The organism is Pseudomonas palleroniana, from assembly GCF_003031675.1.
Classification (GTDB): domain Bacteria; phylum Pseudomonadota; class Gammaproteobacteria; order Pseudomonadales; family Pseudomonadaceae; genus Aquipseudomonas; species Aquipseudomonas palleroniana.
In genome coordinates, this window is the sequence record NZ_PYWX01000053.1 from 280,929 (window position 1) to 331,628 (window position 50,700).

Here is a 50,700-nt window from a genome sequence, read left to right on the forward strand (position 1 = left end):
AAGCCGTACACGCCGAAGGCGGCAACGAAGCGGTTGATCGCTTCCTCATGCCATCGGACAGCGGTTTGCAGGATTGGCCATTGCTGCACTTTTCGGAGCACAGCGCGTTCTACTGGCTCAACGGCCAGCCGGTACGTGCCCCGGACGCTCCGAAGTTCGGTATGGTGCGGGTACAGGATCATAACGGTCGCTTCATCGGTATCGGTGAAGTGAGCGAAGACGGGCGCATCGCGCCACGTCGACTGATTCGGTCAGAATGACCGGACGAGGGTGGCTGTTAACAGGCACGGTCACTTCTCATTTTTAGATACAGGGATTTGTCCCTGGCCTGTTGAAACTGCCCTTTGGGTGGTTTCCTGAAAAAAAGGATTGCCTCATGGCTCTCGACGTTCAAGAAAAAGCACAAATCGTAGCTGACTATCAGCAAGCTGTTGGTGACACTGGTTCGCCAGAAGTGCAAGTTGCACTGCTGACCCACAACATCAACAAGCTGCAAGGTCACTTCAAGGCCAACGGTAAAGATCACCACTCCCGTCGTGGTCTGATCCGCATGGTAAACCAGCGCCGTAAGCTGCTGGACTACCTGAAAGGCAAGGATCTGGGTCGTTATCAGACTCTGATCGGTCGCCTGGGTCTGCGTCGCTAATCAGCGATTGCGCTAGAGGTTGGTTGTCTGCCGTGTGTCAGTGGGATTCCCGCTGGCCCATGGCAGGCTCCCAGCCTCAAGTTTTATCTGGATACACGTTTTACCCTGGACTAGAGTCGGGCCGATTCCCGGCATTGCCCAAGAATTTCGCAAGAAGACCCGTTCCCCCAAGAGCCACAAAGAAGGTAGGACACCGTGAACCCGGTTATCAAAAAATTCCAGTTCGGTCAGTCGACCGTTACCCTCGAGACAGGCCGTATCGCCCGTCAAGCCTCCGGCGCAGTGCTGGTTACCGTTGACGACGACGTCACCGTATTGGTGACCGTTGTAGGTGCCAAGACCGCTGACCCGAGCAAAGGCTTTTTCCCTCTGTCCGTTCACTACCAGGAAAAGACTTACGCTGCCGGTAAGATTCCTGGCGGTTTCTTCAAGCGTGAAGGCCGTCCTTCCGAGAAAGAAACCCTGACTTCCCGACTGATCGACCGTCCGATTCGTCCGCTGTTCCCAGAAGGCTTCATGAACGAAGTGCAGGTTGTCTGCACCGTCGTTTCCACCAGCAAGAAGACCGATCCGGACATCGCTGCGATGATCGGTACCTCGGCGGCCCTGGCCATCTCCGGCATTCCTTTCGATGGTCCGATCGGCGCTGCTCGCGTTGCATTCCACGAAAGCACCGGCTACCTGCTGAACCCGACTTACGAACAACTGAAAGCTTCGAGCCTGGACATGGTCGTTGCCGGTACTTCGGAAGCCGTGTTGATGGTTGAATCGGAAGCCAAAGAGCTGACCGAAGACCAGATGCTGGGCGCTGTACTGTTTGCCCACGACGAGTTCCAGGCTGTCATCAAGGCCGTCACCGAGCTGGCTGCCGAAGCTGCCAAGCCAACCTGGACCTGGGCTCCACAGGCTGAAGCGACTGAACTGCTGAGCGCTATCCGCTCCGAGTTCGGTGCTGCGATCTCCGATGCCTACACCATCACCGTCAAGGCCGACCGTTACGCTCGCCTGGGCGAACTGAAGGACCAGGTTGTGGCCAAGCTGTCCGGTGAAGAAGGCCAGCCTTCCGCCAGCGACGTCAAAGCTGCATTCGGTGAAATCGAATACCGTACCGTTCGCGAAAACATCGTTAACGGCAAGCCACGTATCGACGGCCGTGACACTCGCACCGTACGTCCGCTGAACATCGAAGTCGGCGTTCTGCCTAAAACCCACGGTTCGGCTCTGTTCACCCGTGGTGAAACCCAGGCCCTGGTAGTCGCGACTCTGGGTACTGCCCGTGACGCACAGCTGCTGGACACCCTGGAAGGCGAGAAAAAAGACCCGTTCATGCTGCACTACAACTTCCCTCCGTTCTCGGTGGGCGAGTGCGGTCGCATGGGTGGTGCTGGTCGTCGCGAAATCGGTCACGGCCGCCTGGCGCGCCGTTCGGTTCAGGCCATGCTGCCTGCTGCTGACGTGTTCCCGTACACCATCCGTGTTGTGTCGGAAATCACTGAATCCAACGGTTCCAGCTCGATGGCTTCCGTTTGCGGTGCTTCCCTGGCATTGATGGACGCTGGTGTGCCGATGAAGGCGCCGGTTGCCGGTATCGCCATGGGCCTGGTCAAAGAAGGCGAGAAGTTCGCCATCCTGACCGACATCCTGGGTGACGAAGACCACCTGGGCGACATGGACTTCAAAGTAGCCGGTACCGCCAAAGGTGTGACCGCGTTGCAGATGGACATCAAGATCAAAGGCATCACCGAAGAGATCATGGAAATCGCCCTGGGCCAAGCCCTGGAAGCGCGCCTGAATATCCTCGGCCAGATGAACCAGATCATTGGTCAGTCGCGTACCGAACTGTCGGAAAACGCTCCGACCATGATCGCGATGAAAATCGACACCGACAAAATCCGTGATGTCATCGGTAAAGGCGGCGCGACTATTCGTGCGATCTGTGAAGAAACCAAGGCTTCGATCGACATCGAAGACGACGGCTCGATCAAGATCTTCGGCGAAACCAAGGAAGCGGCTGAAGCTGCACGTCAGCGCGTTCTGGGCATCACCGCCGAGGCCGAGATCGGCAAGATCTACGTCGGTAAAGTTGAGCGCATCGTCGACTTCGGCGCATTCGTCAACATCCTGCCGGGCAAAGACGGTCTGGTACACATCTCCATGCTGAGCGATGCTCGTGTCGAGAAAGTGACCGACATTCTGAAAGAAGGCCAGGAAGTGGAAGTGCTGGTACTGGACGTGGACAACCGCGGCCGTATCAAGCTGTCCATCAAGGACGTAGCAGCAGCCAAGGCGTCGGGCGTTTAACCACCCAGCCTTAGCGCTAAGCTGAAAAAAGGACTCTCAGGAGTCCTTTTTTTATGCGCGTGGGAAAAGGTCAGGAAATCAGGCGCTTAGTAAATCCTGAAACCCGCAACTTGCATGCAGGCCTGAGTGACTTCATGCAAGTTGCACGATTTCGAAAAAATCCTGATTTCATAAGTTATTGTTTTATAAAGAATTAATCTGGAATCAAGAATTGGCATACTGCCTGCAATATCCCTGTTAACACTGCAGCATCAAGGTCTATGCGCTGCAGACTTTCAATAAAACAGGAGTTACTCGTATGAAGAAGTTCGCTCTCGCTACTGCTACCGCTCTGACCCTGGCCATGGGTGCTAACGTAGCCTTTGCTCAGACTTCCCAAGCCCCTATGACTTTGGCGGCCGGTGAAATGACCAAGGCTAAAGAGTCTACTTCGGACACCTGGATCACCACCAAAGTGAAAGCTGATCTGCTGACCGAGAAAGGTATTCCTGGTTCGGATATCAAGGTTGAAACCAACAAAGGCGTGGTTTCCCTGTCCTCCGAAGTCGCTATCTCGGACTCGCAGAAAGCGACCGCTGTAGCCATTACCAAGAAAATCAAAGGTGTAACCGCTGTTTCTGCTGATGGCCTGCTGGCAGGCGGCGCAGTTAAAGCTGACAACATCGACAAAGCCAAGACCAGCACCTCGGATACCTGGATTACTACCAAAGTTAAATCCGACCTGGTTACCGAAAAAGGTATTCCTGGTACCGACATCAAAGTCGAAACCAACCACGGCGTAGTATCGCTGTCGTCCACTGCCGCTCTGACCCAAGCGCAGAAAGAGACTGCAGTAGCGATTACCAAGAAAATCAAAGGCGTTAAATCTGTATCGGCTGATGGTCTTACCGTTCAGTAACGCTTCATGAATCGTCTGAACTAGGCGGCGGCGGCGCGTGAGTTAGATATCCACTCAATGCACCTCCGAGGTTCATGCGACCGACCACACGGATGTGGTCATTACAGGCCCCGGCACTTGTGTCGGGGCCTGTTCTATTTGGGCAGATTATTCGGCATCCAGATGCATCGGCGTCACTACGCGGCCGTCTTTCTCGGCCTGCCCCAGGTTGGCATCAATGAAATACACCCGGTCATCTTCCAGTTTCGCTTTATCCACCAGATAGTCCTTGATGGTGCTGGCCCTGTCCTGCCCCAGTTGGCGCAGCAGCACATCACTGGCGCTCCAGAACTTGATCACGCCGTCTTTGAGCTTGGCAGTACGCTCATCGCTGCTCAGGTCTTTCCATTCGGCTGGTGGTTGTTGTTTCAGGCGCGTGCGGTAGATGCCTTCCAGCAAAGGCGCTTTTTCCTTCTCCGGTACAACCAGCAACGAGGCTTGGGCCGGGACTTTGTCGCCACGGCGTTGCAGCATCTTGTAGTAGTTGTATTGGTATTCACGCTCCAGACGCTCGGCGGCAAGGAACGGGCCGTCGCTGCTGGCCGCTGCCGTGCCTTCGATTTCCAGGCGCAGGCTAGGGCGCTCTTTGAGTGCCTTGGCCAACGTGTTCAGGGCGCCTTCTGCATCTTTGCTCAACTCACTGGAACCTGCGGCAAAGGACACACTGCCGAGGTCTTCCGAGCCGCTGCCGGTGATCAGCCCACCAATGAATTTGAATGGTGCTGTTGCCGCGCGTACCACCAGGTTGCGCAGGGTCTGCCACACAATCGGCATTACGCTGAATTGCGGGTTGTTCAAATCACCGCTCACCGGCAGTTCGATAGAGATTTTGCCGTCGCTGTCTTTGAGCAACGCGATCGCCAGGCGAATCGGCAAATCCACGGCGTCGGCACTGTCGACTTTCTCGCCCAGTTGCAGCTGTTCAACCACCACTTTGTTTTCGGCCTTCAATTGGCCTTTGGTAATCACATAGTGCAGGTCCAGGTTCAGGCGACCCTTACGGATGCGGAAACCGGCGAACTTGCCTGAGTAGGGCGTCAATGTCGTCAGTTCGACCCGTTTGAAGCTGGTGGCGATATCCAATGCCGCCATGGGATCAAACGGGTTCACGCTGCCTTTGATGGTCACAGGTGCGTAGCGGTCGACCTTGCCGTTGATGTCGACACTGGCCGGTTTGGCCTGGCGACTGTCGATGGTGCCGATCTGCCCGTTGAGCTGTTGAATGGCCGTGGCGAAATTGGGTGTGAGGCTGAAGTCGGCAAAGTTGGCCGAGCCATCGTTGATCGCAATTTGCCCGATATGAATGCCCAACGGCTTCTCGTTGCTTGCTGCAGGCTTGGCACCAGACTTGGCGCCGCTGTCGGCCGGTTGTGGTATCAGCAGGTCGTCGATGTTGGTGGTACGGTCATCGTTGATCATGAAGCGTGCATACGGCTGCAGCAGGTTGACCTTGTCGATTGAAAGGCTCTCGCCGTGCTGATAGTTCACGCCTTCCAGTATCAGGCGCTGCCATTTGACGAAGTCGCGGGTCTTGAGGGTGTCCAGCGTATGCAACTGGTCGACTTGCGCGCGACCGGTAACTTGCAACGCCAGCGGTGCGGTGCTTTTGAGGTTTACATCCAGGTTGCTGCCCAGCATGCCGCTGCGCAGTTCCAAACGAATGAATGGGCTGATATAGGCCTGGGCGACCCGCAGGTCGATGTCCTGGGTATTCACTTTCAGCTTGGCGCTGACCGGGTTGAGGTTGACCTCGCCGGTTGCCTGGATCTTGCCTTGCTTGCCCAGGCCGCTGTCGACCTTCAGGGTAAAGGGACTCTGGTTGAGGCTGTCGAAGTTCTGCATGTCGACGTTCAACGGGCCCAGCTCCAGCGCTACCGCAGGCTTGGCCGCGCGGTCAGCCAGGTGCACCTGGTAATTACGCAGTTGCACGTCCTTGAGCAGCACTTGCCAGGGTTTGCTTGGGGCTGCGGGTTCAGCTTTTGGCGAGTCGGCAGTGGCCGGCGCGGCTGCCGGCTCCGGGGCCTTGGCCGGTTTGCTCGGTTGGCTGGCGAACAGTTTCTGCCAGTCCAATTGCCCGTCAGCCTCGCGGGCCGCCCAGGTTTCCAGCTTGTTACTGCGGATCTTGCCAACCACCACTTGCTGCTTGGCCAGGTCTACCGTGGTCTCGCTGACGTCCAGGCGCTCCAGGCGTGCCAATGGGCGTCCGTCCGGGGCCTTGATTGCAAAGGGCGCGATGCTGGCCGCGGTATTGGTCAGTTTCAGTTCGGTTTCCTTGGCCAGGCTGAACGTGTACTCGGTGCTGAAGTTCAGCACGCCGTCTTCCAGCACCAGCGGCAAGGCGTCACGGACATAGGGCCACCAGGCTTTCATCTTGCCATCGGTGACTTTCAGCGTGCCCTCGGACGTGATCGGTACCAGGCTGAAATTACCTTTCCAGTCGATCTGCCCGCCTTGAGGCCCTGCGGCCACCAAGGTCATGTCCGCGTTGTCTTCGGGCAAGGTGCTGAGGTTTTTCAGCTCGAAGTCGAGTTTGTCGTAGAGAAACTCGATGGCCTCGCTGGGGCGCAGGTCTTGGAAGTGCACATAACCGCTCGCCAGCTTGATGCTGTCGATGCGCAAAGGGAATGGTTTGGCGTTCGGGTCGGCTGGAGTGGGTTCGCTCGGCGGCAGTTTGAACAACTGCGCGAGGTTCAGTTGGCCGGACTTGTCGAACAGCAACTCGGTCTTGGGCTTGTCCAACTGGACATCGGCCAGGTGCAGGGCGCGAGTCCAGAGACTGTCGATCTGCAGGTTGGCGTAAAGGCGTTCGAAACCGACCTGTTCCTTGCCCGGTTCGCCGATCTGCAGGCCCCATGCCGTGACTTCCAGGCTGAACGGGTTGAGTTCGAGACGCTCGAGGCGTGCCGGCACCGTGGCGTAATTGGCCAGCTGTTGATTGGCGATCCGAAGGGCGATGCCCGGCAAAATCAGGAAGCCCAGCAAGCTGTACAGAGCAAGAGCAGTCAACACGGCGCCGATGGCGCGAATCAATCCTTTGGGCATGGGTGGCGGCATCTATATCGAACGAGAGTGCCTTGGAGTATGGCACGGGATTTCGGTTCCGAAGAACCGGGGCTATTGGGATAAGGCCTACAGTTGCAGGATCAGGGTCTTCAGCGGTGGCTGTTGGTCCTGTGAGGGAAAATCCGCCCCCGGTGTCATGATCTGCCAGTCGCGTACCGGGCGGCCGGCTTTTTCGGCGCAGCGCAGCACCTGCTCGCGCCAATCGTCCATGCTGACTTTTGCCAGGTTATTGCAGCAGATCAGCACGCCGTTGTCGGCGGTGGCCAGCAGTGCAGGCTTGAGCAGGCTTTGATAGTCGCGCAACAGGTCGACGGTGCCGAAGGCGCTCTTGGCCCAGGCCGGTGGGTCGAGCAATACCAGGTCATATTGGCGCGGCTCAAGGCGTGGATAACTCGGCAGTTTTTGCCCACGCCGCTGGGTAATCGGCAAACCCGCCAGTTGGCGGATGGCCGGGAAGTAATCGGACTGCACGAACTGCATGCTCGGCAGCTGCGGGTTCAGCAGGCCGTTTTCACGACCGACTGCCAGGTTGCCCTCGGCGAAGTCCAGGTTGCACACCTCGCGTGCGCCACCGGCGGCGGCGCTCAAGCCCACGCCGCAGGTGTAGGCGAACAGGTTCAGCACGCTCTTGCCGGCGCTGTGGTCCTTGACCCAGCCGCGGGTATTGCGCAAGTCGAGGAACAGCAGCGGGTCTTGCCCGGCATGGCGCCCGCGCACGCGGTAGTTGAGGCCCCACTCATGGCCGACCAGGTCTTCCAGTGCCGCAGGTTCGGCGCGATACACGGTGTCTTCGCGGTCGATCCGTGAATTGCCCCGGGAGCGGTCGTTGTACACCAGCAGCAATTCCAACCCCATGAACTGATTGATCAGTTGATGCATGTCCAGCAACTCGGCCGTTTCCAACGGCTGGTGAAAACTCTGCACCAGCAATTGCGGGCCATAGCGGTCGATGGTCAGGCCGCCGGCGCCTTCCTGGCTGCCGTGGAACAACCGGTAGCAGTCAGTGCCTTGGGCGTGCAGCTCATGGATCAGGTCTTGGCGTTGATCGAGGGCGGCGCGCAGCGCCTGATTCAGGGAATACATGGAACGCGCCTTGCGTGCTGGGTCAATGGGGGTAAAGGTGGGCGCGGAGTTTAACAGCTATAGGCGCCGGCCTACATCAGCCCCATCCGTCGATGGGCGCGTTGCACCGAACCATTGCGCATTGCCCAACGCAGCAGCGGCGCGCTGCGCTTGACCCCCGCGCGGATCATCTGACGCTGCAGCGGGCTCTGGTGTTGTTCAAGCAGGGTACTGGCCCAGTCCGGTAGCAGGTCGATCCCGGCTTGCATCATCAGGCTGCCGAAGGGTTTGGCCAGGGTGCTTGGGGCGGGAGCATTGAGCAGCAGGCGCAGCACTTCACGGCTGCGTTCGTCGCACAGCAACTGCGGACGTATGCGTGCCAGATAATCTGAAACGTCCTGCCGTGAACGCGGCACATGCCTGGCGCCCAGCCGTTCGGCGACCAAGGCGATTTCGCTGTAGTAACGATCCTGATCACGCCCCGACAGATGCGGGTTGCAATAACGCAGGTGCGCGGCCAGGAAGTTGCTGACCTCAGCCACATGCACCCAGGTCAACAGCTCCGGGTCGCTGGCCGCATAGGGCCGCCCGTCCGGGGCATGCCCGACCACTTGCAGGTGAATGGTGCGGACTTTTTCGATCAGCCATTCGGCATCTTTACGCGAGCCGAAGGTGGTGCCGGAAATAAACTGCGAGGTCCGGCGCAGGCGCCCGAGCATGTCCTGGCGGAAATTCGAGTGGTCCCACACGCCGGCCAGCGCCAGGGGATGCAAGGCTTGCAGCATCAATGCACTGATGCCGCCGATGAGCATGCTGCTGAAGTCGCCATGCACTTGCCAGCTCACCGAGTTCGGCCCGAACAGGCCCGGATCGCCCTTGGGGTTTTCCAGGTCCAGCTGGCCCAGTGACAGGCCGGTCAGGCTCATCAGTTGGGATTCGATGCGGCTGCGGATAAATTCCATGGCGACTCGGGGTTTCCTATCGGTTCAGGCGTTTGTCGATCAGGCCGTCCACGACGCTGGGGTCGGCCAGGGTCGAGGTATCACCGAGGCTGTCCAGTTCGTTGCAGGCGATCTTGCGCAATATGCGTCGCATGATCTTGCCCGAGCGGGTTTTCGGCAAGGCCGGCGCCCATTGGATCAGTTCCGGCTTGGCAAAGCTGCCGATTTCCTGGCTTACCAGGTCCAGCAGGTGTTGCTTCAAGGCGTCGCTGGGTTCCACGCCATTCATCGGCGTAACGAACGCGTAGATGCCCTGGCCTTTGACATCATGGGGGTAGCCCACCACTGCGGCCTCGGCCACCTGGTCATGCAGCACCAGGGCGCTTTCCACCTCGGCGGTACCGATACGATGCCCGGAGACATTGATCACGTCATCGATGCGTCCAGTGATCCAATAGTCGCCATCTTCATCGCGGCGTGCGCCGTCGCCGGTGAAGTAGTAGCCGGGGTAAGGTTTGAAATAGGTGTCGATCATGCGCTGCGGGTCGCCGTAGACGCTGCGGATCTGCCCCGGCCAGCTGGCTTTGATCGCGAGAATGCCGCTGCCGGCGCCGCTGAGTTCCTTGCCGTGCTCGTCCAGCAGCACGGGGTGTACGCCAAACATTGGCCGGGTCGCACAGCCGGGTTTGATGCGCTGAGCGCTGACCAGTGGGCTGAGCATGATGCCGCCGGTTTCTGTCTGCCACCAGGTATCCACAATCGGGCAGCGCTGCTCGCCCACCGCGTTGAAATACCAATCCCAGGCTTCCGGGTTGATCGGCTCGCCGACGCTGCCCAGCAGGCGCAGGCTGGCGCGTGAGGTGTGCTCCAGCGGGCCGTGGCCTTCACGCATCAGGGCGCGCAGCGCGGTGGGAGCGGTATAGAAGATATTGACCTGGTGTTTGTCGATCACCTGCCAGAAGCGCGAACTGTCGGGGTAGCTCGGCACGCCTTCGAACATCAGCGAGGTGGCGCCGTTGGCCAGCGGACCGTACACGATGTAACTGTGCCCGGTGACCCAACCCACGTCGGCCGTGCACCAGAACACTTCGCCGTCGCGGTAATCGAGCACGTATTTGAAGGTCATCGCCGCCTGCAGCAGGTAGCCTCCGGTGGTGTGCAGGACGCCCTTGGGTTTGCCGGTGCTGCCGGAGGTGTAGAGGATGAACAATGGGTCTTCGGCATCCATCGGCTCGGGCGGGCAGTGCTCGCTGGCGGTATCCAGGGCTTGCTGGTACGCAAGGTCACGGCCTTCGCTCCAGTTCACGGCAGCGCCCGTGCGTTGTACCACCAGCACCGTGCTGACGTTCGGGCAACTGGCCAGGGCTTTGTCGACATTCTTCTTCAGTGCGATCGGCTTGCCGCCGCGTACGCCTTCATCGGCGGTTATCACGGTGCGGCAGTCGGCGTCGAGAATGCGGTCGCGCAGGGCATCCGGCGAGAACCCGCCAAACACGACCGAGTGCACGGCCCCGATTCGCGTGCAGGCCAGCATGGCGTAGGCGGCCTCGGGAATCATCGGCATGTAGATGCACACCCGGTCGCCTTTCTTCACGCCACGGCTTTTCAGTACGTTGGCCAGGCGGCTGACCTTCTGGTGGAGTTGGCGGTAGGTAATGCTGCAAGCATGGGCAGGATCATCGCCTTCCCAGATGAAGGCCGGTTGATCGGCACGTTGTGCCAGGTGACGGTCGATACAGTTGTAACTGACGTTCAGTTGGCCGCCGGCGAACCATTGGGCGGCGCCGCTGCGGATATCGGCGCTGTGCACGGTATGCCAGGGGGTGATCCAGTCGAGAAAGCCCTTGGCTTGTTCAGCCCAGAAGGCATCGGGTTGCTCGATGGATTGACGATAGAGGCGCTGGTAGTCCTCTTGACTGAGTTGCGCAGCCCGGCGGACGGCATCGGCGTGGGGATACTGGCTGATATCGAACATGAGCGCTCCTTATTCTTGTTTTGCGACAAGTCATAAAGATGCACCCTGTGGGGGGAGGGTTCAAGGCCAACGTCCAAGCGGACGTTGGCCCTGTATTACCGCTATCAGCCGCGGTGACGACCACGGAAGTAGTTGATCAGGCCCTGGGTCGAAGCGTCCTCGGCGGAGGTCTCTTCGGTGCCGGTCAGGCGGTTGTAGACGCCTTTGCCCAGCTCTTTACCCAGCTCCACGCCCCATTGGTCGAAGGCGTTGATGCCCCAGATCACGCTTTGCACGAACACTTTGTGTTCATACATCGCCACCAGGGCGCCCAGGCGGCGCGGGCTGATGCGTTCAACCACGAGGGTGTTGCTTGGGCGGTTGCCCGGGATCACCTTGTGCGGAGCCAGTTTCTGTACTTCGGCTTCCGGGAGGCCCTTGTCGCGCAGTTCGGCTTCGGCTTCGCTGCGGGTTTTGCCCAGCATCAATGCCTGGCTCTGGGACAGGCAGTTGGCGTACAGCCACTGATGGTGGTCGGACACCGGGTTGAAGCTGACGATCGGCACGATGAAGTCGGCCGGGATCAGTTGGGTCCCTTGGTGCAGCAACTGGTGGTAAGCGTGTTGACCGTTGCAGCCTACGCCACCCCAGATCACCGGGCCGGTATCGGTGGACACCGGTGTACCGTCCTGGCGCACGCTCTTGCCGTTGGATTCCATGTCCAGCTGTTGCAAGTGCTTGGTGATGTTACGCAGATAGTGGTCGTACGGCAGGATCGCATGGCTCTGCGCACCCCAGAAGTTGCCGTACCACACGCCCAGCAAGCCCAGCAGTACCGGCATGTTGGCTTCGAATGGCGCGTTCTGGAAGTGCTGGTCCATGGTGTAGGCACCGGACAGCAGTTCCTTGAAGTTGGACATGCCGATGGCCAGGGCGATTGGCAAGCCGATGGCCGACCACAGCGAGTAACGGCCGCCGACCCAGTCCCACATCGGGAAGATGTTTTCTTCGCGGATACCGAAAGCTACCGCCGCTGCGTTGTTGCTCGACACGGCGATGAAGTGGCGGTACAGCTCCGCTTCCGAGCCACCCTGGGCCAGGTACCAGGCGCGGGCGGCCTGGGCGTTTTTCAGGGTTTCGAGGGTGTTGAAGGATTTCGACGAGACGATGAACAGCGTGGTTTCGGCGCGCAGTTTCATGGTCAGCTCGTGGAACTCGCTGCCGTCGATGTTCGCCAGGTAATGGCAGCGCACGCCTTTATGGGCGTAGGACAACAGCGCTTCGGAGACCAGCTCCGGGCCGAGGAACGAGCCACCGATGCCGATGTTCACCACGTCGGTGATCGGCTTCTCGGTGTAACCCCGCCACAGGCCGTCGTGGATGCGGCCGACCAGGTCCGTGATCTGGTTCAGCACCTTGTGCACGTCCGGCATGATGTTCACGCCGTTGACCGACAATTTGTCGCCCACCGGGCGGCGCAGGGCGGTGTGCAGGGCAGGTCGGCCTTCGGACGAGTTGACCGGCTCACCGGCGAACAACGAGTTGATCGCGTCCTTGAGGCCGACTTCGTTGGCCAGGCCCACCAGCAGGTCACGGGTTTCGCGAGTGATCAGGTTTTTCGAGTAATCGAGGAAAAGCCCGCAGCTGCTCAAAGTGAATTGGGAAAAGCGCTGGGGATCGGCATTGAATGCCTCGCGCATGCTGAAATCCTGCATGGCTTGGCGATGTTGATTGAGCGCTTGCCAGGCGGGCAGAGCGGTAACGTCATGAGGAGTGCGGTAGTACGCCATCGCTGCGGGTTTCCTTTTTATTACGGGGACTGCCTTTAGGACACTTCAAAGTCCGGAACGTCCTGTCTTTGATCAAGCGGCCGATGCCGGACAGCGCTAACCAAGAGCGCAGGGCGATTACATTAAACCTAGCGTGTCGATATGTCTTGGCTTTGTCTGCGCTGTAGCCGGTACTTTTTTATACCGGCCCAGCGAGGAGGGCAAATGAAGGTGTTCAGTTGAGGGTCAAATGCAGGTTGTCGATGAGGCGAGTGGCGCCCAGATAGGCGGCTACCAGAATCACCACATCGCGGTCCTCGGCCGTGGCTGGACGCAGATGCACGCCCTGGCGCACTTCGAGGTAGTCGACGCGCAGGCCGGCAGCTTCGATCTGCTGCACCTGTTCGGCACGCAACGTGGCGAAGTCTTTGTCACCGGCATTGATTGAGGCGGCAATCTGGCTGAGGCTGCGATAGAGCACCGGGGCAATGGCGCGCTGTTCCTCGGTGAGGTAGCCGTTGCGCGAAGACAGCGCGAGGCCGTCTTCGGCACGTACGGTGGGCTCGCCGATGATCTGGATCGGCATGTTCAGGTCATGGACCATGGCACGGATCACCGCCAACTGCTGGTAATCCTTCTGGCCAAATACGGCCATGTCCGGCTGGACCATGTTGAACAGCTTGCTGACCACCGTCGCCACGCCTTCGAAGTGCCCGGGGCGGCTGGTCCCGCACAGGCCTTCGGACAACTGCGGGACGCTGACGCGGGTCTGGCCCGTCATGCCGCCTGGGTACATTTCCTCGACGGTCGGTGCAAACAGCAGGTTGCAGCCGGCTTGCAGCAGTTTTTCCTGGTCGGCGGCGAGGGTGCGAGGGTATTTGTCCAAATCTTCGCCGGCGCCGAATTGCAGCGGGTTGACGAAGATACTCGCGACCACGAAGTCCGACTGCTGAGCCGCCTTGGTGACCAGGGTGGCATGGCCGCTGTGCAGGTTCCCCATGGTCGGCACGAAGCCGATGCGCTTGCCGGCGCTGCGCGCGTGGGTCACGGCGGCCCGCAGTTCACGTACGGTCTTGACAGTGTTCATGCAGAGAACCCGTGTTCGGCGCCTGGGAAGGTGACTGCTTTGACTTCACGAACGTAGGCGCTCAGTGCTGCCTGGATGCTGTCCTGGCCGTCCATGAAGTTCTTTACGAACTTGGGCACATGGCCGCTTATGGACAGGCCAAGCATGTCGTGCACCACCAGTACCTGACCATCGGTCGCGGACCCGGCACCAATGCCGATCACCGGCACTTTGACGGCTTGGGTGATTTCTGCGGCCAGTTCGCTCGGTACGCACTCCAGCACGATCATCGCCGCGCCGGCCTGTTCCAGGGCAATGGCATCGGCGCGCATCTGGCGCGCCTGGGCTTCATTGCGGCCTTGAACCTTGTAGCCGCCGAGGATGTTCACCGACTGCGGCGTCAGCCCCATGTGCACACACACCGGAACTCCGCGCTCAGCCAGCAGGCGAATCGAGTCGGCGAGCCATACGGCGCCCTCGATCTTGACCATGTGTGCACCGGCTTGCATGAGTTTGCCGGCGTTCTGGAAGGTCTGCTCGGGGGTGGCGTAAGCCATGAATGGCAGGTCGGCGATGATGAACGCGCCGTCGTTACCGCGCTTGACGCTGGCGGTGTGGTAGGCCAGTTCATCGGTGGTCACCGGCAGGGTGCTGTCATTCCCTTGAAGAACCATGCCCAGGGAGTCGCCCACCAGGAGCACCTCGACCCCGGCCTGGCAGCTGACGTGGGCGAAGGTGGCGTCGTAGCAGGTCAGCATGGTGATTTTTTCACCCTTGAGCTTGAGGCTCTGCAAGGTGGTCAGGGTAATGCTTGGCATGAAAAGGGTCCTCGTTCAGGCGCTTGGAAACAGCGAGTAACGCGCGTGAGTCTTCGTTTATACAGGCGCACTGTCTTGAAAGCAGTGCTTATATGGCCTGGATTGCGCCCTTCAGCGCCGGGTTGGCGGCGGCGGGACGCCTATAGTCGTGAGGAGGACACGGGAAGTCAATTGGATGTGTTACCGCATTGTTACGAGTGGAGTGTTACCCGTGTTACTGATGCGATTCAGCCGCAGGCAGGCGCTCCAGGCCGACAAACGGGCAAGCTTCAAGCAGCGCGCTGAGTCGCTGGCCATCCGGCAGTTGCAGATCGGCAGGGGCCAATTCCGCCAATGGGTACAGCACGAACGGTCGAACATGCATCTGGTAGTGCGGTACTTTCAGGCGGGGCTCGTCGATCAGGCGATCGCCAAACAGCACGATGTCCAGGTCCAGCGTGCGCGGCCCCCAGCGTTCCAGGCGTTCGCGGCCCTGGTTGTGCTCGATGGCTTGCAGCGCATCCAGCAGCTCCAGTGGCGCCAGGCTGCTGTCCAGCGCCGCAACGGCATTGGTGTAGCGCTGCTGGCCTGGGAGCAGGGAGTCACTTTGATAGAACGCCGATACCCCTGCGAGGGTGGTACCAGGTAATAGCGCCAACGCCTGCAAGGCGTTGCGCAATTGCTGCTGCGGGGCAGCGAGGTTGCTGCCCATGCCGATGTAGATGCGTTCCACGGTTATTCGCCTGCGGCATCGGCGCCGCTGCGCTTGCGTTTGGCACCGCTGCGGCGACGTTTTTTCGGGCCTTCTGTGTCACCTTTGCTGCCGAGGTCGCGAATCATGTCGCGGCGCTGGCTGTCATTGGCGTCCTGATAGTCAGTCCACCATTCGCCCAGACCGTCGGTCTGTTCCCCAGCGCTTTCGCGCAGCAACAGGAAGTCGTAGCCGGCGCGGAAACGCGGGTTGTCCAGCAGCAGGTCGGCGCGTTTGCCGCTGCGGCGTGGCAGGCGTTCCTGCATGTCCCAGATCTCGCGGATCGGCATGGTGAAGCGTTTCGGGATGGCGATGCGCTGGCACTGCTCGGCGATCAGCTCGTGAGCGGCTTCCTGCATGGCAGGAATCGGCGGCATGCCGCGCTCTTGCAGGCGCAGTACACGCTTGGGCAGGGCAGGCCACAACAGGGCGGCAAACAGGAACGCCGGGGTTACCGGCTTGTTCTGCTTGATACGCAGGTCGGTGTTGATCAGCGCTTCGCTGATCAACGTGTGGGTGTAGGTCGGGTTGTATTCCAGGGCCTCGGCGCTGGCCGGGAACAGTGGGTCGAACAACTGCAGGTCGACCAGCATTTCGAACGTGTCGGCGGCGTAGCCCGAGAGGAACAGCTTGAGCACTTCTTCGAACAGGCGCGCGGAAGGAATCTCGCGCAACATTGGCGCCAGTTCACGAATCGGCGCGGCCGTGTGCTTCTCGATACCGAAGTTCAGCTTGGCGGCAAAGCGCACCGCGCGCAGCATACGGACCGGGTCTTCCTGGTAGCGCTGGACCGGATCGCCGATCAGGCGAATCAGGTTATTGCGAATGTCATGGACGCCATTGGCGTAATCGAGAATGCGCTCGCTGACCGGGTCGTAATACAGGGCGTTGATGGTGAAGTCGCGGCGTTGCGCGTCTTCTTCCAGGGTGCCATAGACGTTGTCCCGCAGAATGCGCCCGCTCTCGTTGCGGGAAGACTGGTTGGTGTCTTCCTCCTCGTCGTTTTGCGGGTGATTGGCACGGAACGTCGCGACCTCGATGATCTCGCGACCAAAGTGGATGTGCACCAGCTTGAAGCGTCGGCCGATGATTCGCGCATTGCGAAACTCGGCGCGCACTTGCTCAGGCGTGGCGCTGGTGGCGACGTCGAAGTCCTTGGGCGTGATATTGAGCAGCATGTCGCGTACGCACCCACCCACCAGATAAGCCTGGTAGCCGGCGTTCTGCAGCCGTTCGACGATATTCACCGCATAACGGCTGAATTGAGCGCGTTGCAGCGAATGCTGGCTGCTGTTGAGCACTTCAGGCGTGCTGCGTTTGTGTTGCGTACGACGCAAGGGAGAACGGAATGACTGGAACAACTTCTTCAGCATGGGATGCACTGTTTGAAGGAATGTTCGGCCATAACGAAGAATGACCGCATGATGGGCGGGGATTCTAGCATTTAGTCGGGGGATGGTGTAGGAACAAGCTGCGGCCTTGCGCCATAAGCCTTAAATCGTCAGAGCGCTCAAGCTAAACGCCGGAAACTACAAGGGGAGCCGAAGCTCCCCCAGAAGTAGTTGCGTGCTCTATTTTTATTATTGATTGCGGGCTTCTTGTTTTTGTTGATCGCCCTCGTCAGGAAGCTTTACCTTCATGACACTCCCAATCGGGAGTCAAGAGCAAACGGATTGCTTTGGTCGCTGTGTTGCTGATCTACGATCCAACCAGTTCAGGCTCTGCCTTAGGGCAGTTTTTTGTTGTTCTCGGCCTGGTTGCGGGGCAAGCCCCAAATGCAACGCCTCTCCAAAAGAATCAGTTAGCTGCGCCTCCGCCGTGTTGTTTTTGTTATGCGTGAGTCGATTCGTCTTATTTTTATTGTCTTGTACAAAGCTTGTTATTGTTTTTGTACTAAGCATATAGCAGGGTGCGTGCCAACTTTTGCACCGCCCAGCAAAAACGGGGGGTTGGTGGGTTTTCGAGGTTTTTTCGGACGAAAAAAAGCCGGGGCTTCGTTACCGTAAGCCCCGGCTTTTGTTACGTAAAAATTCTGCGGTAACAGTTTTTTCACATCTGAGGGTGTTACCCGCAGGCGCGCATACTCAGCTTTCGCTGGCCACCCCGGTCTTGCGCCGTGGAATACCCAGGCGCTGGCGCCGTTCCCACAAGCACTTGCGGCTCACGCCAAGCTTGCGGGCCAGTTCGGTCTCGGTCATGTGGTCCTGATGCTCCAGGACGAAATGCTGGAAGTAGTCTTCCAGTGACAAATCTTCCGTCGGCTCATGGCTGGTATTGCTACCGCCGCCCGCCTGTGGAGCCAGGTCGAGGAAGTCATCATCTTCCAGATCGCTGAGTTCGATATCGATGCCCAGCAGTTCAGCGGAAATTTCCGGGCTTTCCGACAGGATCACCGCACGCTCGACAGCGTTTTCCAGCTCTCGCACGTTACCCGGCCACGAGTAATGCCGAATCGCCTGCTCGGCGTCCGCGGCGAATTTCAGGTCGGTGCGGTTGATGCGCGCACTTTGACGCAGCAGGAACGCGTTGGCGATTTCGTTGACGTCGGCACCACGCTCGCGCAGCGCGGGCAGCTTGAGGGCGATGACGTGCAGGCGGTAATACAAGTCTTCCCGGAACTGGCCGATCTTGGCCAGGCTCTTGAGGTCACGGTGGGTCGCGGCGATCAATCGCACGTCGACCTTCTGTGACTGCACCGAGCCGACGCGACGAATCTCGCCTTCCTGCAGTACCCGCAGCAATCGCGCCTGGGCTTCCAGGGGCAGTTCGCCGATTTCGTCGAGGAACAAGGTGCCGCCGTCCGCCGCTTCCACCAGGCCCGCACGCCCGGCGCTGGCGCCAGTGAACGCGCCTTTCTCGTGGCCGAACAGTTCGGACTCGATCAGCGACTCGGGGATCGCCGCGCAGTTCACCGAAATCATCGGTGCCTTGGCGCGCTTGGACAGGTTGTGCAGCGCACGGGCCACCAGTTCTTTACCGGTGCCCGATTCGCCCTGGATCAATACATTGGAGTCGGTCGGCGCGACCTTGCGGATCTTGCTGTAAAGGTCCTGCATCGGTGGGCACGAGCCGATGATGCCGATCTCGCCATTGCTGTTGTCGACCCCAGGTTTGTCCGCGCCGTTGGCGGCCTTGCCGGCGGGGCGCGCTTCGGCCTGCGCACTGCCGGCCGACTGCCGGTCGCGCAGGATACGGGCCACGGCCTGGAGCATCTCGTCGTGGTCGAAGGGCTTGGCGATGTAGTCCACCGCGCCCATCTTCATGGAGTCCACCGCCGAGCGCAGGCTGGCGTAGCTGGTCATGATCAGCACCGGGGTGCCCTGGCCCAGCTTGATCAGCTCGGTGCCCGGTGCGCCCGGCAGACGCAGGTCACTGACAATCAGGTCGAACGTGGGAATGCTGAATCGCTCTTGGGCTTCCTGCACCGAGCCGGCTTCGCTGACCTGATACTGATTACGTTCAAGCAGGCGACGCAAGGCAGAGCGGATAATGGTTTCGTCTTCGACGATCAAAATGTGCGGCATTGATTCAATTCTCTCGACGGTCTCAGTTCACAGCGGACGTCGCTTCGACATGACGCGGCAAGGTCACCCGGATACGGGTGCCGCGTTGGCTTTCGGTGTCAGCCGGGCTGTCGATGGTGATTTGTCCATAATGCTCTTCAACGATGGAATAGACCAGTGCAAGGCCCAGACCGGTACCTTCACCTGGATCCTTGGTGGTGAAGAAAGGTTCGAACAATCGGTCCATGATGTTCTGTGGAATGCCGCTGCCCTCGTCTTCCACGATCAGATCGATCGTGTGCTCGAAAGCCTCGCTCTTGACACGTACCGCGCTGCCGGCCGGTGATGCGTCACGGGCATTGGACAGCAGGTTGATCAATACCTGCGCCAGACGTTGGGAGTCGCCGTCGACCCAGTGATCCGGGTCGCACAGATTGAAAAACTGTACTTCGAAATTGCGCCGGTTCAAGGCCAGCAGCCCAATGGCATCCTGCGCCACCTCGGCCAGGCACACGGCTTCATCCTGGTTCTGATGAGCCCCGGAGTGGGCGAAACTCATCAGCGATTGCACGATGCGCGAAACACGTTTGGTCTGCTCAAGGATTTGCCCGCTGATCTCGGTGATTTCGCCGTCTTCTTCGCGTTCTTCGCGCAGGTTCTGCGCCAGGCAGGCGATACCGGTGATCGGGTTGCCGATTTCGTGGGCGACACCCGCCGCCAGTCGGCCGATGCTGGCCAGGCGCTCGGAGTGCACCAGTTTGTCTTCGAGCATCTGGGTTTCGGTCAGGTCTTCCACCAGTAGCACCAGGCCGCTGTTGCCGGGGGCGAGGGGTTCGTCAATCGCCGCCTTGTGCAGGTTGAGCCAGCGGGTCTGGCCGTCGAGGGCCAGATGCTGCTTGTGCAAGTGTTCGTCGGGCAGGTTGATGAAGCCTTGCAGCAGTTCTTTCCACGGCTCGCCCAGGGTATTCAAGCGTGAACCTACTACCCGCTGGGCGGCGATGCCGGTGAGTTCTTCCATGGCCTTGTTCCACATCAGGATCTCTTGATCCTTGGCCAGGGAGCACACGCCCATCGGCAGCTCTTGCAGCGTCTGGCGGTGGTAGCGGCGTAGCGCATCGAGTTCGGCGGCGAGGCCGGTAAGGCGTGAGTGGTAGTCCTCCAGCCGGCTCTCGATGAAGTGGATGTCTTCGGTGACGTAGTTTTCACCGCCGGCCTTGTAGGGCAAGAACGTTTCGACCATGTCCTGGGACACGCTCGGCCCCATGAGGCCGGAAAGGTTGGCTTCGATACGATCACGCAGGCGGCGCAGCGCATAAGGGCGGCGCTCGTCGAACGGCAGGTAGAGATCGCGCAATGCCTGTTCGACTTCTTTCTGGGCCGCCTTGGCACCCAGTGGCTTGGCCAGTTGCGTGGCGAACTCCTGGGGTGAGGCGGCGTGCAGCTCGCGGCGTTGTGGGCGACGTACGTTATCCACCGCGCAGGCTTCAGCGGCGCTGGTTTCTTCGGGGCTGGCGTTGGTGAACAGCGAGATCAGGGTGAACATCAGCACGTTGGCGGCCAGGGACGCGATCGCCGCCATGTGCCAGCTGGTGTCATCCAGCACGTAAATCATATTCAGCAACGGGATGTAGAAACCCTGGAGGTTGCCGACCAACGGCAACAACATGGTGACGATCCACACCAGGATGCCGGCCAGCAGCCCGGCGACAAAACCACGGCGGTTGGCGGTGGGCCAATACAGTACCGACAACACGCCCGGCAGGAACTGCAAGGTGGCGACGAACGCGACGATCCCGAGGTTGGCCAGGTCTTGCCCGGCGCCCAGCAGCAGGTAGAAACCATAGCCGGCCATGATGATGGCGACGATCAGTGCGCGGCGCGTCCATTTCAGCCAGCGGTAGATATTGCCTTCGGCGGGCGGCTGGTAGAGCGGCAGTACCAGATGGTTGAGCGCCATCCCCGACAGGGCCAGGGTGGTCACGATGATCAAGCCGCTGGCCGCCGATAAACCGCCCACGTAGGCGAGTAGCGCCAGGGCCGGGTTATTCGCGGCGATACCGACGCCGAGGGTGAAGTATTCCGGGTTGGTGGTGGCCCCCAGCTTCAAGCCGGCCCACAGAATCAGCGGCACCGCCAGGCTCATCAGCAACAGGAACAGCGGCAAGCCCCAACTGGCGCTGACCAGTGAGCGCGGGTTGAGGTTCTCGGTGAAGGTCATGTGGTACATGTGCGGCATCACGATCGCCGAGGCGAAGAACACCAGCAGCAGCGTGCGCCACGGGCCCTCCTGCAAGGGCGTGTGCAGGGCGGCGAGGGCGGTCTGGTTTTGCAGCAGCCACAGCTCCAACTGTTGCGGGCCGTCGAACACGCCATACAGCGCGTAGAGGCCGACGCCACCGATGGCGATCAGTTTGATGACCGACTCGAAGGCTATCGCGAATACCAGGCCTTCGTGTTTTTCACGGGCGGCAATATGGCGCGAGCCGAAGAAAATCGTGAACAGGGTGATCAACGCACAGAAGGACAGGGCAACGCGATGCTGCACCGGCTCGCGGGTCAGGATGCTGATGGAGTCGGCCACCGCCTGGATCTGCAGGGCCAGCAAGGGAAGGACGCCAATCAACATGAATACGGTGGTCAGCGCGCCGGCCCAGGTGCTGCGAAAGCGAAAGGCAAACAGGTCTGCCAGGGACGACAACTGATAGGTGCGGGTGATTTTCAGGATCGGATACAGCAACACGGGCGCCAGCAGGAAAGCGCCGGAAACCCCGAGGTAGCTGGAAAGGAAGCCATAACCGTACTGATAGGCCAGGCCAACGGTGCCGTAGAACGCCCATGCACTGGCGTAGACGCCCAGGGACAAGGTGTAGGTCAGCGGATGGCGAATGATCGCCCGCGGAATCATTCCGCGCTCACTGATCCAGGCGACGCCGAACAACGCGGCCAGGTAGGCGGCGCTGATCAGCAGCATCTGGGTGAGGCTAAAGCTCATCGGCATCTTTTTGGCTCTGCAGGATGAAAGTCACGACGATCAGGATCAGCCACAGCAGATAAGGGCGGTACCAGGCGCCCGTGGCGTCGATCCACCAATCCATGATGGCGGGGGAAAACAGGTAGATCCCGACGACCAGCAGCAGGACCAATCGATAGATGTACATGTTGGCCTCTGTGTGAAAACGTGCGGCGATGGTAACGGATGGCTGGCAAGCTGCAAGCGCCTTCAGCTTAATTGCGCTTCCGCCAACGTGAGTGTGCGCGGGATCTTTGCAGCATCCCAGTGCGCAATGCCCCAATCGAGCAGCTCCCGTGGGCTGGCGTGGAGCAGTTCGTCGCCCGGTTGCTGGCCAAGGGCACGCAATGCTCTCAATAGCAACGGCGTGGCCTGGTCGGGTGCCAGCGGTGGAGAACGGTAGGATTTGCCCAGTTTGTTACCGTCCGGCTGGATGATCAGCGGCACGTGCAGATAGCGCGGCTGGCGCAGCCCCAACAACTCTTGCAGATACAGTTGGCGCGGTGTGGAGTCGAGTAGGTCGGCCCCGCGCACGATATCGGTCACCCCTTGCCAGGCATCGTCGAGCACCACGGCCAATTGGTAGGCATACAGGCCGTCTCGACGCCGGATGATGAAGTCGCCCACGTCGCGGCCCAGGTGTTGTCGGAATTCGCCCTGTACACGATCGGTAAAGTGGTACTCCAACTCTGGAACGCGCAAACGGATGGCGGCGTCCTGCTGATCGTGACCGGCATTGCGGCACAGGCCCGGGTAAATCCCGTTGTAGGTTTCCAGCTGTTTGCGTGAGCAGGTGCAGGCGTATGCCAAGCCGTGGCTGAACAGGTCATTCAGCACTTTGGCGTAGGCATCATGCCGCTCGCTTTGTCGGACCAGTTCGCCATCCCATTCAAAGCCGTAGCTCTCCAGGGCATTCAGAATAGCCACCTGGGCGCCGGGTTCTTCACGCGGAGGGTCGAGATCTTCCATGCGCATCAGCCAGCGGCCATGGTTGGCGCGAGCATCGAGGTAGGAGGCGAGGGCTGCAACCAGTGAGCCGAAATGCAGGTGGCCGCTGGGCGTGGGGGCGAAGCGCCCGATATAGGTAGAGGCTGTCATGGGCCGGATACTACTGGAATTCGGTAAATCCCAGAAACCAAAATGGGGCGTTCGCACGCCCCATTCGTTCAGCTCGGCAGGAATTACTTGCCGACCTGTTTTTCCTTGATTTCAGCCAAGGTCTTGCAGTCTACGCAGAGGTCTGCGGTAGGACGAGCTTCCAGGCGGCGAATACCGATCTCGACGCCGCAGGATTCGCACCAGCCGTATTCCTCGTCTTCGATCAGTTGCAGGGTCTTGTCGATTTTCTTGATGAGCTTGCGTTCGCGATCACGGGCGCGCAGCTCGAGGGCGAATTCCTCTTCCTGGCTGGCACGGTCGGCCGGGTCCGGGAAGTTGGCGGCTTCGTCCTTCATGTGGTCAACCGTACGGTCGACTTCCTGCATCAAGTCCTGCTTCCACTTCTTCAGGATATTGGAGAAGTGTTTGCGCATGGGCTCACCCATGTACTCCTCACCTTTTTTCTCGACATAAGGTTCGAAGCCGCTGAGGCCTGAGGATTGCTGTTGCTTTGCTTGGGTGGACATGAATAGACCGCCTCTCACTCTTCTAATCCATTGCGCAGGATTGCAACGTCACCGACACCTGCCGGCCCTGCGGCTGCAAGCGGGCGAACTTACCAGATAGATTCGGGGTGCGCCACTCCCGGTTGTCGAGGCCCATCGCACGGGGGCGTAAATAGCAGCGGCCCGTCGTGGCTGGGTATGAATCGTCTCGAATACTGATTTTAGTCGTTTTGCGCGTGTGTGCCCGCACCGTTCAAGTGGCCGAGCAGGCAATAGAACATGTTTTACGGCGTGGGTTCGGTAGAATCCGGATTTTGTCCTCACGGTTAAGGAAGGCTAATGGCTCAGCCCTATAGTGCGCGCAGTCGCGCCATCGAACCTTTTCATGTCATGGCGTTGCTGGCGCGCGCCAATGAGCTGCAGGCGGCGGGTCATGATGTGATCCATCTGGAAATCGGTGAGCCGGACTTCACCACGGCCGAGCCGATCATTCAGGCGGGGCAGGCGGCCTTGGCCAACGGCAAGACCCGCTATACCGCGGCTCGTGGGTTGCCTGAGCTGCGTGAGGCCATCAGCGGGTTCTATCGGCAGCGCTACGGGCTGGATGTCGATCCTGAGCGCATTCTGATTACGCCCGGTGGCTCCGGCGCCTTGTTATTGGCGAGCAGCCTGTTGGTGGACCCCGGCAAGCACTGGCTGCTGGCGGACCCCGGCTACCCCTGTAACCGGCATTTCCTGCGGTTGGTGGAGGGGGCTGCGCAGCTGGTGCCGGTAGGTCCGGAGGTGCGTTACCAATTGAATGCCGATCTGGTTGAGCGGTATTGGGATCACGACAGCGTCGGCGCGCTGGTGGCTTCGCCTGCCAACCCGACCGGTACGATTCTTACGCGTGACGAATTGGCCGGGTTGTCGAGGGCAATCAAGGCGCGCAAGGGCCACTTGGTCGTAGACGAGATCTATCACGGCCTCACCTACGGCACTGAGGCTGCCAGCGTACTGGAAGTCGACGATGATGCCTTTGTGCTCAATAGTTTTTCGAAGTACTTCGGTATGACCGGCTGGCGCCTGGGATGGCTGGTAGCGCCTCCCGCCGCTGTCGGGGAACTGGAGAAGCTGGCGCAAAACCTCTATATCAGCGCGCCAAGTATGGCCCAGCACGCGGCGCTGGCCTGCTTTACCCCACAAACCCTGGAGATTCTGGAGGCGCGCCGCGCTGAATTCGGTCGCCGTCGGGACTTTCTGCTGCCGGCATTGCGCGACTTGGGCTTCGGTATTGCCGTAGAACCTGAGGGCGCTTTCTATTTGTATGCCGATATCAGCGCGTTCGGCGGTGATGCCTTCGCGTTCTGTCGCCACTTCCTCGAAACCGAACATGTCGCTTTTACACCGGGGCTGGATTTCGGCCGCCATCAAGCCGGTCACCATGTGCGTTTTGCCTACACGCAAAACCTTGAACGGCTAGAAGAGGCTGTGGAGCGCATTGCTCGCGGCTTGCAGAGTTGGCAAGGCTGATGCGCTTTCATCCTCCTCTGGAACAAGGGCGGCTGATTCGCCGTTACAAGCGTTTTCTCACCGATATCGAAACGGATGCCGGCGAGTTGCTGACTATTCACTGTCCGAACACCGGCTCGATGCTCAATTGCATGCTAGAGGGTGGGCAGGTCTGGTTCAGCCGTTCCGATGACCCCAAGCGCAAGCTGCCAGGCACCTGGGAAATCGCCGAAACGCCTCAGGGCCGATTGGCATGCATCAACACGGCGCGCGCCAATCAGCTGGTCGAAGAAGCGTTGCGTGCTGGGGTAATCACTGAGCTCAACGGCTTTACCGCGCTGAAGCGCGAGGTGCCTTACGGGCAGGAGAAAAGCCGTATCGACTTTCGCCTGGAATATCCCCAGGGCGCAGCTTATGTGGAGGTGAAAAGCGTGACGCTGGGGTTTGACGATTCTTCCGTGGCGGCCTTTCCTGATGCCGTGACCCAGCGCGGTGCCAAGCATTTGCGTGAGCTGGCGCACTTGGCGCGTGAAGGTGTGCGGGCGGTGCAGTTGTACTGCGTGTGTCTATCGGGGGTTGATGCGGTGCGGCCGGCCAAGGAAATCGACGCAATCTATGCTGCCGCGTTGCTCGAAGCCAAAGCGGCCGGCGTTGAAATATTGGCGTATGGTGTACGAGTGACGTACGACGAAATCCGGATTGATCGGTCGGTCCAGATAGTTTTGGGTGATTGAAGGTCATTGCGGATTTCCTGATTATCACCACGATAGACGGCGATGCATTGATGCGCTCTGCAGAAGTGGCGTCCCACCTGTTTTCATAAGGTGGACGCCCAACGGATCGAATTAAGAATAGATGTCTGAAGTGAAGTTGAAGGTGCCCATCCCAATAGTTCACGGGCCAACCTACTGGAGGCATAGCCACCAACAATATCACCCGGACGGCGCTCAGCCCTGTTTACGACCAAATCAGATTTAGTGGCGCTCATGAACGCTGACACAAACTCCTGAACCGTAACGCCCCGCTGGGAGCCCAGATTGATGACCGGCATCTCAAACTGATTCAATGGCACCGCTAAGCTATTGTTGTCAAAGGCGAGTGCGGCCAGCACGTGGGCGGCTGCGAGGTCTGCGACGTCCACAAAGTCCCGAACAGTAGAGCCATCTCGGGTATTCCAGTCAGTTCCGTTGATTTGAAACGGCTGCCTGAATGTGGCGCATTGGATCAGAGAATTTAATAGGCTGCTTTTGTTGCTGCCTCTGAAGCCCGTTCTGAATGTGTGATCACTGCCAATGGGGTTGAAATATCGGAAGATGAGAAACTGAAAGTCCTTGGTGTTAGAGATATCTTTGAGCGCCAGTTCAAGAAAGTACTTGGATCTGGCATATGGGCTCATCGGGGTAGGGGGGGCATGCTCATCGAAACTATGCGCATTGTCTGCACTATAAAGCGCTGCCGTTCCGCTTAGAATTAACTTTTTTACGCCAAGGTCAAGCAGGTGGCTAACCATGCTTATCGACTTTGAAAAATTGTTTTCATAATAAATACTTGGGTGTGAAATCGACTCTGCTACGTCAATTTTGGCAGCGCAATGAATGACCAAGGATAGGTCAGGGTGGGCGCCGATGATTTGTGTCAAAAGATGTTTGTCAGCAATGTCCCCTTGATAGTATGAGAATTTATTATAGGTTTCATTAGCAGGGAGGGCTTGCTCATCAAGAATAACCGGCTGATGCCCGGCATCGGCGAGTGCCAAGCAGATAGTGCTACCAATGTAGCCGGCGCCACCAGTAATGAGAATTTTCATTTGATATTCCTGAATAAATCTAAAAAGGTGCATGTCGCAGTTGTCAGCTGATCTTGCGGGCATGCAAAATTAAACCTGATCCAACCGGGAGAACCGAACTCTTCACCGTTGGATACTGCAATTCCTGCTTGCAGAAGCTTGTCGAAAACATCGCCGTCGGTCTCGCGGGTATCAATCCAGGCGAGGTAGGTCGCTTCTGAAGGCTTATACTTAAGGGACGTATGGCGTAATGTAGTGTGGAGGACTTTTTGGTTGCTCTTGAGCTGTTGCAGAAGTGCTTGGAGCCAATCTGAACAATTGAAGTAAGCACTTTCAAGCGCCACAAGCCCCAATGCGTTTATGCCCGAGGCATAAAATGTCTGGGTTTCTTTAAACTTATCGCGAATTTTTGGGCATGGGATAACAGCGTAGGCGATGGATATACCGGCTAAGTTAAAGGTTTTGCTTGGGGATAAAAGGGTAATGGATTTATTCTCCAATCCTTTTATCGAGCCCGCTGGTAGATGGCGGCGCTGCCCCAGAATTATATCTGCGTGAGCTTCATCGGAGATGACGATTGTGTCAAGGTTTTTAATGCTCAACGCTAGGCTTTCAAGCTCCTCTTGAATTGAAACAATGCCAGTCGGGTTAGTAGGGTTGCATAGAACAATTGCAGACGGATTGGTCTGTTTTATATGACGTAGATCGCTAAGGGTAAAAGGCCTGCCGTTATCGGTCAACTCAATTGTGTAAGGTGTTAAATGAAAACCCTTGCTTAAATTAAGCAGTTTGTTGTAATTGGGTGACTGTAGCATGACAGTTCCCTGAGGACACGTGCTTTTGATAGCTGTCCTGACACCCGATATCGTATTCGGAACTATAACTATCCATTCTTTCTGTATGCTCCAATCATACTGATTTTTGCACCAGTGCTGGATAGACTCGTAAACGGAATACGGGATGTTAGGATAAGAGAAGTGTCCCTCTTCAATCCTTTTTCTGACAGCGGAAATTATGGCGTCTGGCGTTGCAAAAGCCATATCCGCTACCCAGTGAGGTTGTGCTTCAGGATACTTGGCTAGTGCTAGTGTGTTTTCCGCTTGGCGAGTGATCGGGCGTAATTCCGTCACTGGAAAAACTCACTCATTGCGGTGAAGTCTAGATCGTCATAACACCTACTTTGATCCGCCTCTAAAATAGAAAGTAGGCATCGAGATAAATCCAACCTATAACCGCTAAATTCATCTAGGGCGTACTCTATATCTTTTTTTGCATACTTTAACTTGCAATGAATGTCCTGATGGTTTCGTGCCAGGCTTTGGTTGAGCTTTTGTCGGACGATTGAATTCATCCAGAAGTCATCATGTGAGGTTATTATTTTTACGGCCAATTCGCTTTGGGGCAGTGTCTCCATCAGGTGTAGCATTTGGCCAAGAAGTCCAAGCGTAGTCAGTCCCCAAAGGTTATAGAATAATTTGAATTGTGTTGCTGTGCTGATAAAGTCGAACGTGTAAATTTTCGAAGAAGTAGCTTTGAGGAATGGGTCATGTTGAGTGTCTGCGCTTTCCGAGTGCACGAAATAGATCAGGCTACCTTTCAATGCTCCCGTTTTGCTGCCTGTAAAAGGAGCTTCAATAAAAGTCAACTGCTCATCATTAAAGGAGTTGCCTATTTGCGCGATGGCGCTGCAGGTGAGTGTTGAAAGTTCAATGAATATTGTCTGGAAGGCCTGGTTGGTCAGAGCAGCTGATAAGATATTGTTCCAGACTTTTGTGGCAATTTCTGCGCTGGGAAGGCAAGAAACTACATAGTCATATTCTGAGAAATCAATTAAGTTCAATCTTGTCATTGTCCGAGAGAAGTAGGCAATTTTCCACTCGGTTTTGCTGAGATGTTCGGCCAAAGACGTAGTAATCAAACCTTTTCCAATAAAAAGGATATTATACATAGGTGCACCCATTGAGCGTAAATGAGTCTGATAACATGCCGAGCTTGTACGTCGTGATGGGTGATATTCCCAGAGTTTTCAGAACGGGAAGTTCAGCGGCTATCGAGGTGCATCGTAGAGTCGGCGTACATGTGTAGTCACTGATATCCAGTGTTGACAGGCCTTTTACCTCTACATCAGGTGTGCGATAGTTTCGAAAGGTGAGGTGCGGAAGCAGTAAGATATCTTCAATCTCGTCATGTGTGGACTTTAAGCTTATAAAGTTTTTAGTATTTTTCCACTCAAATTGACTAAAATTGTTTTTGGTTTCTACGGTGCCAATGTCTTTCAAATAGCCCAGTAAGGCTCCGCGTGCAATGGAGTGCGGTGCGTCGACAACAGCAAGTACCGGGAAGTAATAGCGAACGGAGTTTAATGTAATCGCGATTTTTAAAATGGCTTCATGGCTTGTAATAAAATCATCTTCGGTAAAGCAAGTTGACCGCATTCTGGAAATGGTCAGAAGTACAGTGTTTCCAATTACAGCATCATTCGGCAAGAACTGTAGCGCTTGCGCGAGTGCAGGCTTTGGAACCCTCGAAGAAAATTCCGCTTCAAACTGAATGTGGAGGTTTTCACATTGAAACTTCCAAGGCGCTATCATTATTTATCTCTCCACTTGGCTATTAGTCGAGCTGACATTGATCTGTCCCTAGCGGTCACCGGCGCAAGCGTGTGAATTAGAGGGGGTTAGATGATTGAGTACGCAGAAAAAAAGCAACGCCACGGCGCAGCATGTCGTGAAAACCAAAGGGGCTCCGCCATATTTATATAGTAGAGGGCCTGCGAAGTAACCGATGGTGATTCCGATGAAAGTGTACAGTCCACGGGTACCATTTGCTTTAGCTGTCAAGCCATGTGGGATTGTGCGCTGAAATTGGTTGTGGGATCTCAGAAACATAATTTGAAAAGACACGCCAACGACAAAGGCAAGGGCAATTATCACGACATCTGACGTAGCGTAAATAAAAGCCAGTTCAGCGATAGCTATGGTAATTATTAAAAGGCCATATCGGTTGAATTGGCCGGCGAAGAAACGCTCGAAAATACTATTGGCAATAATTAGGCCTATAACTTGTGAGAGTAAAATGTTTGAGTAAAGTTGTATTGGATTTGCCGATATGCTTTGACAGTATTTGAGCAAGGTGCTGAGAAAAAGGCCGGACAATAACATGCCTATAAATATAAAATGATGGGCTGATGTAAGCATTTGAGAAGCGATGCGGTCTGACTTTATTGATGTTAAGTCTTTGGGGCGAGGCGGGATCGATGACGTGCAACTGCTTAAAATTATGGAACTTACAAGTAGGCCAAAAGCGAGGTGCAAATAGTTGTCAGTAGCCGTTACTGCGAGGAGTATGGGCGCCAGAGCCATCGCTAAAGTTATCGATAGCTGCATGCGAGTGTGGGCTTGGGAAAGTTTGGATTTATCTACTTCGTGGTTTATGGCTGAAAGTCGGCGAAAATTTATTATACGCAGTATGGCGCCGATATTGAATGTCAGAAGGCAGCCCCACAAAAGTGCTTGGTTTTGATTGAATAGAAAAAATGATAAAGATGCAACTATCGTAAATAAGCCTATCAGGCAGAGAAAACGTCTTTGGTCATAGTTGTCAATTGATGGTGCTATGGCCAAACCTACAAAAACAGTAGAGGCGGACATGGCGCTTAAAAATAAAGACATTTCAAATTCCGACAGACTCAAATGGTTTACAATGAGCGGTATCGATGCCTGTGTGAATCGTTCTGTGAGCGATATAACAAAGCATAGAAGTATGATGATTTGGTTTTTAGTACGCCTCACTGCCTTTCCTTTTAATTGTGTCCGGAGCTGAAGTTTTCGCAGGGATTGCACCGTCCTCGAGTATGCAGAGAGTTGGCTGCCTGTTAAACAGTGCTCACGTCAAACAAGTCAGCGTTCTGTAAAGACACCAGACCATTGTTGGATTGAACCGGGATTTAATATAAGGTTGATCAAATATTTGATTAAACATCGAAGTGCTTGCCAACACCGAGGCAACCTCTCCTTGGCTGTAACGTTGGTAAGCATCAACTTTTGATCGGGTGTATTTGATTTCCTTGTAGGCGTCCAGGTCGGTTATCAGTGAGCACGTCGAAGGATGGAGTGCAATCGAATCATAAGATTTGTGCAGTAACCCCATGGGTAATGTTTTTTCAAACCATACACTTTGGAGTTCAAAAGAATCTAAATACTCAAAGTGAAAGTCCACCCATGAAAATTGTTTTCCGTCACGATCTTCTCTAAAACCCGCAGGTACCAATAATCCAGTTCTAAATTTTTTCGCATGCTCAATTGCAGCATGAAAGGTAGAGTGAAGTGAGACAGTAGATCCAACGCGCGCAGCTTGGATGTGTGAGTCGGTTCCGACAGGGCCAAGGGTCGCTATTATATCTATCATTCAATTGGCCTTTAAAAATAAGCTTTCTGCTCTGCTCAGCTTGTTGTTTTCGACGAACACGGCTTCGATTATTTTGTCGGCATTCTGATTTTTATCTGAGAAGTAGAGAGCCGTTGAGTCAAGGGAAACTGCACTTTCAGTAATGAGCGAGCACTGTGAAACTAGGTTTTCTAAGTGCTGTGCGGCAGACTGCAACAGATCGTCTGGAAGTTCTCTGTTGATAATGTTCTTCACAAGCGTGGCATTTACTTTGGGGAAGTTGTAAAGTTTAAGTTCATGTTCGAATACGAAACTGCGTTTTTCTAAGTTTTCAGAAAGATAAAGTAGTTTTAAGCAGGTAATGCAAATTTTGCTATAAAGTCTACGCTCGATCTGTGTTTTTGAATTATTCAATTGGGCTTTATAATACGCCAAAGGCTGCGTCTGGTAGGCCAGGAACTCAGCTGTGCGGAATCCGGCAAAGTCAGGTCTGCTTAAAAAAAGACCATTTTTCCCAAGCCAATCAGGCTCCATGCAAAGAACCGCGTTCGAGGGGGATTTTAGAGCTTCACTGCTCATTAATATGAGCGAGCTTCCTTGCTCGCAGAGGCATTTGCAGAGCAGGGTTTGCTGTATATCTTTAGGGGCTACGAGGCAAAGTACATCAATGTCCGATACGTAGTCGTACCGAGATGTATTCTTGCGTACCTCCCCTCTGGCTGTTGAGCCCGTTACTGCAAGTGTGTAAGCGATTCCCATACTTGTTAGGGTAGCTAAAAAGTCTGTTTCCTTGATAGAGACCATGAATTAATATCCGTATTTTTGAAAATCCATTTATCGTCACTTCACACTTCATGAATTAGCCAAAGGCGCCGATTACCATGCTGTTAAACATTGCATAGGCCGACTGTACTTCACTTATGTATTGAGTTTTCGGGGCGTCGAGTGGTGTGATATTTGTCGAGATGACATCGATTTTATTTGTTTGTGGATTTTGGCGATAGCTTACTGTCACCGAAATGGCGTAATGAGTGGCGCAGAGGCTGAAGCAAACATTCATGTATTCTGGTGTCATAGGAGGCAACTTATTGAATAGCGAGTACACCGCCAGGGCACAGACCCGTGCTTGACACGTGGCCGCAAATGCCGATTTTGGCAAGCTGTGAGCATCTGCGGCATCACCAATGACGTGAACGTTCGGGATCTTCAATGATTCAAATGTCTGCGTATTTACCGGGCACCAGCCGTTATCGCCAGTCAGGCCGTTTGCATCAGTGAAAAGATCGGCTTTTTGTCTGGGAATAATATTGATGACGTCTCCTTTGAATATGCCGGCTTGGCAAACAAGCTCTCGAGTGTCCGCCCTCAGTTCTGTAACCGTTCCACCTTGTTGTGCGCCAATCCAAGTAATAATACTTTTCGCGGTGCCATATCCATATAACTGCTTCCAGGCCAATTCGAACTGTGCTTGCTTGGGAAATCTCTCTTTGGAGTCAAGGAAGATAATTTTCGAGTTTGGTTTGTGCGCTTTCAGGTATTCCGCAATCTGACTCACCCGTTCATACGGGCCCGGCGGGCACCTGTACTCTGTGTTAGGGGAAGACATCAGAACCGTGCCGCCGTTTGGCATTTCATCCAGTTGGTTCTTTAGGTTACTCAACTGTTCTTTGCCTTTCCATGCATGTGGAAAGACATCGGCGAGCGCTTTGCTATAACCTTTTATATATTCAAAATCAAAGCTGATACCAGCAGCGACGATGCATCTGTCGTACCGGTAGGTGGACTGCTCTGTTTCTACTACTCGTTTAGCGGAATCAATTGTCAGCGCGCGCTCATGTACGACGTTTATTCCTTCGGATATAAGTTTTGTATAGTCAAACGTTAATGTCTCTTCACTACGTTTTCCTACTAGGTACTCTGCGCTGAGGGGGCCCGAGAAGTATTCCGGATACTCCTCAATCAACGTTATTGCAGTATTGGGCATTAGTCGTTTTAACGTGCGAGCGAATGTGGCACCTGCAAACCCACCACCTACTACGACAACGTTAAAAGTTTTTGTATGTGCAATCTTTGTCGAGGGGCCTGCCACCGCATCCAATGCAGCTATTCCGGCACCTGTGATCAGCCATTTAAGAAGGGTTCGTCGATCATCTATCATTGTATTTTCCGAATTCGCGCATTCTACATAGTGCGTGCTTGTCTAGGCCAAGCTTACATAACGCTAATCGGGTTAAAGGCCGGTTTAAGCATTCTTGATTGAACAAGGCAGCGAATCTTTATATGGGGAAAAGAAGAGGAGCTTATCTGACGATATCTGCAAAGTAAGATTGCGAGTTTTGCAAGTATACTTTAGGGATGTTCAGGTCGCCGTATTTTTCCGAATGCTTGCCCACATAAGCGCCCCTGTTTTCTTTTGGGCCAAATGCTTGGTAGGTTTTTTCGTAGGTCGCTTTATCTTTGAGGATTGTGATATGAATTAACGGCTCACCTAATTTTGTCGGAATGAGGTTGATGGACTCAGTCGTTTTCTTGTCGCGACTGCCGTGCGCTGAAAAATTCGCGGCTTGCTCTTTTGTAAAAGATTCAAGGAATTCTTTTTCCATGCCTGTAGGGGGAGTGAACACTATGACCACAGCTTTTTGAGGCGCTAAGTTTTCCAGACTATTTTCGGCGATGGTTTGAGTGGCACCGAGGCTGAGTGCGATTGATATTAAAGACAGCGTCATGCGTCGTTTCATGAAATTCCCTTTCCGCGTTCTTGCATTATTCGATGGTGATGTGCGGCCTAATTAAATTGCTTTGTCTTAATCATTGCAAAATTTTTAGGCTGGTCGCTAGTTAAAGCTAACGCGTTTATGGTCGGCAAGTTTTAAGGTGTTTCAGAATGTGTATCTGTGCAAATTCATTTTGTGTGTACAGATCTGGTGATCATTTGCGGTGACTATCAATGCGTATAATTCGCTATTGATACACTTCTGGCCGACGCTTCTGTGGTGGTTGCTGCCCTTGACGTTATGAGATTTGGCACGATAAATTAAACAGTGTTTATATGGAGCGCTTTGTTTTGGTCGTGCGCTGTTGTTTAGACTGCAGTTCGTGTTTTGGTTTTATAATCGGCTCGATTTTCTGGTTTTTGTTTTGTGCGATTGATATAGGGGGTTGTTCAGGCAGGTATGACGTTTGCTTGGTGAGGTCTTGATAGTTTAATCACTGTACAAGGATGTAATAGATTGATATTCAACAGCAGATTAATGATTTTGCCGTTTTTTCTTTGTGCCAATACAATAGTGGCAGATGAAAATTTCGCCGGTGTCATGACGAGTAATGGTTGCGTTAACTGTCATGGGTTTGAAGGGCGAGGCGGGGTGGCTGGTAATATTCCCCCATTGCAAGGGCGCTCGAAAGAGTTTCTTCGTACTACGATGCAAGGTTACAAGCAAAAGGTCTTGTCCGGTACGGTGATGAACCGAATCATGAAAGATATTGATGACGAGAAAATTGAAATGTTGGCAGAGTACTTCAGTGAAATAAAATAAATTATCAGCCTGGTTGAGTAGTTTGTTTAAGCTTATCCGATCAAGTTATATCTGCACCCATAAGCCCTTTTCGTCCTCCCTGCTGGGCAGGACGATTAGACTTTGACCAACACAAGGGCCGGAGACACATTCTCCGGTTTCTATCAGGAACAGCGCACCGTGGGTGGCGCACTGGATTAAACTGGTACTTTGGTCTAGAAAATGGTCGGGCTTCCATTCCAGTGGCACGCGGCGATGTGGGCAGCGATTGACGTAAAAGTAGGCGGTACCCTCCCGGCGCACCCCAAACAGCTTTTGGCCATCTATATCGAAGCCGAGGCTGGCGTTTTGCGCGAGCACATCGGATGGGCAAACGAACCTCATAGTTATCCTCTGGTACGACCGCTCGGCCTTTGCCTTAAAGCTGCTCGCCCCTAAGCGTGCCGCTTGACCTTAAATGCAAACAATTATCAAATGTATGCGTTGGCGTTAGTCATTCTACGTTTCACCGTGACGGGTATGACTCAATTGCCACGTTGTCGAGCGAATCATCCGCACTGCCATTAAGGAAACCCTGTTATGCGCCTAAGCGCCAGCGCTATTGCACTTGTCGTGGGATTGCTGCTCAACCCTTTGGCGCAGGCTGGGCAAGTGCCTCTACGCTTGGTGAGCGTGGGCGGCGCATTGTCCGAGTGGGTCGTAGCTCTGGGGGCTGAATCCAAATTAGTGGGTGTCGACACCACCAGCCAGCATCCGGAGTCGCTCAAGGCGTTGCCGAGTATCGGGTACCAGCGGCAGCTGTCGGCTGAAGGCATTCTCAGCCTGCGCCCGCAGATCCTCGTCGGTACCGAGGAGATGGGGCCGCCGCCCGTATTGGCGCAACTGCGTGGTGCTGGTGTGAGGGTGGAGTTGTTTTCCGCCGAGCCGGATCTCCTGGCTTTGCAGGCCAATTTGAAGCGCTTGGGCAACTTGTTAGGCAGCGAAGCCAAGGCTACGTTGCTGTTTGCAGATTTCCAACAGCAGTTGGATCGTCAGAAATCCTGGGTGGCCAAGGCGCAAACCGCAGTGAGTGCACCTGGGGTGCTGCTGCTGCTCGGACATTCGGGCGGTAAACTGCTTATCGCGGGCAAACATACAGCGGCCGATTGGATATTGCAGCATGCCGGTGGCAACAATTTGGCTACGCATACCGGCTACAAGCCATTTTCGGTGGAGTCCTTGGCAGGATTGAGCCCTGACGTCTTGGTGTTTGCCGACCGCGCATTGACCGGTGAGGAGGCGCAAGCAGCATTATTCAAAGAGAATCCAATCCTGAGATCGACCCCGGCGGCCATGCATGGACGAGTGATCGAACTGGATCCGACATTGTTGGTGGGCGGTTTGGGGCCGCGTTTGCCGCATAGTCTGATGTTGCTATCCGCAGGATTCTATCCTGCCCAGGCCGAACCAGCTCCATGACTGTATTAGTCAAGCCCCGTGCTTTATTTATCCTTCTTGGTTTGCTGTGTGTAGTGGCGTTCTGGTTGTCTTTGGCGCTTGGGCCGGTCAGCTTGCCTTTGATGGATACGTTGAGGGCGGCATTGCGTCTGCTCGGCTTGCCCATCGATGGGCAAGGTCTGGAACAGGCTGAATTGATCCTCGGGCAAATTCGTTTGCCGCGTACGCTTCTTGGTCTCGCCGTGGGCGGCGTGTTGGCGCTGTCGGGTGTCGCCATGCAAGGGCTGTTTCGTAATCCGCTGGCCGATCCTGGCTTGGTCGGAGTCTCCAGTGGCGCTGCACTGGGCGCGGCGATCGCGATTGTCGGGAGTGCTTTTTTCGGCTCGTTGCCCGAGGCTCTCGGACCTTATTTACTGTCGCTTTTTGCGTTTCTTGGTGGTTTGGGAGTGACCGCTATTGTCTACCGCCTGGGGCGGCGCAACGGTCAAACAAACGTCGCAACAATGCTGTTGGCAGGTATCGCGTTGACTGCCTTGGCCACTGCGACAGTGGGGCTGTTTACCTACCTGGCGGATGACGCCACCTTGCGCACCTTGACGTTCTGGAACTTGGGCAGTCTCAATGGCGCGAGCTATTCACGGTTGTGGCCGGTGCTGTTGGTGAGTGTCGGTGTCGCGCTGTGGTTGCCGCGCCGGGCGAAAGCATTGAATGCATTATTGCTGGGTGAGTCAGAGGCCAGTCACCTTGGGGTTGATGTTGAAAGGCTCAAGCGCGAATTGGTGTTCTGCACGGCGCTGGGTGTAGGCGCTGCGGTAGCGGCGGCGGGGATGATCGGTTTTGTCGGCCTGGTAGTGCCGCATCTGGTGCGGTTGCTGGCGGGCCCGGACCATCGGGTGTTGTTGCCGGCCTCGGTACTGGCAGGCGCAAGTTTGCTGCTGTTTGCGGACTTGGTGGCGCGCCTGGCCTTGGCACCTGCAGAGCTGCCGATCGGTATCGTGACCGCGTTCGTTGGCGCGCCGTTCTTTTTATATCTGTTGTTGCGGGGACGCGCCTGATGCTATGTGTGGAAGGGCTGCAGATTCGGCGCGGGCGCAAGGTGGTGCTGACGGATATCACGCTGGATCTGTTGCCGGGCGAAGTGCTCGGTGTGCTGGGGCCCAACGGCGCCGGTAAAAGTACCTTGCTCGGTGCGTTGTGCGGGGAGCTGCATCCGGACCAAGGCAGCGTCTGGCTGGCTCAGCAGGCGTTGATGCATTGGAGTGGCCCACAGCGTGCGCAGCGTTTGGCAGTGTTACCGCAGACGTCGAGCCTGGACTTCGCTTTCCGTGTCGAAGAGGTCGTGGGCATGGGCCGCTTGCCCCATCAGACCGGGCGGGTGCGCGATGATGAAATCATCGCCGCAGCCTTGCACGCGGCGGACGTCGGGCATTTGAGTGGTCGCAGCTATTTGGCGTTGTCCGGCGGCGAGCGTCAACGTGTGCACTTGGCACGGGTGCTGGCGCAGTTATGGCCGGGCGAAGCGGGTCAAACCTTGCTGCTGGATGAGCCGACATCGATGCTGGACCCTCTGCATCAACACACGACGCTGCAGGCCATCCGCCGTTTTGCCGATCGAGGGGCGGCCGTACTGGTGATTCTGCACGATCTGAACCTGGCGGCTCGCTACTGCGATCGTATCCTGTTGCTGGAAAACGGCTGCCCACAGGCCTTGGACACGCCATCAAACGTGTTGCGGCCGGAATTGCTCAAGGCCGTGTTTGGCTTGGATGTGCTGGTTCAGCCGCATCCGGAACTCGGGCATCCGTTGATTATTGCGCGTTGAAATCAGCCTTTCACTGGTGGCTTTCATCAGGCAAAAAAAGACCCGGCAAGAGCCGGGTCAAATAACCGTGATTAGCCTGATGAGGAGATAATCTGAGAGTCCGAACCAAGGGTCTTTCAGTTATCGGCTGATCTCGCGACCAGTTGTGATAATCATAACGATTCTCATTTGTGAGTCAACAGTTGTTTTGGCTGCCTATCGAGTTTTCTCAAACAGCTGTTTGGAACGCTTGTAAACCTTGGGGTTTGTGGCCGATCTAATTCTTCTGGCGCGCTGAAATCGCATCCAACTGACGGTTCAACGCTTCCTTGCGCTCCGCGGGGATGTCGTTCCAGTGCACATCCATCAATGCACCTTCGATTGCATACAGCAGTACTTTCGAGGCCCGGAAGCCACGAGTCCGCACGGCGCGGTAGGCATCAACCGCTCCCAGGCGGCGCAAATCCGACGCACTGTGGATACCCACTGCGTGCAGCCATTGCGCGGAGGTCTTGCCGAGGTTTTTCAGGTGTTGCAGCTCATCGTTCATCAAGCCTCCTTGCGACGGCCGAATGGTGCGGTGGGTATCGTGACCAGGCAAGCCTGAAAGGAGTGTAGCGCTCAGTAGGAAAAGCGTAGTTCATTGGGCAGAAACGGCTGAAAAGCTATAAGAGTGACGAACACGCTTCAGCCACAAGCAGGCGAGGAATACCGGCGCGCTTGAGGGCGTGCCGGGGGAGGGGGCAGGCGCTGTTACTTGGTGCGGTAGCGCAGCCGGGTGCCGAAGTTGACGGACATCAGGATTTCATCGGCGGTCAATTCGGCTGGAAAGTAGGTGCCGGAGATCTGCGCATGCGCCAGGCTGGCACCTTCCAGCGAGCAGTCGCGTAGATCCAGGCCGCGCAGGTCGGCCGAGCGGAAATAGGCATCGGTGAAGTCCACGCCGGTGGCGTTCAGGTCGCGCAGGTCCAGCCCTCGGAAGTCGCCACCGCGCAGGTTGATGACACCCTCTTTGGGGCGCTCCTGGTTAAAGCCGCGGATATCGTCTTTATGCAGGAGAGCGTAGAGCGGAGTATCAAGAAGCTTGGGCTGACTCATGATGGCGACTCCGATTGGATGTATAATGCCATTATAGTGCCACTATTGCTTGGCCGTGCACCGTAGGTCGGCGACACGACCAAGAAATATTTCTTACAGGCCGGGCAGGCGCTGGCGAATGTGTGCCACGAGTGCGTCGAGCGTTCCGATCTCATTGGTTTCTACGCGTTTGCTCAGGAGCAGTTCTTCGGCAGTCAGCGGTTCGCGGTGGGTTTGCTGTTCGTCAATAACGCTGAGTGTTGCGTCAGACGGGTCGTTTTTATCTGCCTGACGTTGCGCCAACCAGTTGGCGATAACGGCTTGTGGTGCATTGCAGTCCAGAATCAGGAAAGGCGCGCCCGTGGCTTCGGCTATCTTGGCGGCTGCGTCACGCTGTTCTCGCTTCAGGAAAGTGGCATCGAGCACCACCGGGAAGCCCGCGCGCAATATAGTGTTGGCGATTTCGTTCAGGCGCGCGTAAGTCGCAGCACTGGCGTCCTGGCTATAGATTCCGGCCTGCGGCGTGTTTTCAATCTGCTGCTCACCAAACAGGCGCTTGCGCTCGACGTCCGAACGCAGGCGCACGGCACCCAGGGCTTCAACAAGACGCATGGCAACGTGGCTTTTGCCGACGGCCGAAACGCCATGGGTAATTGCCAGGAAGCGCGACGGGATGGTGCTGTAGCTTTCCGCCAGGTTGGCGTAGTTACGGTACTGGCGCAGGGTGGTAGCGCGTTGCACCGGGTCGGCTTCGCTCGGCATGCTGAACAGCGCAACCTTGGCGCGTACCAGGGCCCGGTAGGCTTTGTAGAAGTTCAGGACTTCAAGGCCCTGATAATCGCCGGTCAATTCCAGATACTGGCTGATAAAACGTCGGGCCAGGGATTTGAGGCCGCGGTCTTCCAGGTCCATGGCCAGGAAGCCGGTGTCGGCGTACACGTCGGTGAAGCGGAACGGTTCATTGAATTCGATACAGTCGAAGATCACCACGTTGCCATCGATCAAGGTGGCGTTGCCCAGGTGGATGTCACCGTGGCATTCGCGGGTGAAGCCATCAAGCTTGCGTTGTGCCAGCAATGGTTTGAGGCGTTCGAAGCTGCTTTCGGCCCAGGCTTGCAGCGCTTGCAGTTGAGCCAGGTCGGCCTTGTCACTGAGGAACGGGCGGATCTGTTCGAAGTTTTGCCGTACCGGTGCCATTACCTCATCCGGGGTGCCGGCAGGGTGGTCTTGCGGCACCTTTGGTGCGTTGAGGTGGAAGTGCGCGATTTGCCTGGCCATTTCATCGATGTGCGCGCTGGTCAGCTCGCCATTCGCCTGCAACGTGCTGAGCATCTGGCTTTGCGGGAACTGGCGCATTTTCAGCGCGTATTCGATCACCGGGCCGTCGCCGCCGATTTGCGGGGCGTCAGCGGTACCGGTGATAGGCAATACTTCAAGATACAAATCTTTGGTCAGACGCTGGTTGAGGCGCAGTTCTTCACGACAGAAGTGGCCGCGATCAGCCAGGTTGGTGAAATCCAGAAAGCCGAAGTTCATTGGTTTCTTCAGCTTATAAGCATAAGCGCCGGTCAGTATCACCCAGGAAATATGGGTCTCGATGACTTGAAACGCTTCAACCGGGTGCTGGTATAAAGCCGGGTTTTGCAGGGCAGCGATCAGGGGCTGGCTCACGGGCGATCCTTCAAAGTCTGGGAGAAATCATGGCAGGCATTATGGCGGCTACAGCCGGTCGTGCAAACCGCTGTCCGGCTCATGTTGATCATCAATAAAGTGCGTATAATCCGCCGCCATGACTCGAACCCGATCTCCCCGTTCCCGTAAAAAACCTCCTTCCCGCGGCCTGCGTCCCTGGTTGGGCTGGGCGCTCAAGCTCAGCCTGGTGGGCCTTGTGGTGCTTGCCGGCTTCGCGGTGTACCTCGACGCTGTGGTTCAGGAGAAGTTCTCCGGCAAGCGCTGGACCATCCCGGCCAAGGTATACGCTCGCCCGCTGGAGCTGTTCACCGGCCAGAAGCTGAGCAAGGATGACTTCCTCACTGAGCTCGATGCGCTGGGCTATCGTCGCGAACCCGTAAGCAACGGCCCGGGTGCGGCTGCCGTCAGTGGCAATACCGTCGACTTGAACACCCGTGGCTTCCAGTTCTATGAGGGCCTGGAAAAAGCCCAGCCGGTGCGCGTGCGCTTCTCCGGCGATTATGTGGCCGAGCTTTCGTCGCTCAATGGCTCGAAACTGCCTGTAGTCCGCCTGGAACCGCTGTTGATCGGCGGTATTTACCCGAAAAACCTTGAAGATCGCATCCTGATCAAGCTCGATCAGGTGCCACCGTATCTGCTGGAAACCCTGGTTGCGGTAGAAGACCGCGACTTCTACAGCCACTGGGGCGTGTCGCCCAAGTCGATTGCCCGTGCCATCTGGGTCAACACGTCCGGCGGCAAGATGACTCAGGGCGGCAGTACGCTCACGCAACAATTGGTCAAGAACTTCTACCTGACCAACGAGCGCAGCCTGACCCGCAAACTCACCGAAGCCATGATGGCGATGTTGCTGGAGCTGCACTACAGCAAGCAGGAAATCCTTGAGGCGTACCTCAACGAAGTATTCGTCGGCCAGGATGGCCAGCGTGCTGTGCACGGGTTTGGCTTGGCCAGCCAGTTCTTCTTTGGCCAGCCGTTGTCCGAATTGAAGCTGCATCAAGTCGCGTTGCTGGTGGGGATGGTCAAAGGGCCTTCCTATTACAACCCGCGTCGTAACCCGGAGCGCGCCCTTGAGCGCCGCAACCTGGTGCTCGATGTGTTGGAACAGCAGGGCGTCGCTACCGCCGAGCAGGTGGCTGCGGCGAAGAAAATGCCACTGGGTGTGACTTCTCGCGGCAAGCTTGCCGACAGTTCCTTCCCAGGCTTTATCGACCTGGTCAAACGCCAATTGCGTGAAGACTACCGCGACGAAGACTTGACCGAAGAAGGCTTGCGGATTTTCACCAGTTTCGACCCGATTCTGCAGATGAAGGCCGAAGCGTCCGTCAACGACACCTTCAAGCGCCTGACCGGTCGCAAGGGCTCGGATGAAGTAGAAGCGGCCATGGTTGTGACCAACCCGGAAACCGGTGAAGTCCAGGCCATGATCGGCAGTCGCCAAGCCAGTTTCGCCGGTTTCAACCGTGCGCTGGATGCCGTGCGGCCGATCGGTTCGCTGGTCAAGCCTGCGGTCTACCTGACGGCCTTGGAGAAACCAAGCAAATACACCCTGACCAGTTGGCTGTCGGATGAACCGCTGTCGGTCAAGGGTGCCGATGGCCAGGTATGGACGCCGCAGAACTTCGATCGCCGCTCCCACGGCACGGTGTTCCTGTATCAAGGCCTGGCGCATTCCTACAACATTTCCACCTCGCGCCTCGGGCTTGAAGTGGGCGTGCCGAACGTGCTGAAAACCTTGGGGCGCCTGGGCATCAACCGTGAGTTCCCGGCGTTCCCATCGATGCTGCTGGGCGCCGGTGCGATGACCCCGATGGAAGTGGCCACGATGTACCAGACCCTCGCCAACGGGGGGTTCAATACGCCGATGCGCGGCATTCGCAGCGTACTGACCGCCGACGGTGAGCCGCTCAAACGTTATCCGTTCCAGATCCAGCAGCGTTTCGACGCGGGCTCCATCTACCTGATTCAGAACGCCATGCAGCGCGTAATGCGTGAAGGTACGGGGCGCTCGGTCTATAGCGTGTTGCCGTCCAACCTGACGCTGGCGGGCAAGACCGGCACCAGTAACGACTCTCGCGACAGCTGGTTCGCCGGCTTCGGCCAGGATGTGCTGGCGGTGGTGTGGCTGGGCCGAGATGACAACGGCAAAACGCCGTTCACCGGTGCCACTGGTGCATTGCAGGTCTGGACCAGTTTCATGCGCAAGGCCGACCCGCTGCCGTTGAACATGCCGCAGCCGGACAATATCGTGCAGGCATGGATTGATCCGCACACCGGCCAGGGTTCCGATGCCAACTGTCCGGGTGCGGTACAGATGCCGTATATTCGCGGCAGCGAGCCACCACCTGGCGCCGCGTGCGGTGGCAGTGCGCCTGCTGATGCGGAGTCGGTGATGGATTGGGTCAAGGGCTGGATGAATTAAGCAAAGAGGGTTTCAAGTGAACAAGTGGTGGATTCCAGCTATTACAGCTCTGGCTTTGCTCAACGGTTGCTCCAGTGTGCAGCGTGGCTCCATTCCCGTAGTGGATTCGAGCACGACCGTTTCCAATAACGACCGGATTTCGGCCAACGGCGGTTTCCGCCAGACTGTCGTCAAACGTCCTGCCCAGGCCCCTCAAGCCGTGCCGCAGGATTCGGGCGTGGTCGTCATGGTGCCGGGTGCCGGAGCCGCTACCTCGGCGCCGATCAATGCCGAGCCGTGGACGCCAGGGCCGAGCACTTCGGGCCCAGTGGATTCGACGCCGATCCAGGCCGCACCGATCAGCCAAGGCACCTACAACATGCCACCTTCGACGCCGAGCGGCATTCCATCGTCGAATGCCGGCGGCCTGTCGGCTGACGAGCAACTGGACGGGCCGGTATTGGCTTTGCTGACCACCGCCCAGCAACAGCAGGCCGGTGGTGACTTGAACGGCGCATCGTCGAGCCTTGAGCGTGCCCAACGTGTTGCACCTCGCGAGCCGCAAGTGCTGTATCGACTCGCCCAGGTGCGTTTGGCCCAGGGGGATGCACCGCAAGCCGAACAGTTCGCCCGTCGTGGCCTGACTCTGGCCAACGGTCGCCCTGACCTGCAGGCCAACTTGTGGGCTTTGATTGGTGATGCGCGTGCGGCGCAAGGTGATGCCGCCGGTGCCGCCCAAGCGCGGCAGAAAGCCAAGGTCAGCCTCTGATGGATGCACGTTTTCCCGCGATTGCCGAACAGTTGCTGTTGATTGAGCGCGAGTTGCGTGTGCAGGGCTGGTGGGACGAAGTGCCCCCCAGCGCCGAGGCGCTTGGCAGCACCGAGCCCTTTTCGGTCGATACCCTGGATTTTCATCAGTGGCTGCAATGGATCTTCCTGGTACGCATGAAGCAGATTCTCGAGCAGGATCTGCCGCTGCCCAACGCGTCGGGAATCCTGGAGATGGCTGAGATGGTATACGCCGATCGGCCGTCGGAGAGCCTTGGCTTGCGTGATGCGCTGAAAAAGTTCGACCAACTGATCGTCGACGCTCGTTAATTGCCTGACTGCCGGTTTTTCCGGCAGTCTTGCGCATATTTCTACCGCTTGACGACATTCAGGCGAGTTTTATCCCTCCTCAAACCCCTTTCTTATACGTTCTCGTGCGCTTAGTTGGAAAAAAGCGCAATTATTGCTTGACTTGAAGGGGCTGAAACAGAAGAATCCAAAGTCCGCTGTATCGGGACTGCCAGAAGCAGGCCCGCTCGGCAGATCATGAGGCGCATATCCGCGCCGACCTGTAACACCCGCAACGCGTTACCTCGCGCTGGGTGGGAAAAGCCCGCAACACTTGGGACGATCCCAATACTTGCTCAGTCAGTGCTGACGTAGTCGGCGACCACCGTCGCTCATGCTCTGTTGAGAAGTAAACCTATTAAGACCCGTCGGTTTTCAACGGACGGTATTCTGGCGTTTTAGAGGTGAACAACGTGGAGCTTTTATCTGGTGGTGAGATGCTCGTCCGCTTTTTGCGTGACGAAGGCGTCGACTATATCTACGGGTACCCAGGTGGTGCTCTGCTGCATGTTTACGACGCACTGTTCAAGGAACCGGCTGTTACCCACATCCTGGTTCGCCACGAACAGGCCGCGACCCATATGGCTGATGGTTACGCCCGTGCCACCGGTAAAGCCGGCGTGGTACTGGTAACGTCCGGCCCAGGCGCAACCAATGCCATTACCGGCATCGCGACTGCCTATATGGACTCCATCCCGATGGTGATCATTTCCGGCCAGGTGCCAAGCACCATGGTGGGTACCGATGCATTCCAGGAAACCGACATGATCGGTATCTCCCGGCCGATCGTGAAACACAGCTTCATGATCAAGCATCCGTCGGAAATCCCGGAAGTCATGAAGAAGGCCTTCTACCTCGCACAGTCCGGTCGCCCGGGCCCTGTGGTGGTCGATGTCCCGAAAGACATGACCAACCCGGCGGAAAAATTCGAATACGTCTTCCCGAAGAAAGCCAAGCTGCGTTCCTACAGCCCGGCCGTTCGTGGGCATTCGGGTCAAATCCGCAAGGCGGCAGAAATGCTCCTGGCGGCCAAGCGCCCTGTGTTGTACTCGGGCGGTGGCGTGATTCTGGGGGGCGGTTCAGCACCGCTCACCGAACTGGCCAAACTGCTTAACCTGCCGGTCACCAATACCCTGATGGGCCTTGGCGCATTTCCGGGGACGGACCGTCAGTTCGTCGGCATGCTCGGTATGCACGGCAGCTACACCGCCAACCTCACCATGCACCACGCCGATGTGATTCTGGCTGTAGGCGCACGGTTCGATGATCGAGTGATCAACGGCGCGAGCAAATTCTGCCCGAATGCCAAGATCATCCACATCGACATCGACCCGGCGTCCATTTCCAAGACTATCAAGGCCGATGTGCCGATCGTGGGGCCAGTGGAAAGCGTACTGACCGAAATGGTTGCCGCGCTCAAGGACATCGGCCAAGCGCCGAACAAAGAGTCCGTGGCCAGTTGGTGGAAACAGATCGACGAATGGCGCGGTGACCGCGGCCTGTTCCCTTACGACAAGGGTGACGGCAGCATCATCAAGCCACAAACCGTGATCGAGACCCTGTGCGAAGTGACCAAGGGCGACGCCTTTGTGACCTCCGACGTGGGCCAGCACCAGATGTTCGCCGCGCAATACTACAAGTTCGACAAGCCTAACCGCTGGATCAACTCCGGTGGCCTGGGCACGATGGGCTTTGGTTTCCCTGCCGCCATGGGTGTGAAACTGAGCTTCCCTGACACCGACGTCGCGTGCGTCACCGGTGAGGGCAGCATTCAGATGAATATCCAGGAGCTGTCGACATGCCTGCAGTACGGGCTGCCGGTGAAGATCGTGTGCCTGAACAACGGCGTGCTGGGCATGGTTCGTCAGTGGCAGGACATGAGTTACAACAGCCGTCACTCCCATTCCTACATGGAGTCGCTGCCAGATTTCGTCAAGTTGGTTGAAGCCTATGGCCACGTCGGCATTCGCATCACGGATTTGAAAGATCTGAAGCCGAAGATGGAAGAGGCGTTCGCCATGAAGGACCGCCTGGTGTTCATCGATATTCAGGTGGATACCAGCGAGCACGTCTACCCGATGCAGATCAAAGACGGCTCTATGCGTGACATGTGGTTGAACAAGACGGAGCGTACTTAATCATGCGGCATATTATCTCCCTGCTTTTGGAGAACGAACCCGGCGCTCTGTCTCGTGTTGTCGGCCTGTTTTCGCAACGTAACTACAACATCGAAAGCCTGACTGTGGCGCCAACTGAAGACCCGACCCTGTCGCGCCTGACGTTGACCACCGTGGGTCACGATGAGGTCATCGAACAGATCACCAAGAACCTCAACAAGCTGATCGAAGTGGTCAAGCTGGTCGACCTGTCGGAAAGTGCCCACATCGAGCGCGAGCTGATGCTGGTTAAAGTCAAGGCCACGGGTGCTCAACGTGCCGAGATCAAACGCACCACCGACATTTATCGCGGGCAGATCGTCGATGTGAGTGCCAGCGTTTATACCGTTCAACTGACCGGTACGAGCGACAAGCTGGACAGCTTCATCCAGTCGATCGGGACGGCCTCGATTCTGGAAACGGTACGCAGTGGTGTCACCGGGATTGCCCGTGGCGACAAAGTACTCAGCATCTAACCCAAATTAGCGAATGGCCTTACGGCCTGGATATATAGAGGAACCTCATGAAAGTTTATTACGATAAAGATTGTGACCTGTCGATCATCCAGGGCAAGAAAGTCGCCATCATCGGCTACGGCTCCCAGGGTCATGCACAAGCCTGCAACCTGAAAGATTCCGGCGTTGACGTGACTGTCGGCCTGCGCAAAGGCTCGGCCACTGTTGCCAAGGCTGAAGCCCATGGCCTGAAAGTCACTGACGTGGCTTCCGCCGTAGCTGCTGCCGATGTGGTCATGATCCTGACCCCGGACGAGTTCCAGTCCACGCTGTACAAGAACGAAATCGAGCCGAACATCAAGAAGGGCGCCACCCTGGCCTTCTCCCACGGTTTTGCGATTCACTACAACCAGGTTGTGCCGCGCGCCGACCTCGACGTGATCATGATCGCGCCGAAGGCCCCGGGTCACACCGTACGTTCCGAGTTCGTCAAAGGCGGTGGTATTCCTGACCTGATCGCGATCTACCAGGACGCGTCGGGCAACGCCAAGAACGTTGCACTGTCTTACGCTTCCGGCGTGGGCGGCGGCCGTACCGGCATCATCGAAACCACCTTCAAGGACGAGACCGAAACTGACCTGTTCGGCGAACAAGCCGTTCTGTGCGGCGGTACCGTCGAGTTGGTAAAAGCCGGTTTCGAAACCCTGGTTGAAGCTGGCTACGCGCCGGAAATGGCCTACTTCGAGTGCCTGCACGAACTGAAGCTGATCGTTGACCTCATGTACGAAGGCGGTATCGCCAACATGAACTACTCGATCTCCAACAACGCCGAATACGGCGAGTACGTGACTGGCCCGGAAGTGATCAACGCCGAGTCCCGTCAGGCTATGCGCAACGCCCTGAAACGTATTCAGGACGGCGAATACGCCAAAATGTTCATCAGCGAAGGCGCAACCGGCTACCCTTCGATGACCGCCAAGCGTCGTAACAACGCCGCTCATGGTATCGAAGTCATCGGCGAGCAACTGCGCTCCATGATGCCGTGGATCGGTGCCAACAAGATCGTCGACAAAGCCAAAAACTAAGTCGTATGTATCAAGAGAAAACGCGGCCTAGGCCGCGTTTTTTCGTTTGGGAGGACGGGTTCTGGTATAAAGCTGCATCCTTTGCGTGCGAACACTCGCCGCAAGTACTTGTCGAATTTTTTTCACACCGTTGTAAGGTAAAGTCCATGAGCGAACGTCCCGAAGAGCCAAACCAGGCTTCTGACGCCGAAAGCCTGCTGCCGATCGATGAGCATGTCGAAGAAGGGCATGACGCGGAAGGCCGCAAGGTCCGGCATCGTGGTATCTATCTTCTGCCCAACCTGTTCACCACGGCGAACCTGTTTGCCGGGTTTTATTCCATCATCAATTCCATGAGTGCCCAAAGCGCCCTGGCGGCGGGGGATGCGGCGAGTGCCAGCAAGTATTTCGGCTTTGCTGCCATCGCGATTTTCGTCGCCATGGTGCTCGACGGCCTTGATGGTCGTGTAGCGCGCATGACCAATACTCAGAGCGCCTTCGGTGCAGAGTACGATTCGCTATCGGACATGGTTGCCTTTGGCGTTGCTCCCGCGTTGCTGGCATTTGCCTGGGCACTGGGTGATATGGGCAAGGTCGGCTGGATGGTTGCCTTCATCTATGTCGCGGGGGCTGCCTTGCGCCTGGCGCGTTTCAACACTCAGGTGGGAACGGCCGACAAGCGTTACTTCATTGGCTTGGCCAGCCCTGCTGCTGCGGGAGTGGTCGCGGGTATCGTGTGGGCATTCAGCGACTACGGCATCCAGGGTTCGAAAATGTCGTTCCTGGTGGCCTTGATGGTGGCTGCGGCCGGCATGCTGATGGTCAGCAACATCAAGTACAACAGCTTCAAGGAGTTCGACCTCAAGGGGCGAGTGCCTTTTGTGGCGATCCTGATAGTGGTATTGGTGTTCGCCGTAGTTTTCAGCGATCCACCGCGCATTCTGCTGCTGGCCTTCCTGGTTTACGCGGCTTCGGGGCCGATTCAGTATTTACTGCATCTGCGTCGGGACAAAACGTTGCCTTAATGTAATTTCCCCCATACTCCGCAGTCTATTGGTGCATCAGTCCTCCAACACTGCGGAGTAGCCATGTTAATCAAACTTCCCAAAGCCTCCGATTGTCACGAATCGGATGTCACGCCTGAATCCTTCTACCTTTCTCGTCGTAGCTTGCTCGGTGGTGCGCTGGCCGGCATCGCCGCCACTGTTCTGCCGCGTTGGGCCAGTGCTGGTGATGCTTCGCGTTATGCTGATGTTGAGCCGGGCAAGGCGCCGGCCTGGTTTGCCGAAAAGCTGTCGGGAGCCAAATGGCAGGCGGTTACGGTAAAGGACGAGGCTATTACGCCGTTCAAGGATGCCACCCACTACAACAACTTTTATGAATTCGGTACTGACAAGGGCGACCCGGCGGCGAACGCAGGCTCACTCAAGACCGAACCTTGGAGTGTGGTCATCGACGGCGAGGTGGCGAAGCCGGGGCGTTATGCCTTGGAAGATTTCATGAAACCTCATCAATTGGAGGAGCGGATCTACCGTTTGCGCTGCGTTGAAGCGTGGTCGATGGTTATTCCGTGGATCGGTTTTCCGATCTCTGCTTTGCTCAAGCAGGTTGAGCCGACATCAAATGCCAAATACATCCGTTTTGAAACGCTTCAGGACCCTAAGAGTATGCCGGGTCAGCGGTCGAGTTTCGGATTGATCGATTGGCCTTATGTAGAAGGGCTGCGCCTGGATGAGGCGATGAATCCCTTGGCGATCCTTGCTGTGGGCATGTATGGGCGGGAGTTGCCTAACCAGAATGGCGCGCCATTGCGTTTGGTGGTGCCGTGGAAGTATGGCTTCAAGAGTGTGAAGTCCATTGTGCGGATCAGCTTGCTGAGCGAACAGCCTAAGACTACCTGGCAGAGTATTGCGGCCAACGAATATGGGTTCTACGCAAACGTGAACCCTACAGTCGATCACCCTCGCTGGACCCAGGCGCGGGAGCGGCGCTTGCCGAGCGGTTTGTTCAGTCCGAATGTGCGCGAAACGCAAATGTTCAATGGCTATTCGGATGAGGTCGCTTCTCTCTATACAGGTCTCGATTTGCGGAAGAACTATTGATGCGTTATCCCATCTGGCGCATTGGCGTTTTTATAGCGGCGGCGATATGGCCGTTTTACTGGCTGTATGAAGCATGGCGTTCTGTGCTGGGGCCTGATCCTGGGAAAGTGCTGATGGATCGGTTGGGGCTTGGGACGCTGATCTTGCTATTGATCACCTTGAGCATGACACCGCTGCAGAAGCTTAGCGGGTGGGCCGGGTGGATTGCGGTGCGGCGACAGTTGGGACTCTGGTGTTTTGCGTATGTGGTTCTGCACCTGGCGGCTTACTGCGTGTTTATCCTTGGGCTTGATTGGTCGCAATTGGGAGTGGAGCTGCGTAAGCGGCCTTACATTATTGTCGGTGCGCTGGGGTTCATTTCCTTGTTGGTGCTTGCGGTGACCTCAAACCGCTATAGCCAGCGCCGGTTGGGTAGCCGTTGGAAGAAGCTGCACCGTCTGGTGTATGTCATTCTGGGGCTCGGTTTGCTGCATATGCTGTGGATCGTGCGGGCTGATCTGAAGGAATGGGCTATCTATGCATCTATAGGTGCTCTGCTTTTAATGTTGCGTTTGCCTCCAGTGATGCGCCGGATCCCTCGTCTTATTGCGAAAAAGGCCCCCTCTGCAACAAAAACGTAATTATTGCTTGACGGCAAATTGTATCTGTCTATAATTCGCCCCACTTCCGGCGCAGTCGAAACTGAAAACTCCTTGATAAACAAGAAGTTAAGAAGATTCAGGCAGCGACTCGCTTCAGTTCATCGAAGCCCAGAAGGAGTTGGTAGGGCGGTGTTGTTTGGCTCTATCAACGGTTCGATCTTCTCGGTCGAAAGCGG

At 56.5% G+C, this 50,700-nt stretch carries 46 protein-coding genes (1 of these 46 cut by a window edge); 19 read left to right on the forward strand and 27 right to left on the reverse strand.

Annotated elements, in window-relative coordinates; all coding sequences use genetic code 11:
* The 4 genes from truB to C9383_RS19355 all read left to right on the forward strand — a co-directional run.
* Positions 1-260 carry the 3' portion of a tRNA pseudouridine(55) synthase TruB gene (gene truB, locus C9383_RS19340; RefSeq protein ID WP_060752260.1) on the forward strand. The gene continues 658 nt to the left of window position 1, outside the view, so only the last 260 of its 918 coding nucleotides appear in the window; its start codon lies off the left edge, out of view; the stop codon is at positions 258-260.
* Between the two features lie 116 nt (positions 261-376).
* Positions 377-646: a 30S ribosomal protein S15 gene (gene rpsO, locus C9383_RS19345; protein ID WP_003177875.1), complete on the forward strand. Its 270-nt coding sequence runs from the start codon at positions 377-379 to the stop codon at positions 644-646.
* A gap of 195 nt (positions 647-841) precedes the next feature.
* The gene (gene pnp, locus C9383_RS19350; protein WP_060752259.1) at positions 842-2,947 is read left to right on the forward strand and encodes a polyribonucleotide nucleotidyltransferase; all 2,106 of its coding nucleotides are present in this window, start codon (positions 842-844) and stop codon (positions 2,945-2,947) included.
* Between the two features lie 298 nt (positions 2,948-3,245).
* Entirely contained in the window at positions 3,246-3,845 is a 600-nt protein-coding gene (locus C9383_RS19355; protein WP_060752258.1) for a BON domain-containing protein, read from the forward strand.
* A 147-nt stretch (positions 3,846-3,992) separates the two neighbouring features.
* Here the strand turns inward: C9383_RS19355 and C9383_RS19360 are convergent, their stop codons facing one another.
* From C9383_RS19360 to dksA, 14 genes are all read right to left on the reverse strand, one after another.
* Positions 3,993-6,926 carry a DUF748 domain-containing protein gene (locus C9383_RS19360; protein ID WP_090365791.1) on the reverse strand — a complete coding sequence of 978 codons (2,934 nt, stop codon included), beginning with the start codon at positions 6,924-6,926 and terminating at the stop codon, positions 3,993-3,995.
* Between the two features lie 87 nt (positions 6,927-7,013).
* Positions 7,014-8,030, reverse strand: coding sequence for a class I SAM-dependent rRNA methyltransferase (locus C9383_RS19365; RefSeq protein WP_090365792.1), 1,017 nt, complete (start codon positions 8,028-8,030; stop codon positions 7,014-7,016).
* 71 nt (positions 8,031-8,101) lie between these two features.
* On the reverse strand, positions 8,102-8,971 hold the full coding sequence (locus tag C9383_RS19370; RefSeq protein WP_090365794.1) for an oxygenase MpaB family protein: 870 nt from the start codon (positions 8,969-8,971) through the stop codon (positions 8,102-8,104).
* Between the two features lie 16 nt (positions 8,972-8,987).
* Complete coding sequence (gene acs, locus C9383_RS19375; protein ID WP_090365796.1) at positions 8,988-10,925, reverse strand: acetate--CoA ligase; 1,938 nt, start codon at positions 10,923-10,925, stop codon at positions 8,988-8,990.
* 104 nt (positions 10,926-11,029) lie between these two features.
* Positions 11,030-12,694, reverse strand: a complete 1,665-nt coding sequence (gene pgi, locus C9383_RS19380; RefSeq protein WP_060752253.1) for a glucose-6-phosphate isomerase — start codon at positions 12,692-12,694, stop codon at positions 11,030-11,032.
* Positions 12,695-12,908: 214 nt separating this feature from the next.
* Positions 12,909-13,760 carry a pantoate--beta-alanine ligase gene (panC, locus tag C9383_RS19385; RefSeq protein ID WP_090365797.1) on the reverse strand — a complete coding sequence of 284 codons (852 nt, stop codon included), beginning with the start codon at positions 13,758-13,760 and terminating at the stop codon, positions 12,909-12,911.
* Positions 13,757-14,557: a 3-methyl-2-oxobutanoate hydroxymethyltransferase gene (gene panB / locus C9383_RS19390; RefSeq protein ID WP_060752251.1), complete on the reverse strand. Its 801-nt coding sequence runs from the start codon at positions 14,555-14,557 to the stop codon at positions 13,757-13,759. The genes panC and panB overlap by 4 nt, the downstream gene beginning before the upstream one ends.
* A gap of 214 nt (positions 14,558-14,771) precedes the next feature.
* Positions 14,772-15,269: a 2-amino-4-hydroxy-6-hydroxymethyldihydropteridine diphosphokinase gene (gene folK, locus C9383_RS19395; protein WP_090365799.1), complete on the reverse strand. Its 498-nt coding sequence runs from the start codon at positions 15,267-15,269 to the stop codon at positions 14,772-14,774.
* Between the two features lie 2 nt (positions 15,270-15,271).
* The gene (locus C9383_RS19400) at positions 15,272-16,660 is read right to left on the reverse strand and encodes a polynucleotide adenylyltransferase PcnB (protein ID WP_060752249.1); all 1,389 of its coding nucleotides are present in this window, start codon (positions 16,658-16,660) and stop codon (positions 15,272-15,274) included.
* Between the two features lie 711 nt (positions 16,661-17,371).
* Positions 17,372-18,811, reverse strand: a complete 1,440-nt coding sequence (locus tag C9383_RS19405; protein ID WP_060752248.1) for a sigma-54-dependent transcriptional regulator — start codon at positions 18,809-18,811, stop codon at positions 17,372-17,374.
* A 22-nt stretch (positions 18,812-18,833) separates the two neighbouring features.
* Entirely contained in the window at positions 18,834-21,788 is a 2,955-nt protein-coding gene (locus tag C9383_RS19410) for a sensor histidine kinase (RefSeq protein ID WP_162493816.1), read from the reverse strand.
* Positions 21,772-21,948 carry a hypothetical protein gene (locus C9383_RS19415; protein WP_003176118.1) on the reverse strand — a complete coding sequence of 59 codons (177 nt, stop codon included), beginning with the start codon at positions 21,946-21,948 and terminating at the stop codon, positions 21,772-21,774. The genes C9383_RS19410 and C9383_RS19415 overlap by 17 nt, the downstream gene beginning before the upstream one ends.
* 62 nt (positions 21,949-22,010) lie before the next feature.
* On the reverse strand, positions 22,011-22,898 hold the full coding sequence (gene gluQRS, locus C9383_RS19420) for a tRNA glutamyl-Q(34) synthetase GluQRS (RefSeq protein WP_090365802.1): 888 nt from the start codon (positions 22,896-22,898) through the stop codon (positions 22,011-22,013).
* 83 nt (positions 22,899-22,981) lie between these two features.
* Entirely contained in the window at positions 22,982-23,425 is a 444-nt protein-coding gene (dksA, locus tag C9383_RS19425) for an RNA polymerase-binding protein DksA (RefSeq protein ID WP_090365804.1), read from the reverse strand.
* Between the two features lie 318 nt (positions 23,426-23,743).
* Between dksA and C9383_RS19430 the strand changes: the two genes are divergently transcribed.
* Together C9383_RS19430 and sfsA are read left to right on the forward strand one after the other, a co-directional pair.
* Positions 23,744-24,916, forward strand: coding sequence for a pyridoxal phosphate-dependent aminotransferase (locus tag C9383_RS19430; protein WP_090365805.1), 1,173 nt, complete (start codon positions 23,744-23,746; stop codon positions 24,914-24,916).
* Positions 24,916-25,629 (forward strand): DNA/RNA nuclease SfsA, encoded by a 714-nt coding sequence (sfsA, locus tag C9383_RS19435; RefSeq protein ID WP_090365807.1) that lies wholly within the window; start codon positions 24,916-24,918, stop codon positions 25,627-25,629. Before C9383_RS19430 ends, sfsA begins: the two co-directional genes overlap by 1 nt.
* Before the next feature lie 83 nt (positions 25,630-25,712).
* Here the strand turns inward: sfsA and galE are convergent, their stop codons facing one another.
* From galE to C9383_RS19465, 9 genes are all read right to left on the reverse strand, one after another.
* Positions 25,713-26,702 (reverse strand): UDP-glucose 4-epimerase GalE, encoded by a 990-nt coding sequence (galE, locus tag C9383_RS19440; protein ID WP_159438923.1) that lies wholly within the window; start codon positions 26,700-26,702, stop codon positions 25,713-25,715.
* Positions 26,699-27,811 carry a MalY/PatB family protein gene (locus C9383_RS19445; RefSeq protein ID WP_090365809.1) on the reverse strand — a complete coding sequence of 371 codons (1,113 nt, stop codon included), beginning with the start codon at positions 27,809-27,811 and terminating at the stop codon, positions 26,699-26,701. Before C9383_RS19445 ends, galE begins: the two co-directional genes overlap by 4 nt.
* Positions 27,808-28,629 (reverse strand): NAD(P)-binding domain-containing protein, encoded by an 822-nt coding sequence (locus C9383_RS19450; RefSeq protein ID WP_159438924.1) that lies wholly within the window; start codon positions 28,627-28,629, stop codon positions 27,808-27,810. Before C9383_RS19450 ends, C9383_RS19445 begins: the two co-directional genes overlap by 4 nt.
* Positions 28,622-29,272, reverse strand: a complete 651-nt coding sequence (locus tag C9383_RS28030; protein WP_090365812.1) for a hypothetical protein — start codon at positions 29,270-29,272, stop codon at positions 28,622-28,624. The genes C9383_RS19450 and C9383_RS28030 overlap by 8 nt, the downstream gene beginning before the upstream one ends.
* A 48-nt stretch (positions 29,273-29,320) precedes the next feature.
* Positions 29,321-30,523 carry an MFS transporter gene (locus C9383_RS28035; RefSeq protein WP_328586452.1) on the reverse strand — a complete coding sequence of 401 codons (1,203 nt, stop codon included), beginning with the start codon at positions 30,521-30,523 and terminating at the stop codon, positions 29,321-29,323.
* Positions 30,524-30,566: 43 nt separating this feature from the next.
* Positions 30,567-31,088: a hypothetical protein gene (locus tag C9383_RS28040; RefSeq protein WP_143038177.1), complete on the reverse strand. Its 522-nt coding sequence runs from the start codon at positions 31,086-31,088 to the stop codon at positions 30,567-30,569.
* A complete protein-coding gene (locus C9383_RS19455; RefSeq protein ID WP_090365813.1) occupies positions 31,089-31,871 on the reverse strand; it encodes a hypothetical protein in 783 nt (260 codons plus the stop codon).
* Between the two features lie 55 nt (positions 31,872-31,926).
* Entirely contained in the window at positions 31,927-33,225 is a 1,299-nt protein-coding gene (locus tag C9383_RS19460; protein WP_090365815.1) for an FAD-dependent oxidoreductase, read from the reverse strand.
* 142 nt (positions 33,226-33,367) lie between these two features.
* The gene (locus tag C9383_RS19465; RefSeq protein ID WP_143038178.1) at positions 33,368-33,805 is read right to left on the reverse strand and encodes a hypothetical protein; all 438 of its coding nucleotides are present in this window, start codon (positions 33,803-33,805) and stop codon (positions 33,368-33,370) included.
* Positions 33,806-34,318: 513 nt separating this feature from the next.
* On the opposite strand from C9383_RS19465, the gene C9383_RS19470 reads away from it, so the two are divergent.
* Positions 34,319-34,603 (forward strand): c-type cytochrome, encoded by a 285-nt coding sequence (locus tag C9383_RS19470; protein ID WP_090365818.1) that lies wholly within the window; start codon positions 34,319-34,321, stop codon positions 34,601-34,603.
* 45 nt (positions 34,604-34,648) lie between these two features.
* On the opposite strand, the gene C9383_RS19475 is transcribed toward C9383_RS19470, so the two are convergent.
* On the reverse strand, positions 34,649-34,966 hold the full coding sequence (locus C9383_RS19475; protein WP_090365820.1) for a Rieske (2Fe-2S) protein: 318 nt from the start codon (positions 34,964-34,966) through the stop codon (positions 34,649-34,651).
* Positions 34,967-35,161: 195 nt separating this feature from the next.
* Here C9383_RS19475 and C9383_RS19480 point away from each other — a divergent pair, with 195 nt between their 5' ends.
* Genes C9383_RS19480 through C9383_RS19490 form a run of 3 tightly spaced genes read left to right on the forward strand, consistent with a single transcriptional unit; the run spans position 35,162 to position 37,841 of the window.
* Complete coding sequence (locus C9383_RS19480) at positions 35,162-36,040, forward strand: heme/hemin ABC transporter substrate-binding protein (RefSeq protein WP_090365822.1); 879 nt, start codon at positions 35,162-35,164, stop codon at positions 36,038-36,040.
* Positions 36,037-37,074, forward strand: coding sequence for a FecCD family ABC transporter permease (locus C9383_RS19485; protein ID WP_090365824.1), 1,038 nt, complete (start codon positions 36,037-36,039; stop codon positions 37,072-37,074). Before C9383_RS19480 ends, C9383_RS19485 begins: the two co-directional genes overlap by 4 nt.
* Positions 37,075-37,118: 44 nt before the next feature.
* Positions 37,119-37,841, forward strand: a complete 723-nt coding sequence (locus C9383_RS19490; RefSeq protein ID WP_413037830.1) for a heme ABC transporter ATP-binding protein — start codon at positions 37,119-37,121, stop codon at positions 37,839-37,841.
* A 256-nt stretch (positions 37,842-38,097) separates the two neighbouring features.
* Here the strand turns inward: C9383_RS19490 and C9383_RS19495 are convergent, their stop codons facing one another.
* From C9383_RS19495 to C9383_RS19505, 3 genes are all read right to left on the reverse strand, one after another.
* Positions 38,098-38,370, reverse strand: a complete 273-nt coding sequence (locus tag C9383_RS19495; RefSeq protein WP_010562703.1) for a TfoX/Sxy family protein — start codon at positions 38,368-38,370, stop codon at positions 38,098-38,100.
* 203 nt (positions 38,371-38,573) lie between these two features.
* The gene (locus tag C9383_RS19500; RefSeq protein ID WP_060752238.1) at positions 38,574-38,918 is read right to left on the reverse strand and encodes a pentapeptide repeat-containing protein; all 345 of its coding nucleotides are present in this window, start codon (positions 38,916-38,918) and stop codon (positions 38,574-38,576) included.
* Positions 38,919-39,011: 93 nt separating this feature from the next.
* Entirely contained in the window at positions 39,012-40,568 is a 1,557-nt protein-coding gene (locus tag C9383_RS19505) for a bifunctional aminoglycoside phosphotransferase/ATP-binding protein (RefSeq protein WP_090365827.1), read from the reverse strand.
* A gap of 118 nt (positions 40,569-40,686) precedes the next feature.
* On the opposite strand from C9383_RS19505, the gene mrcB reads away from it, so the two are divergent.
* The 9 genes from mrcB to msrQ all read left to right on the forward strand — a co-directional run bounded on the left by mrcB (position 40,687) and on the right by msrQ (position 50,503).
* A complete protein-coding gene (gene mrcB, locus C9383_RS19510) occupies positions 40,687-43,011 on the forward strand; it encodes a penicillin-binding protein 1B (RefSeq protein ID WP_090365828.1) in 2,325 nt (774 codons plus the stop codon).
* 16 nt (positions 43,012-43,027) lie between these two features.
* Positions 43,028-43,759, forward strand: a complete 732-nt coding sequence (locus tag C9383_RS19515) for a hypothetical protein (RefSeq protein WP_090365830.1) — start codon at positions 43,028-43,030, stop codon at positions 43,757-43,759.
* On the forward strand, positions 43,759-44,088 hold the full coding sequence (locus tag C9383_RS19520) for a YqcC family protein (RefSeq protein ID WP_060752234.1): 330 nt from the start codon (positions 43,759-43,761) through the stop codon (positions 44,086-44,088). The genes C9383_RS19515 and C9383_RS19520 overlap by 1 nt, the downstream gene beginning before the upstream one ends.
* Before the next feature lie 431 nt (positions 44,089-44,519).
* The gene (locus C9383_RS19525) at positions 44,520-46,244 is read left to right on the forward strand and encodes an acetolactate synthase 3 large subunit (RefSeq protein WP_090365838.1); all 1,725 of its coding nucleotides are present in this window, start codon (positions 44,520-44,522) and stop codon (positions 46,242-46,244) included.
* 2 nt (positions 46,245-46,246) lie between these two features.
* The gene (gene ilvN / locus C9383_RS19530; RefSeq protein ID WP_003176102.1) at positions 46,247-46,738 is read left to right on the forward strand and encodes an acetolactate synthase small subunit; all 492 of its coding nucleotides are present in this window, start codon (positions 46,247-46,249) and stop codon (positions 46,736-46,738) included.
* A gap of 47 nt (positions 46,739-46,785) precedes the next feature.
* Complete coding sequence (gene ilvC, locus C9383_RS19535) at positions 46,786-47,802, forward strand: ketol-acid reductoisomerase (protein WP_060752233.1); 1,017 nt, start codon at positions 46,786-46,788, stop codon at positions 47,800-47,802.
* A gap of 146 nt (positions 47,803-47,948) precedes the next feature.
* A complete protein-coding gene (pssA, locus tag C9383_RS19540) occupies positions 47,949-48,806 on the forward strand; it encodes a CDP-diacylglycerol--serine O-phosphatidyltransferase (RefSeq protein WP_060752232.1) in 858 nt (285 codons plus the stop codon).
* Positions 48,807-48,869: 63 nt separating this feature from the next.
* On the forward strand, positions 48,870-49,883 hold the full coding sequence (msrP, locus tag C9383_RS19545; protein WP_090365832.1) for a protein-methionine-sulfoxide reductase catalytic subunit MsrP: 1,014 nt from the start codon (positions 48,870-48,872) through the stop codon (positions 49,881-49,883).
* On the forward strand, positions 49,883-50,503 hold the full coding sequence (gene msrQ / locus C9383_RS19550) for a protein-methionine-sulfoxide reductase heme-binding subunit MsrQ (protein ID WP_090365833.1): 621 nt from the start codon (positions 49,883-49,885) through the stop codon (positions 50,501-50,503). The genes msrP and msrQ overlap by 1 nt, the downstream gene beginning before the upstream one ends.
* Positions 50,504-50,700: the final 197 nt, after the last annotated feature.

What these genes read in the sequence shown, in the direction of transcription:
- C9383_RS19520 (WP_060752234.1), top strand. Translation starts at nt 43,759, where the DNA reads ATGGATGCACGTTTTCCCGCGATTGCCGAACAGTTGCTGTTGATTGAG.
- C9383_RS28040 (WP_143038177.1), bottom strand. Translation starts at nt 31,088, where the DNA reads ATGATAGATATAATAGCGACCCTTGGCCCTGTCGGAACCGACTCACAC.
- pssA (WP_060752232.1), top strand. Translation starts at nt 47,949, where the DNA reads ATGAGCGAACGTCCCGAAGAGCCAAACCAGGCTTCTGACGCCGAAAGC.
- C9383_RS19495 (WP_010562703.1), bottom strand. Translation starts at nt 38,370, where the DNA reads ATGAACGATGAGCTGCAACACCTGAAAAACCTCGGCAAGACCTCCGCG.
- C9383_RS19370 (WP_090365794.1), bottom strand. Translation starts at nt 8,971, where the DNA reads ATGGAATTTATCCGCAGCCGCATCGAATCCCAACTGATGAGCCTGACC.
- C9383_RS19485 (WP_090365824.1), top strand. Translation starts at nt 36,037, where the DNA reads ATGACTGTATTAGTCAAGCCCCGTGCTTTATTTATCCTTCTTGGTTTG.
- panB (WP_060752251.1), bottom strand. Translation starts at nt 14,557, where the DNA reads ATGCCAAGCATTACCCTGACCACCTTGCAGAGCCTCAAGCTCAAGGGT.
- acs (WP_090365796.1), bottom strand. Translation starts at nt 10,925, where the DNA reads ATGTTCGATATCAGCCAGTATCCCCACGCCGATGCCGTCCGCCGGGCT.
- C9383_RS19450 (WP_159438924.1), bottom strand. Translation starts at nt 28,629, where the DNA reads ATGTATAATATCCTTTTTATTGGAAAAGGTTTGATTACTACGTCTTTG.
- rpsO (WP_003177875.1), top strand. Translation starts at nt 377, where the DNA reads ATGGCTCTCGACGTTCAAGAAAAAGCACAAATCGTAGCTGACTATCAG.
- C9383_RS19460 (WP_090365815.1), bottom strand. Translation starts at nt 33,225, where the DNA reads ATGATAGATGATCGACGAACCCTTCTTAAATGGCTGATCACAGGTGCC.
- ilvC (WP_060752233.1), top strand. Translation starts at nt 46,786, where the DNA reads ATGAAAGTTTATTACGATAAAGATTGTGACCTGTCGATCATCCAGGGC.
- msrQ (WP_090365833.1), top strand. Translation starts at nt 49,883, where the DNA reads ATGCGTTATCCCATCTGGCGCATTGGCGTTTTTATAGCGGCGGCGATA.
- galE (WP_159438923.1), bottom strand. Translation starts at nt 26,702, where the DNA reads ATGAAAATTCTCATTACTGGTGGCGCCGGCTACATTGGTAGCACTATC.
- C9383_RS19430 (WP_090365805.1), top strand. Translation starts at nt 23,744, where the DNA reads ATGGCTCAGCCCTATAGTGCGCGCAGTCGCGCCATCGAACCTTTTCAT.
- dksA (WP_090365804.1), bottom strand. Translation starts at nt 23,425, where the DNA reads ATGTCCACCCAAGCAAAGCAACAGCAATCCTCAGGCCTCAGCGGCTTC.
- C9383_RS19410 (WP_162493816.1), bottom strand. Translation starts at nt 21,788, where the DNA reads ATGCCGATGAGCTTTAGCCTCACCCAGATGCTGCTGATCAGCGCCGCC.
- C9383_RS19470 (WP_090365818.1), top strand. Translation starts at nt 34,319, where the DNA reads ATGATTTTGCCGTTTTTTCTTTGTGCCAATACAATAGTGGCAGATGAA.
- pgi (WP_060752253.1), bottom strand. Translation starts at nt 12,694, where the DNA reads ATGGCGTACTACCGCACTCCTCATGACGTTACCGCTCTGCCCGCCTGG.
- C9383_RS28030 (WP_090365812.1), bottom strand. Translation starts at nt 29,272, where the DNA reads ATGATAGCGCCTTGGAAGTTTCAATGTGAAAACCTCCACATTCAGTTT.
- sfsA (WP_090365807.1), top strand. Translation starts at nt 24,916, where the DNA reads ATGCGCTTTCATCCTCCTCTGGAACAAGGGCGGCTGATTCGCCGTTAC.
- C9383_RS19360 (WP_090365791.1), bottom strand. Translation starts at nt 6,926, where the DNA reads ATGCCCAAAGGATTGATTCGCGCCATCGGCGCCGTGTTGACTGCTCTT.
- msrP (WP_090365832.1), top strand. Translation starts at nt 48,870, where the DNA reads ATGTTAATCAAACTTCCCAAAGCCTCCGATTGTCACGAATCGGATGTC.
- C9383_RS19365 (WP_090365792.1), bottom strand. Translation starts at nt 8,030, where the DNA reads ATGTATTCCCTGAATCAGGCGCTGCGCGCCGCCCTCGATCAACGCCAA.
- C9383_RS19405 (WP_060752248.1), bottom strand. Translation starts at nt 18,811, where the DNA reads ATGCCGCACATTTTGATCGTCGAAGACGAAACCATTATCCGCTCTGCC.
- C9383_RS19400 (WP_060752249.1), bottom strand. Translation starts at nt 16,660, where the DNA reads ATGCTGAAGAAGTTGTTCCAGTCATTCCGTTCTCCCTTGCGTCGTACG.
- C9383_RS19465 (WP_143038178.1), bottom strand. Translation starts at nt 33,805, where the DNA reads ATGAAACGACGCATGACGCTGTCTTTAATATCAATCGCACTCAGCCTC.
- C9383_RS19415 (WP_003176118.1), bottom strand. Translation starts at nt 21,948, where the DNA reads ATGTACATCTATCGATTGGTCCTGCTGCTGGTCGTCGGGATCTACCTG.
- mrcB (WP_090365828.1), top strand. Translation starts at nt 40,687, where the DNA reads ATGACTCGAACCCGATCTCCCCGTTCCCGTAAAAAACCTCCTTCCCGC.
- C9383_RS19455 (WP_090365813.1), bottom strand. Translation starts at nt 31,871, where the DNA reads ATGGTCTCTATCAAGGAAACAGACTTTTTAGCTACCCTAACAAGTATG.
- C9383_RS19355 (WP_060752258.1), top strand. Translation starts at nt 3,246, where the DNA reads ATGAAGAAGTTCGCTCTCGCTACTGCTACCGCTCTGACCCTGGCCATG.
- C9383_RS19480 (WP_090365822.1), top strand. Translation starts at nt 35,162, where the DNA reads ATGCGCCTAAGCGCCAGCGCTATTGCACTTGTCGTGGGATTGCTGCTC.
- ilvN (WP_003176102.1), top strand. Translation starts at nt 46,247, where the DNA reads ATGCGGCATATTATCTCCCTGCTTTTGGAGAACGAACCCGGCGCTCTG.
- panC (WP_090365797.1), bottom strand. Translation starts at nt 13,760, where the DNA reads ATGAACACTGTCAAGACCGTACGTGAACTGCGGGCCGCCGTGACCCAC.
- C9383_RS19475 (WP_090365820.1), bottom strand. Translation starts at nt 34,966, where the DNA reads ATGAGGTTCGTTTGCCCATCCGATGTGCTCGCGCAAAACGCCAGCCTC.
- C9383_RS19500 (WP_060752238.1), bottom strand. Translation starts at nt 38,918, where the DNA reads ATGAGTCAGCCCAAGCTTCTTGATACTCCGCTCTACGCTCTCCTGCAT.
- gluQRS (WP_090365802.1), bottom strand. Translation starts at nt 22,898, where the DNA reads ATGACAGCCTCTACCTATATCGGGCGCTTCGCCCCCACGCCCAGCGGC.